Consider the following 57,671-nt stretch of genomic DNA (forward strand, 5'->3'; position numbering starts at 1 on the left):
CGACGGGAGCCACAGGTGCGACCGGCGCAACCGGAGCCACCGGGCCGAAGGGTGCCACCGGTTCGACCGGAGCAACGGGTCCCGTTGGAGCGACGGGCGCGACCGGGTCTTCAGGCGAGCATGTTGTGACCGAGAATGGTCCAACCAACGGTGCGACGATCGTCGCCGCGAACGAGACGCTGATCCTGACAGGCAGCAACCTGTCCGGAACGGTCGACCTCTACAACGCGACGCTCGTGATCGAGGGAACGAACAACGGTGGCCTGACGATCGATATGGCGGGGGGAACCGTCAACTCCGTTGATCTCCTGCAGGTCTCCAACAATGCGGGCAAGAACCCGTCCATCGAACACTTCAATGCTGGAGACAGCATCGGAGGTGTCGGTGCCGGCGTGCCGAGTTGGAATGGCAGCGGTCAGTTGTTCTTCGACGGTGGAAAGGTAACCATCGACGACAGCAACCAGACTGGTGCCGGATTCTATCCCAACAGCGGTACGGCAAGCTACGATGGTCACACCTACACGGTGTGGACACTCGATCCGCCGTCAGGTGGAACGGGCGCGACCGGAAGTACGGGAGCGACGGGTTCGACCGGAGCAACGGGTCACACCGGTGCAACCGGAGCCACGGGTGCGACCGGCGCAACCGGTCACACCGGTGCGACCGGAGCCACGGGCTCAACCGGTCACAACGGGTCGACCGGCGGCACCGGAGCCGCGGGTGCAACCGGCGGAACCGGAGACGACCACCACCACTCCAAGCTGACGACAACGATCGACCAGCACAGTGTCGTCGGGCCTTGGAGGGCAATGCTGCTGCCGACGCAATCCGCGCTGATGAAGCTGGAAAACGCCGTCCAGTCCCTCGATCACGCGGGCGCCACGCAACTGATGGCGGATCTCACCACCATCAAGAGCTTGGCCGACAGCCTGCTGGCCAGGATCGACCAGTCGAGCGCAGGCTCGGCGAACGATCCGCACCACAGCAACAGTGCTGGCAGTGTCGGCCACGCGGACGATCGGCCGAGCTGGATCAACCATGTGTCGAAGCACGACACTTAGCGGTTGAGAGGAGTAAGGGAACGGGCGCCAAAGCCAGTGCCAAGGCGCCCGTTCTTCATCAGCCAGATGATGTCAGGCACGAGCGCAATTAGCCGGCGTCGCTTCCTGAAGCTGACGGCCGTCGCCGTTTTTACAAGCAGGAGCGCCATGTCCGCGCGGGCAAGCACGAGCAATCTGTTGACCGCGCCGATCCAGTTGCAAGGCGATTGGAACTCCGGCGAGGCGACACTGCGCGTATTGACGCGGGTCAGGGCGGTCGATCTTTACAAGCTTCGCTTATTGTCCGATCGTCAGCCCGCAAAACTGCTGATCGAAAACCATCATCAAGGCCCGCCCGCCGTCTGGCTGCATCGTGATCAGCCGGAAACGGCCTCTATCATCTTGAATGTCGGCGCGGCCGATTGGTGCAAGCTTGCCTATCAGTTCGGGCACGAGCTCGGGCATGTGCTCGCCAACAGTTGGCAGCTTTCGTCAAAACCACAGCCGCCGACGCAATGGTTTGAAGAAGCCCTGGTCGAGACTTTCTCAATTCGTGGGCTCGGGCTGCTTGCGGATAGCTGGAAGCAATCGCCGCCGTTTGCCGGCGATCAAGCGTTTGCCGGTGCGATCCGGCAATACCGTGCAGATCTGCTGCAGGCGAGCAAGTCCGATGGCGCCGCAGGTTCACCGGACGACGCTGCCTCGTGGTTTCATAGCAACCGGGAGCCACTGGCAGCGGGGCAGGCCGTTCCGCGCGGGCCAGCCATCCTCGGCATCCTGGCCATCTATGAAAGCGGACGTGCGTGTATCGAGGATCTCGGCGCGCTCAATCGCTGGCCGGAACGAACCTCGCTTCCGATTGATGACTACGTCGATCGGTGGAAACGAAGCTGCACGGAAATCGGCACAAGCGGCGAGTTGCCGTCTCGTGTGGAACAATTGTTCGGGCTCGCCTGAAGGCAGCGATATCCGAGCGCGTGACGTAAACCATGCATCAGGCTTCCGGGGGCCGTCCGGCTCAAAAACGTTGATTTTACCGAGGCATAGTGAAACACTATCGCGTATTGCTATTGGAGATTTATTTTGGCCGGGCCAGGTAGCGACCAGGCAGGCGAAAACAAATATGTTCGCCCGCTGCAAAAGGCGATTGCCGGCTTGAGCCCTGGCGATGCAGCGGGGCGACATCACCTCTATGATCGTGGCCGGTCGTTGCTCGCCAACCGTCTAAGGGAGCGTGAAGATCTCACGCAGGCAGAGACCGAAGCCGAGGCGCGCACGTTCGACGAAGCGGTCAACCAGGTCGAGACCCAAGCGCGCGCCGTGGCGTCGTCATTCAAGCGGCGAGAAGCTCAGCAGCTCAACATCGCGACGATCGCTTTCACGGAATCTCGCATTGTGGAGGTGCCGCCATCAAGTGGTGTTGGGCATGGTTCGAACCAGGGGGACCAAACCCCTTCGCGCCCTCCGCCTGAGCGGTCTTTCACACCGCGCAATGTTAGCGGGGAACTTGGCGGGACGCTTGACAGTGCCTGGAAGCGTGCCGCTTCTCAGCTGCGTGGCGCGGCCGAGTTCGCCAAGCGCCGGATGGTCGCGGCGGTCTCGGATGTAAGGCTCCGGTTGGTTCGACGTGCCTCTCGCTCCGCCGCGACCGATGCTACTGCGAACCAAGCTGCACCCGAGCATGGCGTCGGCAGGGCGGCCCCAACGGTTCTGAAGATCATGCCCGCCACGCCGGATGGGCGCATCGACGGCGTTGCAAACCCGCTGAGCCAGATCCGCTTGCAGGCACTGATCCAGGTGGCGCGCCACCACGGCGTCGATCTCGATGTCAACGAATTCAAAGGTGACGCATCGCAATCGCTGCCATCGGCCGCGGCGATGTCGGAGTGGGCGCAAAACGCGGGACTATGGTCACGTGCCATTCGTACCGGCTGGCGCAATTTGTTGCGGATGAGCAGTGCCGAACCGGTGGTCCTGTTGTTCAAGGATGGCAGTGCAGGGCTGATGGTCGGCGCCATTGCCGAGCAACACGTCATCCTGATGCGAGAGCCGAGCGCCCCGCCGGAGGCGCAGCCCGTCGCGGTCGACGAGCTGCGCCTTGCGCAAGTCTGGGATGGCGAGGCGATCCTGGTGCGCGCCAATCGCGGACGAACCGCCGCCGACACGCCGTTCAGCTTGCGATGGCTCTCAGACCTTGTGCTGCAGGAACACCGATCGCTGCGCGACATCGGGATAGCTTCCGTCACCATCAGCTTCCTCACCATTTTTCCGCCACTGCTGGTGATGACGATGGTGAACAAGGTGCTGCAATTTCACAGCACCTCCACGTTGATCCTGCTGTCCGCAGTGATGGCAGTGGTCGTGGTGTACGAGGCGATCCTGGGTCATGCCCGCCGCCTGATCATTGCGGTGGTCGGCGCGCGGCTCGATGCGAGGCTCAATCTGCACGTCTTCAATCGACTGTTGCGCTTGCCGCTCGATTATTTTGAACGGCATCCGGCAGGCGAAACCATGTTTCGCATCGCCCAGGTTTACAAGGTGCGGCAGTTTCTCACCGGACGTCTGCTGACCACGTTCCTCGATTTGATAACGCTCTGCGTCCTGCTGCCGTTCCTGTTTTATCTGAGCCCTATTCTAGCCAGCATCGTGCTCGGCTGCGCCGTCGTGATCCTGCTGATCATTCTCGCTTACCTCAAGCCGATGCGTGAGATGTATTCCCGGGTGACCACGGCCGAAACCTGGAAGTCGGCCACCCTGGGCGAGACCATCGTGGGCATCAAGACCGTCAAGGCCCTGGCGCTCGAACCGCAGCGTCGGTCGTTGTGGGACGAGCGGATTGCCGAAGCCGGCAAGTGGCAGCTTGCGTTCAGCAAGCTTTCCAACTGGCCTCAGACGCTCGTCACACCGATCGAGCGCATCATGGTTATCGGCACCGTGATGCTGGGCGCCTACATCGCCATGAACGATCCGTCCGGCTACATGGTCGGAGGTCTGTTTGCTTTCCTTATGCTCTCCGGACGAGCCGCGCAGCCGCTAGTTGGGTTGGCGCGGTTGATTGAGGAATACGAGGAGATCGGTGCGGCAATTGGCGAGGCGGCTTCGGTGCTCAACCGGCCGGCCGAGAGCAATGCGCGATCAGCCGGGCTGAGGCCAAAATTCGCAGGCGAAATTTCATTTCAGGACGTTACGTTCACTTACATCGACACCACAGTGCCGGCGCTGGACCGCGTCGCTTTCTCGATGCCGGCCGGAACGACGCTCGGAATTGTTGGACGCAGCGGCTCCGGCAAGTCGACGATTACCCGTCTGTTGCAAGGAATCAATCGCGACTACAAGGGCTTCGTGAAGATCGACGGCGTTGATTTGCGTGATGTGGATCTGCGCCATTTGCGCCAAAGCCTGGGCGTCGTACTGCAGGAGAATTTTCTGTTTCGCGGCTCTATCCGCGACAACATCATCGCGGGTCGCCCCGGCCTGACGCTGTCGGACGCTGTGTACGCCGCGCGGCTCGCCGGCGCGGAGGAGTTCATCGAGCGTATGCCGAACGGCTTCGATACCTATATCGAGGAAGGTTCACCCAACCTTTCAGGCGGACAGCGTCAACGTCTTGCCATTGCACGGGCACTGATCACCGACCCGCGCATTCTCATCCTGGATGAAGCAACCAGTGCTCTCGATCCGGAAAGCGAAGCCGTGGTGACCAGCAACCTCGAGCGGATCGCAAGCGGCCGCACCATGATCATCGTTTCGCATCGGCTGTCTTCTCTGGTCGCTTGCGATCAGATCCTGGTGCTGGAGCAGGGCCATATCGTTGATTGCGGCAGGCACGACGTCCTGGTGGAGCGTTGTGCAATCTATCGCCAGCTCTGGAATCAGCAGAATCGTCACATCACGGCGCCAAAGCCAAGCGCGGCACCTCGATTGGTCACGGGGGGACCGGAGCAATGAGCGAGGCGCAAACGCCGTCACTGCCGATCCTGTTTGGCTCGAGGAAAAACGATCCGACCTTGCCGATCATCCTGGAGTTCCAGCAACCCTCGACGGCTATTGTCAACACACCGATCCCGCGTTCGGCTCAGCATATGGTCTGGCTGGTGGCCAGCATGGTGTTTGCCCTGATCGTGATTGCTGGCGTATTGCCGGTTGATCAGGTGGTTTCCGCGCGAGGAATCGTCGTCTCTGAGGCACCCACAATTCTGGTGCAACCGCTCGAGACCTCAATCGTGCGGTCGATCGACGTGCGGGAGGGGCAGCGGGTGCATGCCGGCGAGGTGCTTGCCCGGCTCGACCCGACCTTTGCGGAAGCCGATCTCGTCGCGCTCGAAGATCAGGCAAGTAGCCTCGACGCGGAGGTCGCACGGCTGCGAGCCGAAGCCGGAGGGCAGGCTTTCAAATTTGACGGCGACGACCCACATTGGATGTTGCAGGCCTCAATCTTCGAGCATCGCCATGCGCAGTTCGATCTGAAGCTGCAGAACTATGATCAGAAGCTTAGGGAGCTGGATTCCGTCATCGGGCGGTCGAACTCGGACGCGGCCGGCTATCGCGAGCGTCTTGATGTCGCCCAGAGTATTGAGGACATGCGCAAGAAGCTGGAAGCGACCCAAACCGGCAGCCGGCTGAACTCGCTGATCGCCAAGGATACTCGCGTCGAAATGGAGCGCGCGCTCGCTAATGCCGTCGCAACCGGTGAGGGCGCCAAGCAGGACCAATCGGCACTCGCCTTTGAACGGGACGGTTTCATTCGCGGATGGAAGGCCGAAACGTCGCAGAAGCTGCAGGAGAGCTCGGTCAAGGCAGCTAACACTCGCGAGCTTGTCGCTAAAGCGAAGCTGCGGCGGAGGCTGGTCGAGTTGCGCAGCAATGTGGACGCAATCGTCCAGGCGGTCTCGAAAGTATCGGTCGGCTCGGTGATGCAGTCGGGACAGCAGTTCATCACTCTCGTGTCCACCGGCGCCCCGCTTGAAGTGGAAGCCAACATCCCTGGCCGGGACAACGGCTTTGTCCATGTCAACGATCCGGTCGCGGTCAAGTTCGATACCTTTCCATACTCGCAATACGGCATGGCGGAAGGCGTCGTCCGCGTGGTAAGCCCCGATGCGTTCAATGCACAAGCCGAGGCGCGCAATCCGACGAGCGCCATACCAGCAGCCGCGACGACGGAGCCCTTCTATCGCGGCCGGATCAGCCTCGACCGGATGGCTTTGCACGATGTGCCGGCCGGTTTTAAGCTGGTGCCTGGCATGCCCGTGACCGCCGACATCAAGGTCGGGCAACGTACGGTCCTGAAATATCTGCTTGGGCTGATGCTGCCGGTGACCCAGGAAGCCATGCGGGAGCCCTGAACCTGAATGGACCTGCGACGAACGACGAAGCGGTTGAAATATGCTGTTTGATCGACTGATCGGCAAAGCTTCGCCAGCGACCGCGCTGCGCCGCGGCTTGGGGCTGCTTGAAAAGGAGCAGTTCACCGAAGCTCTGCCATTGCTCGCACAGGCCGCTCAAGCGGGCGTGCCGGAGGCTGCGTATCAGATCGGCCGACTCTACCTGCAAGGTTCAGGCGTTCCGTACAGCCAGAGCGAGGCGGTGCGCTGGCTGCAGCAGGCCGCGTTGCACAGCAATGTCGAGGCCCAATGCCTGCTGGCGGCGCTGCTGGTGCAGGGGCTGGTGTCCGCTCCGGAGACGAGTGCTGACGAAGGGGCGGCGCGGCTGTTTTCCACGACTGCAGCGAGCGTCGTTAGCCCAACCCCTGATTTCGAAGCTGCGCACAAATGGGCTCGTATGGCGGCACAAGCCGGCTCGGCGGAAGGACAGGCCTTGCTCGGCTATGTCTTGACCTATGGTCCGCACCATTTGCGCAATCTGGACGAGGCACGAGACTGCTATAAGCGTTCGGCTTCGGGCGGCTGCGCGCAAGGCCATCTCGGCTATGCGCTGGCCCTTGCGGGTGATGCTCAGCTCTCGGAACGCAAGACGGAGATCGCCGAGCACATTCGCGCAGCGGCCGCAACCGACATTCCGTCGGCCGTTTACATGTTCGGTGTTCTCGCCGAAGAGGGGGCCGGCGTCGAGCAAGATGCAGGCCGTGCCGCCGATCACTATCGAAAGGCGGCAGAACTCGGCCACCGCGGAGCACAGCTGAAATGGGGAGCGGCCTTGATCGAAGGCAAGACCGTCCCTCCCGATCCGGTGCTTGGAGAATCATGGTTGAGACGCGCCGCACTCGCCGGAGATCCGCGCGCAGCCGAGATGATTGGGGATCTTTATACCAAGGGCGGCGCAATGCCGCCGAACTATGCGGAAGCCGCGAGTTGGTACCGGCGCGCCGCGGAGGCCGGCAGCGCAACCGCGGCGCGTTCCTTGAGCTCGTTTTACATGACCGGTGCGGGCGTGCCCACGGATGCTGAAGAAGCCGCAAGATGGTTACGCATGGCGGCCGAGGCTGGAGATGCCAGCGCTCAGGTCGACCTGGCCCAACAGCTGCTTGCGGGCGTTGATCTGCCCGGAGGGCGGCCGCCGGTGAACGATTGGTTCAGGAAGTCCGCCGCGGGCGGCGACCTCGTCGCGGCCTTCAATCTTGGAGTCTGCTTGCTGCATGGCGCAGACGCCGAGCGGGACGATCAGCAGGCAGCGATCTGGCTGCGACGCGCGGCGGAGGGCCTGCCGGAAGCCCAATACATGCTTGGTCGGCTACTGAGCGAAGGCCGTGGCATCCAGGCAGACCTGAAAGCCGCGCGCGAATGGTTCGCGCTTGCCGCCGAGGCCGGCAATGCGGACAGTCAGGCGGCGCTGGCCGAAATGCTCGTCAACGGCCGCGGCGGTCCGGCCGATATCGCGAAAGCGATCAAGCTTTGCGAACAGGCCGCCGCCAAAGGACATAGCGGTGCGATGTTCGCGCTCGGCGCCATCCACGGCGGAGGCCACGGGATCGCGGTCAACCGGGCTGCAGCCGCACGCTGGTTTCGAGCCGCCGCCGAACTTGGCCACGGCCATGCCCAGCTCATGCTCGGACGATATTTGCTATCGGGGACCGAACCACAGAATCTACGCGACGCGCAATATTGGTTTGAGAGCGCCGTCGCGCAGGGGATACTGGAGGCTGAAGCTGAGCTCGCCGAGCTCTCCGCGGTTACTTCGAAAATCGCTGTTTAGCACTGCAGACACGGACCTGGCTCTTCCCCGATTAAAGCCATTCTCCGAACCTACCGTCCTAAACCACGGTTTGCGCGCTGATTGTGAGGAACGACGGCGAACTAGGGAAGAGTCGTGGATTTCAACTGCAGCTTAAGGGACAGTATCCGGTTCGCACTCGTTGTTTCGCGCTGTGTCCTGCTGGCCTGTTGCGGGGCCGTGCGCCAGGCCATCGAGGAGGAGGCGGAGCCGGCAGCGCTCAACCTGAACGGCGCGCTCGCGGAATGCCGCCGCGGCTTCCCGGATCAGATCGCACAGGCGGTGGAGCGGTCGTCCTGCGTCATCAAGGCGATGGAGCTGGCACGGCCACTGTTGCCGTTTCCCGAGCTCCTCGATCGGGAGAACGCCCCGCGCGAGGCGTTGGCAGGGCAGGTTCAGGCAAGGACAATATCCCTGCGCGAGCGAAACGTGCAGATCCTGAAGCTTCATTCGCAGATCTTGGATGAAGAGCGCAACAGGCTATCGGCAGGCGTCGGCAAGCCGCCGCTGGTGGTCGCGCAGTGGCGACAATCGAACCAGGAGAGTTGCGGGCGGCTCGGAGGGGACTCTGCGAACTGCTTTTGAGACGGCGCGAAGTCGGCTACTCTCTTAGACCGAGCGGTCGGATCTGGAGCGCCATCGTCGCTGTCATACTAGACTAATGCAACGCGACAGATCGATCCCTGGCCTGCTGAATGCCACCGGCAAGCGCCTTTGAGTATAGCTCGCGTGCCTTCGTCACATCGCCGCGTGTTCCGTACGTCTTCCATGTGGAAAGAACGAGGGGATCATATGTCTCCGCGAGCATGAAGCTCGCCTGTGCGTTACCCGTCTCGACAGCGTGTTCGAGCACGATCCGCGCTGCACCAATATCCCCCTGGCCGAGTAGGGCGTTGGCGCGCGCCAGCAACCTGGCCGCTTCCGGACCGCCTTGCGCCTCGGCGACCGTAAGCTGCTCTGTCGCAGCCGCCTCCGCGGCTTGAGCCAGCGTGGGTTCGCGGCCCGGCGCCTCGGTCCGGTCGCGCTCCTTCTTCAGAGACTGTCGCAGCTCCGCCGTCATGCTCTCGGCAGCTTCCTTGAGTTGCTTGAGCTGCGCCGCTTCGTCACCCGCCCTGCTCGCCAGCGCCACCTGCCTCTCGATGTCCCGCTGCGCCCTCGCGAGCTCGCTCGTCAGTGCCTCGGCCCTGTCGTGCTCTTTCTGCAGAGACTGTCGCAACTCTGCCGTCACGCTCTCGGCGGCCTTCTTCTCCTGCGTAGCCTCGTCGCCCGCCTTGCTTGATAGAGCCACCTGTGTCTCGAGGTCCCGCCGCACCCTCGCAAGCTCGCCAGTCAGTGCCTCGGCTCGGTCGTGCTCCTTCTGCAGAGACTGTCGCAACTCCGCCGTCGCGCTGTCAGCGGCCTTCTTCACCTGCAGCGCTTCGTCACCGGCCTTGCTTGACAGTGCCAGCCGGGTCTCGAGGTCCCGTCGCGCCCTCGCAAGCTCGCCAGTCAGCGCCTCAGCCCTGTCATGCTCCGTCTTCAATGACTGTCGGAGCTCCGCCGTCGCGCTCTCGGTGGCCTTCTTCACCTGCACCGCCTCGTCACCGGCCTTGCTTGACAGCGCCAGGTGGGCGTCGAGGTCCCGCCGGGCCTTCGCAAGCTCACCAGTCAGTGCCTCGGCCCGGTCGTGCTCCGTCTTCAAAGACTGTCGAAGCTCCGCCGTCGCCTTCTCGGCGGCCTGATTGCGCTGCGCCGCCTGGTCGCGCGCCTTGTTCGCCCGCGCTACCTGCATTTCAATGATCTGCTGCGCCCTCGCTAGTTCATTTGCTAGGGCCTCTGCGCGGCGCCGCTCCTTTTCCAAAGACTGCTGCGCTTCCGGCTGCATTGCCTCCGCACCTTGCTTGCCCTGCGCAGTATCCCGCGGTGCCTGTGAGATTGCCCGGTCGGCTTGCTGATGAAGAGCCGGATCCCGCGCCAATGAATCGGCTTTCTGCGAGTCCTGGCTTGGGACCTGGGTCTCTTGCTTGACGGCCTCCACGCCAGCTGTGCCAGTCCTGACGTTAACCTGCTCGCCAATGTATCGCGTCACATGGGCGACGAACTCGGCGTCGAAATACCAGCCGATGAGCGACGCCCCGAATATAACTGTGGCGATCGAGGAGACGGCAAACCAGCGCCGCCGCGGTTCGCGCTCCGGTTTGCCCTGCGCGGCCTGCGCTTCGAACCGGACGACACTGACAGGGTCCGCGTTCGTAACCAGACGAGTTAATTCCGTCACCCTCGCACGTTCGGCCAGGCCCGAGGGGAAACAAAAGGAGCGGGGCCCTGGCGACGCCGGGGGGGCGATCGATCCAGTTTCCTTTGGCGGAATTAATTCATCTTGCAGAATAAATTCATCACCTTCCTTTGGAAGATGCATTGTTTGCCAATGCGTCGGCGTGATCTCGCTTGGCTCGCCATTTTGCCTAACCCACCCACGCCCCTCAGCCGACCACTGAGCAGATTCGAAGCATCCGCTTACGTCATCCTCAAGAATGACGAATGTTCCATCCTTTGGAGCGGTGTCGATCGGGTGGCGCATGCGAAAGACGCCTATTCGAAGCGGTTATCCAAATTCCCAAGAAAAAACTTCTTCCCAAGAAAAAACTTCGTGGAATGCACAAAACACTACTCTAGCCAATCGAAAGCCTCAAGATAATAGCCATTTAGATGCATGTTCTGGACGCCGGAACTCGCAGCGGAGCACGGGGCTGGCGTAGCGCCGTGGATCGGTCGGGCTGCGGTTTGATCAGCCCGGTGTCCCGATCAATCGCCATACATTGGACGGTAGCGATCTCGTGCTGGCGGAGACATTTGCGGAGAATGTCGAGGCTGGGGGATAGAAACATAGCGAAATGTCCGCTGACCCTCTCGCGTATACGGGGACTCGATGGTGGCCGCGACTTTTCGGGGGGCGGTGATCTCAGACTGCGCCTTAACCCGTGCAGAGCGCTCTCCTGGTAAGCAATCGAGTTGAGGTTAAGGATACGCATCATGTACCTAGCGCGCAGTTGCGGAGAGTTGGCAAGTGTGGATCGTTGGCGAGCGCGAGAGACGGGAAAACATTCTACCACATGGAGCAGACGCCGTTGAGGGGCCCGGCATCGACCTCGCTCAGGTGAGACAGATGCGGGGTGCACGCGAGCAAGCTGCCGCTGGTGGTCACACCGTGGCGACAATCGAACCCGGAGAGTTGCGGGCGGCTCGGAGGGGATTCGGGGACGTGTTATTGAGGTGGACGATCCTGGCGTGGGGGTTGCGTCCGTAGGTCTCAGTCCCCAGTGATCGGTAGCGCGGGACGGAAAGCATGCATTCAAGCAATAGCTCGCTTCAGACGGACACAGAGAACGGGATAAGCGCGGCGCCTGCGCGCAGCGATCACCTTCGGCCTTGGCTGCCACTCATATTCGGGGCCACCGCCTATCTGACGCTCATCGGCAGAATCAGCAGCCTGCTGAGGGATGCGGACATTTACTGGCATATCGTGGTCGGCCAGTGGATCATTGATCATCGTGCCGTCCCCCACGTCGATCCCTTCTCCTTCACGATGCGCGGTGCACCCTGGATAACCAGCGAGTGGTTATCGGAGGTGCTTTATTTCGCGGCGTTCAAACTGGCGGGTTGGCCGGGGCCTGCGTTGCTTGCCGCATTGTCGGCGTCCGTCGCGTTCTTCCTGCTGACGTACCTGCTGCTGAAACGGCTGCCGAACGTACCGGTCATGATCCTGGTGAGTGGCGGACTGGTCTTGACGTCATTCCACATGCTCGCACGGCCACATGTCCTGGTGCTTCCCCTGATGGTGCTGTGGGCCAATGCGCTGGTTGAGGCGAGCGAGGAGCGACGCGCACCTTCTTTTGCCTATCTCCCGCTCGTCACGCTGTGGGCCAACCTCCACGGAAGCTTCACGCTGGGCCTGGCGTTGATTGCGCCATTCGCCTTGGAGGCGATCTGGACTGCAGACAAATCTGCACGAGTGGCCACCGCGTTGCATTGGCTTCGCTTCGGCGCGCTGGCGCTCGTCGCCGCCTGCATCACGCCGTACGGGCCGGAGTCGATCCTGGTCACATTGCGCATTTTGAATCTCGGGCCAGTCCTTTCAACCATTGGGGAATGGAGGCCGGCACTGGGCTTCGACGGGTTCAATCCCGTTACAACATGCTTCTTCGCCGGCATGGCGTATGTTCTGTACAGCGGGCTCAAATTACCTCCGATCAGGGTCGCCGTGCTGCTGGCCGTGGTCTACCAGACGTTCGCCCACGTACGTTATGTCGACGTTTGCGCGCTGATTGCGCCATTCTTCATTGCCGGTCCCCTGGCGCAGCAACTGGCGTCGTCGCAGTCGCTGAACCGGAAAATCGTCCCCGCGTCACGGAAAGCGCTTGTCGCCGCGCTCGCGGGCCTCGTGATCGCAACAGGTGTGATAGTGGCGACGAAGGACCACGCGCCGCCAGATGCCCCACGCGCTGCGGTGGACAAGCTCAAGCAGCTGAAGTGCAGTCGAATATTCAACGACTACTACTTCGGTCCGTATCTGATGTCCGAGGGCATTCCGACGTTCATCGATTCACGGGCCGAATTGTATGGGCCGGTCTTTCTCAGCCGCTATGTGCGGGCCGTATCGCTCGAAGATCTCGCGGATTTTGTCAAATTGCTCGATGAGTACAAGATCGACGCAGCGCTGATGTTCCCATTGACTCCGGCCGTAGCGCTGCTCGAAAGAATGCCGGAGTGGGAGCGGACCTATTCTGACGAGACGGCCGTCGTCTACATCAGGCGAATGCGTGGAGCCAATTCGGAATCCCGGAACTAGCCCGTTGCTCGAGGTCTTCCAATTCCCGTTCGCCAATACCCTTGGCTGCCCGGCAACTACAAATGGGCGGCCGTGCGCTCTGGGACGCCGACACCGTATTCGCACGGGGCAGCTAAAACGGCGGACCGCCGGCAGTCAAAAATCCCGGGAATTTCTGGCAATTTCGCTCCGTCATCTTCGGAGCATGCGCTGCGAAAGCCCATCGGCGGCTGCGCGAGTAGGGTTAAGAAACGATTACCAAGTGACAGCTTTCTCGCAACGGATTATAAATAAATTGAGTTGGCGCAGGATTTTGCCCCGTCAACCGTATTGCGTAAATTTCATCATAGTAAATTCATCGTAAAAAGGGATTTTCCTATGCTCAAGCTTTATGTCCAGACCACCGAGTCCATCAAGCGTCTCGCCTCGGACAAGGACGGCGTTGTGTCGTTCGAGTACGTGATCGTCGCCGCTTGCATCGTTGCCGCCGTCGCCGCCGCGTTCGGTACCGATACGACCAAGGGTATCGGCAAGGCGCTGAGCACCGCGATCGCCAGCATCAGCACCGCTCTCACCACCGCCGTTTCGGCCTAAATCCCAACGTTGACGGCGGTTGGCAGATTCTTTCTGCTAACAGCTGCCAATAGGATTGCGATGTCGGCAAGGAAGAGGAGGCTGTCTCCATGAATTGTTACGTCAAGGCCAGAGACGCGTTGCTTCGCCTGAGCACGGACAAGGACGGCGTCGTGTCGTTCGAGTACGTGATCGTAGCGGCTTGCATCGTTGCCGCAGTCGCTGCCGCGTTCGGTACCGACACCACCAAGGGTGTCGGGCAAGCGCTGAGCACCGCGATTGCCAGTATCACGACTGCAGTTACGACCGCGGTTTCTGCCTAAGTCCGCAGAGAGCACGCTCGGAGGGGGACATCATTTTATGCCCCCCGCCCTTTTTCTGAGGCATCTATTTTATGAACTGGATTGCGACCACGACCTCGTGTCTGGAAATCGCATTGTTGTTCTATGTCGCAACGATCGATATCGCGACACGGTTGATCCGAAACGAAATTTGTCTGGCGCTGGCGTTCCTTGGGATCGCTGGTCAATTGGCCGGCCCGATGCAGGTTGGCCAGTCGCTGATCGTTGCCGCAATCCTGTTTCTTGTGCTCTTCGTGGTCTATCAGCGCGGAATGATCGGCGGCGGCGATGTCAAATTGCTGGTTGCCCTGGCGATCGGTCTGCCGCTGACCGGCGTGATTGAGCTGTTGACCGTCACTGCATTGGCCGGTGGCGCTCTGGCCGCAGTGCATCTGATGATGCGCCGCCTGCCATATCCGAGGCTGGCGCCCGCAGGATCGTCGCTGGTGCGAAGGGTCTACGCGGTCGAGCGCTGGCGTCATTTGCGACATGCGCCGCTGCCCTATGGGGTTGCGATCGCATGCGGCGGTATCTGGACTTTGAATAAAGGATTTTTTTGAGCAAAGGATTTTGACATGTCGTCCGCTTTGCGCGTCTCAATCATTATGGTGCTGTTGCTTGCGGCTACGGCGCTCGGGCTCATTGCCTTCAACCTGAACCAGCCGAAAGACGCGGTCGTGGCGCAGGTGGTCGCGGATAAGGCGCCGCCCGCGCCGGCGACCGTCGGTTACTTTGTTACGACCCGTGCGCTTTCGAAAGGGACGCTGGCGCGCGACGAGGATTTCGCGGTGCGCCAGGCGGCGCCAAACCGCGTCCCCGCTGGGGCGATCCTCGAAACGCCTGACTCCAAGGCCGGACTTCCCGGTTCTCTGGTTCGCAAGTTCGTCGAAGCCGGCAGCGCCATTACCCTGGAAGACATCCTGCGTCCGAAGGATCGTGGCTTCCTCGCCAGCGTTCTGGCGCCGGACAGCCGCGCGATAAGCATCAAGGTCGACGAGGAAACCGGCGTCTCGGGGCTGATCAGGCCGGGCGACAATGTCGACGTGGTCCTGACCCAGGTGTTCGAGAAGGCGGATCCGGTGCGGCGGGCTGTGAGCGAAACCGTTCTGTCCAACGTGCGCGTGATCGCGATCGACCAGGAGATCGCGCAAGGCGGGCGCTCCATCAGCAATGCTGTCGCAGGCAAGACGGCGCAAACCGTGTCGTTGGAGCTTAAGCCGGAGCAGGTCAAGAAGGTCTCCGTCGCAAAGCAGCTTGGCACGCTCTCGCTCGTCGTCCGATCTGCGGCCGAGCAGTGGGAAAAGGCCGCCGACACTGGCGCGACATCCAGCTGCGATGTGTCGCCGGAACTGGCACGCCAGAGTGCGGTTGCCGGCCAGAGCACGACGGTGGCGATCTATAACGGCCGCGAGCTCAAGCAATACTCGGTCAGGAAGCGGGATCAGGACGACGACGCTTTCGCTGCCTGCGACGGCACGACGGAGGCTGCGCGCGAGACGGCCACGGCCGTGAGCGATGCGGGCAAGGTTCCGGAGAAGCGCTGATGAGTGTGAACATGGCAATGGTGGAACCACCCGTAGAGACGACGTCCGTTCTCACGCGTAACCGTATCGTCTGCTTCGTGAACGACGAGTTGAGCGCTGCGGCGCTGCGCAAGGGCCTCGACGGCAGCAATCTGGTCATCCGGCGGGGCAACATCCGTCACGCGACACGAATGCTGGAGACCGACACCGATCTGTCGGCGCTGGTGACTGACATCAGCGGGATCGACGATCCATTTACCGAGCTGGAACGTCTGGCCAGCGTCTGCCCGCCCGACGTCAAGGTGTGCCTGATCGGCGAGAACAGGGAGATCACCTTCTACCGCGAACTGATGGAGATCGGCCTTACCGAGTACCTTCCGAGGCCGCTCACGCGCGATATGGTGCTGGACCAACTCCGGCCGAAGCTGCTTGGCGAAGTCGCGCCGGCGCAGAATGATCGCGGCGGGCATGTGGTCTCGATCTGCGGTGCACAGGGCGGTGCTGGAGCGACAAGCGTCGCGATCAACCTCGCGCTGCAACTGGCCGAGACCACCAAGGCCAAGGTCGCGTTGCTCGACCTGCATCTGCAGGGCGGCGAGACCGCGGTGATGCTTGGTGTTCGCCCCGGTCCGGGCCTGCGCATTGCCCTCGAGAATCCGATGCGGGCCGACACGCTGTTCCTTGAGCGGGCGGCAATCGACGTGAACGACCGGGTTGTCCTGATTTCCGGCGACGAGGAACTTGATGCCAAGCTCGATATCACCGAGGCTGGCGTCCGCCACGTGCTGGGTCTGCTCCGGCAGCGGTTCAACTACGTCGTCGTCGACGTGCCGGTGCCGTTTCCGGCATCGATCTATCCAGTGATTCAGATGTCACGTCACGTGCTGGTGCTGCTGGAGGCCGAGGTGACCGGCCTACGCAACGCGCACGCGCTGCGCAACGCCGTCACCAACATCGCGGGCAAGGACCGCGTGTTTACCCTGCTCAATCGTGCCGACCGCGCCGGCGGCCTGCCCAGGGGGACCATCGTCAAGGCCCTTGGCGCTGAGCCGGACATGGTGATCCCTGACCTCGGCAAGGGAATGACCCAGGCGGTCAATCTCGGCATTCCGGCGCTGAAGCACGTATCCAGGCTCCGGCGTCACCTCGCCCCGATCGTGCGGGAGATCACTGGCGTCGGCTCCATGAAAAAGGCCGGCTGGAAGAGGTGGCTCGGGCTATGAAAAAGTTCGGCAGGCGCGCAGACGAAATGCCACTGCGGATGGCTGGTGCGGTGCTGGTCTCGCCGCCACCGATACCAGGCGCGCAGCCGGTCGCGCCGGCTTTGCCGCCGGCGGAACCGAGCATGGCGCCACCGGCGTCCAGCCTGTTTGCACCGCCGCCGAAGCATGAAGAGCCTTCGCTCCATCCGGTGATGTCGGCGTCGCTACGTGAACGGGTGATCGAGCAGATCGAGCCGGCGGTGGCCACGACCGTGCCCCGCGACATCCTGCGGCGGCAGATCGAGGAAATCATCCACGGCATCGCCAACCAGGAGCGGATGGAACTGTCGGGCCGCGAGCAGCTCTTCCTTGCGGAGGAAATCGCCGACGACATGACGGGCTACGGGCCGCTTCGTCCGCTTCTGCTGGACGAGTCGATCAACGATATCATGGTCAACGGGCCGAACAACGTCTATGTCGAGCGCAGCGGCAAGCTCGAGCGGGTCGCGGTCCGGTTTCGTGACAATGATCATATCGCCGCCGTCGCACAGAAAATCGCCTCGCAGGTCGGCCGTCGCGTCGACGAGTCAAGCCCCATGGTGGACTGCCGCCTCCACGACGGCAGCCGCGTCAACATCATTCTGCCGCCGCTCTCGGTCCATAGCCCCTGCATCTCAATCCGGAAATTCCCAAGCCGGCGCTTGAATATCATTGGAATGATCGAGAACGGCTCGATGACACCAGCAATCGGGCAGCTCCTGGAGATCGCATCCCGCTGCCGCCTCAATGTTCTCGTCTCGGGCGGTACCGGCTCAGGCAAGACGACGCTGCTTAACGCGATGAGCCAGTTTATCGACCACAGCGAGCGCATCGTCACGATCGAGGACGCCGCGGAGCTGCAGCTGCAGCAGCCGCATGTGATCAGCCTGGAGACGCGGCCGCCGAGCCTTGAGGGCACCGGGCAGGTGACGCAGCGTGACCTGCTGTGGAACGCACTGCGCATGCGGCCCGACCGCATCGTGGTGGGCGAGGTGCGCGGCGCCGAGGCATTCGACATGCTGCAGGCGATGAACACCGGTCATGACGGATCAATCTCCACCGTGCACGCCAACAGCGCGCGCGATGCCCTGACCCGCGTGGAAAACATGGTGCAGATGGGGCAGGTCAATCTGCCCTCGCGCGCAATCCGGTCGCAGATCGTCGCCGCGCTGGACCTCATCGTGCAGGTCGAGCGCATGCGAGACGGACAACGCCGCATCGTGCAAGTCAGCGAGGTGATCGGCCTGGAGGGCGAAGTGATCACCACCAATGACATTGCACTGTTCGAATACAAGGACGAGGACGTTCACGGGCGGATATCGGGCACCTACAGGTCCACCAACGCGGTCCCGAAATTCAAGAGCCGCCTCGTCTATTACGGGCTTGATCGAGCGTGGGCCGAGGCAATGAGGCAGATCTGATGTCGACGACGTTGATCATCGTTCTGGTGCTTCTGCTGGCTGCGTCGGCGAACACCCTGCGGCTCGACAAGCGCGAGAGGCGGATGGACCGCCAGCTCGAGATTGCTCTGCCGGCGGCCGAGGCGGCAACACTGGTATCGATCCGTCGCGCTGCCAAGACGTCCCGCTGGAACATGATCTATCGCTTTGCCAATTACCGCCCCGATATTGTGTACTTTCTGCGTCCGGTCTACGTGCTGCTTGCGGGGGTCATGTCAGCGGCAGCAGTCCTCTACGTCAATCAGCTGCTGAGGTTTCCTGGCCACTATGCGGCGATTGCGGCTGCGGTCGTCGCCGTCCTGGTCGTGCGCGGCCTGTTCGGATGGCAGCGACGGCTTTTCGCAAATCAACTGTTCCAGCAGCTTCCGGACGCGGTCCAGCTGGTGACGAGCACCGTCCGGTCGGGATTGCCGGTCAACGAAGCGTTTCGCACCATCGCCCGTGAGATGCCGCAACCGACATCCGGGCAGTTTGCGATCGTCTGCAGCGAATTGAATCTCGGCAGGTCGCCTGAGGAAGTCGTGGAGGAGATCTATCAGCGAACCGGGGTAGCGGAATATGCAATGTTTGCGGTGACCCTGGCGGTGCAACTGAAGACCGGCGGCAGTCTGGCGGAAACGCTGCAGACGCTCGGCGAGACGGTGGGGCAGCGGGTCGCGCTGGCGGCGCGTGCGAAGGCATTGGCGGGAGAGGTCATCTTCTCATCGCGCGCGCTGACGTTGGCGCCGCTGATCGTCGGCGGGCTGCTTTACTGGATCAATCCGCAATCGATCGATTTGCTGTTGTTCGATCCGGAAGGAAACATGCTGCTCGCCTACGCGGCGTGTTCGGTCGTGATGGGGCACTTCGTGATCCGCTGGATGATCAGAAGGGAAACGGCGCTATGACGGCTGGTCTCGGTTTAGCGGCTCTCGCCGTCGCAGCCATGGCTGCGACATTCCTGCTGATCATCCGCGAGATCCACCTCCGCGCGCTGGACACGCGTGTGTCCAACGCCGTGCTGGGCCTCCCCGACCGGTCGACCTCGTCGACGGATCTGATCGGCTGGCTTTCGGCGCTCGGCATGCGTTACCGGCGCTTCTACGGTCAGGAAAACCTTGGCGAGTTGCGGGTCATCCTGCAATCGTCAGGTTTCAACCATCATCGAGTGCTGCCGATCTGGATCGGCTTCAAGACGGTCAGCACGTTCTTGTTTCCGATCGCAGCTTTCTCCGTCGCGCAGATTCTGGGAAACCCGTTCACCGACGTGATGATCTTCACGTTCCTTGGGCTGGCACTCGGAATCATGGGCCCGCGTCTTATCCTGCTCGTCATGAAGCGTCGCTTCGATGCGGCGATCCGGCTGGGCACGCCCGATACCATCGACCTGCTCGTGGTCTGCAGCGAAGCGGGCATGGGGCTGGAGAGCGCGCTGGAACGCGTGGCGGACGAGATGAAGGAGACCAATCCCGCCATCACCCAGGTGTTGCGCGGTCTGCTTGATGATCTCCGGGTCCTGCCGAACCGCGCCGAAGCATTCGAGAGGCTTGCCTTGACGTCGGAAGGTCTGCGTCGCTTCGGCACCATGGTCAGCCAAAGCCTGCAATACGGCACGCCGTTGAGTCAGGCCTTGCGCAGCATCGCGACCGATTTGCGCCGGGAGCGCATCACCAAGCTGGAAGAGAGGGCGCACAAACTGGGCGCCAAGCTCACCGTTCCGATGGTGCTGTTTCTGCTTCCGGCAATGTTCATCATCCTGGGCGCAAGCCCGTTCCTTCACCTTATGCGTACATTCAGCAGCATCGGCAAGTAAGCCATGAGTACAAGTACAACGACTCTGTCGTCGACAAACCTGGCTTACGATCGGGTAACCCGGTTGCTGGGCAGCGCGTGGTTCCTTCTCCTGGGAATGACCGTAACAGTCAAGCTCGGCACGTCGGCCGGCGATCCCTGGCCGTCGCTGGTGTCGAGCCTTTGTCTCGCGGTGTTTTACCTGCTGCTGGCGCTGCTGGTGCTGACCCGGGCGCCGGCGAAGGCGCAGGCGGAAGGCCTGCTGCCGAGGATAGCGGCATTCGTCGGCACCTATTGGCCGTGGACCATCACGTTCTTTGCCAAGACCGAGGGGGCACTGCCGAACCTGGCCTCGACGGTTTGCGTGCTGACCGGCATGGTCATGATACTCGTCACCATCCGGCATCTCGGGCGGTCTTTCAGTGTGGTGCCGCAGGCCCGTTCGGTGGTGCAGACCGGTCCGTACCGCTGGATCAAGCACCCGCTCTATCTGTCGGAGGAGATCGTGTTCCTGGGGGTCGTGTTGCAGCATTTGAGCCTGATGACCGTGGCTCTGCTGATCCTGCACATCGGCATTCAGGTCTGCCGGATCCTCTACGAGGAAGACGTGCTTCGGCGCAATCTTCCTGAATACTCCAGCTACGAAGCATCGCGCTGGAGATTGATTCCCTACGTTTGGTGAGTGGCCATGCACAGCAGGAAAAATCGTGTGAGCCCCAAGCGTTCTCTGATCGCCGATCAACGCGGCACCGTCGCGTTCGAGATGCCGATCGTCTACCTGTTCCTGCTCATGCTGGTTCTTCTGCCGCTCTCCGATCTCGCGATCGCCGGCTACAAATATGCATCGGCGTGGGACGCGCTGCGCGCGTTCGGCCAATCCATCCAGTACTCGCCGCCATCAGATGTGACGGATACCTCGAGCTGGGCGCCGGCCGCGCTCGCCAAGGCAGATTCCCGCTACCCGATCACGAACTTCCAGGTGATTTGCGGCGACGGTGGCGCCGTGTGTGCCAGTGGCAACACGGGGTCACCAAAATACTATTCGTACAGCACGACCATCACGCTGACGCCGTACGTGTTGAGGACGGCGTTGTGCAACAGCACCAATACCAATACCTGTTCGTATACATTGCCTTACACCGAACGGTTTCAATAGGAGTGTCTCATGCGTAACGTGCTCCGTTGCCGCCGAGGATCGGCCGCATTCGCGACCGTCGTCGCGATGATCCCCATGATCGGCGTGCTCGCGCTCGGCGGCGAGGCGGGATCCTGGTACGTCACCCAGCAGCGTGCGCAGAATGCCGCCGATGCGGCCGCCTATTCGGGCGCCCTGCAACAGGCCTGCGGATCGTCCTGCACTACGACGGGTACTTTCATCACTCGCGGCAAGCAGTTCGCCGCGCAGAATACATTCTGCAATTCGGGTGACACGAACTATGTCGGCTCAAAATGTGCAACGAGCCTGCCGAACGGAATCTCGCAGAACGTTCAGATCGCTTTGCTGAATTCATGGGGCGGCACAGCCGGAACCTACGTTCAGGCCACTGTCAGCCAGACGCAGCCGACCTATCTGGCAAAAATGGTTGGGACTTCCACTGTAACGATCGGCGCAATTGCCGTCGCCAAAATTAATAGTCTGGCGGCAAATCCACCATGCGTGCTGGCTTTGTCGGGCTCTCTGAGTTTCCAAGGGAGTCCCAATATCAATGCGCAGAACTGCGGCATGTTTTCGGACAGTACGGCCAAAAACGCAATAGACTTCACGGGCGGCGGCATGACGCTCACCGGCCCGTTGTCTGCTGCGGGCGGTTGCACGGGGAGTACAACGTTCTGCAACAAGGCTTTCCTTTATCAGCAGCCGGTTAAAAACCCCTACACCGCCCTCGATGGCGCCCTCACCACGTTGTGTGGAGCGAACCCCTCTCTCCCCGCCACATGCGGTCTGACGACATGCAGTGGATCGTCGCTCGTCGCTTACAACTCGGCTAATGCATCCACCAAATGTACCAATAATAACCTCCATATTACGGGCAATACGGCCATACCTCTGTCCGGGGTATATTTCATCTCTGGTACTCTGAAAATCACAGGAACCCCCACGATCTCGGGTACGGCAACCTTCATTTTGCTGCCAGGAGCGACAATCGACAACAAGGGGAATGCGGTAATCAACATTACCGGGCCGTCGACTGTCCCAAGTGCTTCGTCGCTTCCTGCAGCCCTTCAGGCTTCCGCCAGCTTATTCCAGTACATGTCGATGTACGACGCCTCAGCGGCGGCTGTGCGATTTGGCGGAAATAGTAACATCAACCTCACAGGAACCATTTACGCGCCAAACGCGACGGTGACGTTTCAGGGTAATCCGACGATCAGCATGGGCAATGGAACAAGCTGCGGCCAGTTGATCGCTGCATCGGTCGCGTTCAATGGCAATGCTACTCTCGACAGTTCTGGTTGCCCGAGCCAAGTGCAGACGAAGAATCCGCCGCAATACGTACAGCTGGTGCAGTGATGAGGAGGCTCGATCAACGCGGCGTGGCAGCGTTGGAGTTCTGCCTGATCGCGGTGCCGCTGTTCACCTTGATCTTCGCAGTCTTTGATCTGGGGCGATACGCGGTCACACTACAGTCGCTGCGTGCGCTCGCCAATGCAGGCGCGCGGACGATCATGATCGGCTGCTACACCAACGCCGTCATCCAGAAGAATCAGCCGACCAGCTGCAGCGGCGATCCGCTGCCGACGACTGCGGCAAAGCAGGCCGTCGCGCCGTTCCTGTATTATGGCGGTCTCACGCCGACGCTGAACGTCCCGTCAACGACAAGCAGCCCGCTCGTCGTGACCGCATCTTCGCCCAGCTTCACCATGCTGATGCCAATCTGGGGCACCACGCTCAATGCGCCGAGCGTAACGACCAAGATTCCATTCTGAGGAAGCCCGATTCGTCGGGGTTGGCAGGGGGGCTTTGCTGGAGCGACAGCCGCCAGGAGGGCCTCTGCCCGTTGGGCCGGCCAGCGAGTGGTCCAGGCAAGCTACGAAAGTGGTGCATGGTGGCAACATCGGGAAATTTTATCCGGCGTTGCCACATCTTGCCGAAGCTCTTTCCTTGCAATCAAGGCGCGCAGCGGGGGATGATCCAGATGCCGCCATTTGCGGCCTGGCGCCGGGACATTGCTCGATCCAGCTGGCTAGTGACCAGCTCGAGCCTGCCAGGGAATGGAAATTCGCAAGTAACTATTTGTAATCCGACAAATTGTAAGCTCTACGGCGTGGTGCACGAAGGAGACTAGTGAGGACGCCGGGGAGCCGTAGATTTACGGATAGCTGCGACAGCAGTGGCGAAGGGGATTCGAATGAGTGGCGGTCGCGTATGGGGTAGCGCGGGACGTAACTTCCTAACCTTGGGCGTAGCCGCCCTCGGTGGCGCGCTTGCCGTGTTTAGTTCGGCCGGTCACGTGTCGGCAGCAGAGCAGCGGCGGGTCTCCTCGGGCAGCGTCTTCGTCAGCGAGATGACGGACGTCCAGCGGGTCAAGGTGACCCTCAACAAGTCACGCACCTTCAGGGTCGACTCGGCCTTTTCGACCATCGTGGCCGGCTCGCCCGACATCGTCGACGTGAAGTCGCTGAGCGATCACCTGATCTACGTCCAGGGCAAGAAGACCGGGACCACCAACGTCATCCTGTTCGACAGCTCGATGAAGCAGATCGGCATTCTCGATGTCGAGGTGACCCTCGATATCGGCAATCTGCAGCAGAACATCTCGTCAGGCACAGGTACGCGCGGCATTCGTGTCTCTGCGTCTGAAGGCCAGGTCGTGCTGAGCGGAATGGCTGCCGATGCGGTCGCCGCGGAGAAGGCGCTGGCGATCGCCAAAGGCAGCGTTCCCGAGGGGGGCATCGTCGTCAATGCGATGAGCGTTGCAGCGCCGCAGCAGGTGATGCTCGAGGTGCGCTTCCTCGAGGTCTCCCGGCAGGCGGGGCGGGACCTCGGCGTGAACCTTATGGCGGCCAACGCCAATGGGACCAATGTTGGCATTTCGGGGCAGGGCGGAGTCGTGGCCGCGGGCCGGACTCCCATTGGTGGTATCAATACCAACACTGGCCCCTTGGGCACCGGTGGGAGTGCTGTTGGTTCTCCGCCCACAGGCAGCCTTCCTGTGCTTGCTACGGCAGGCACGCTCATAGGTTCCGCCGGCGGCGTAGCTCCGCCCCCGTTCGGAAGCCTGCTGACGAGCATCTTGCGGACCAGCAACGGCAGTTCGGTCGACCTCTTGATTACGGCACTGGAAACAAAGGGACTGGCGCGCCGGCTGGCGGAGCCGAACCTGACCACGCTTTCCGGCGACGCCGCGCGCTTCCTGGCCGGCGGCGAATTTCCGGTGCCCATCCCGACGCAGTCGGCAGCCGGCTTTCCGACCGTGTCGATCGAATACAAGAAGTTCGGCGTCGAATTGGCCTTCGTCCCCACCGTGCTCTCGCGCGGTGTGATCAACCTCCGGGTCGAGCCCTCGGTCAGCGAGCTCGATTTCGCCAATGCGGTGTCGATCCAGGGCACCACCGTTCCGTCACTGACCCGCCGCGACGCGCGCACCACGGTTGAGCTGCGCGACGGCCAGAGCTTTGCCATCGCCGGCCTGCTGCAGACCCGCAACCGGCAGGACGTCTCGCAATTGCCTTGGATCGGCTCGGTGCCCGTGATTGGAACCTTGTTCAGCAGCAAGTCGTACCAGCAGGAGGAAACCGACCTGGTCATCATCGTCACGCCGCGCCTGGTTGCGCCGGCGGCGCCCGGCCAGCAACTGGCATCGCCGCTCGACTCCCGGCTGCCGGCCAACGACGTCGATTTCTTCCTCAATGGCCAGATGGAAGTTCGCAAGCGTTACGACGACTACGTCAATTCCGGCGGCGAGGTGAAGGGACCGTATGGCCACATCATCGCGCCAAATGCGGTCGTACGGCCTCCGCCACCGGCGGTCGTTGTCGACCAGCCGGTCGTGAAGACCCTGAACTAGAGGAGGCGAGTGATGACGATCAGATATCTGGCTTTGCTCGCTCCCGTTCTGCTCGGCGGCTGCTACGGCGTGTACGGGCATGACGAGATGGACCGCTACGTCCAGCGTTCCGACACCATCACGATGAGCGCCGGCAACGCCAAAGAGGTCAACGCCGCCACCCACACGATCCATCCATGGCCGGCCTATGTCGGCGATCGCAGGATCGCGTATGACGCGCGGCGCACTGGTGAGGCTGTGAAGCGCTACGGCACCACGGCACGCCCGGTCGATCAGCTGCCCGACATGGGCGATCCGACGAAGGCGATGGGCCAGGCGCCGCCGGTCACCACAATTCAGAATGTCAACACGACTGGATTGGGCGCGGGGACCGGTGGCTCGGTGGCCGTCGGGGTTGGGGGCAAGTAACCAGCTGAAGGTTCAGCCGCTCAGATGCGTCCGTCTCCTGGGACGGAGAGTTTGGAAGCAAGGCTGTGACGTTGGGTTCTGGGCGCAGGCAGTGTTCGGTCGCGCCGTCTGTTTCTCTTAGGTAGTTTCACGATGGTTTGTCTGATGACGCAGGGAAGTCGCCGAAGCTGGGGTATGGGACGAGGATTGCGGCGTCTCATTCCGGCGCTCGCCTGCTGCTGGCTTGCGGTGGGCCTCGCCGCTTGTGACTATACGACGCGGGAAGCCGCGATCGTCGCGCCGGTGGATCCGCCGGGTGGCGACCCCGTGCAGGAGCCGACCGACGTCAAATACTATCCCTCCGACGAGCCGGTGCGGCTGGGGCTGGAGCATTTCAACCGCGGCAACTACGGTATAGCGCAGCGCTATTTCAAGGACGCCGTCGAGAAATCGCCGAAGGACGTGACGGCCTGGGTCGGGCTCGCGGCGAGCTATGATCGGATCCGCCGCTTCGATCTCGCCGATCAGGCCTATGCGTCAGCGATCCGGATCGGCGGCGAGACCGTTCAGATCCTCAACGATCAGGGCTATTCCTACATGCTGCGCGGCAATCTGAGCGCGGCACGGAAGAAGTTCGAGAAGGCGTATTCGCTTGATCCCGGCAATCCGGTGATCGCCAACAACCTCGAGCTTCTCAACGGCAGCCGGAAGTTCATCGAGAGGCCGCCGAACAATCAGCCGTAGGCTGATGGCCCCGCGACTTGTGTTGACTTGCAGGTCCCGACCTCGCGGGCTCGTCGCGGACAAGGTGGTCGGTCACTGCCCGGCCCAGCGCCCGAGTTTCGCGTCGAGCACGGCGCCGAGAATGTTGGCGTAGTCATCAGTCCATGCAGCCCGCGTGCCGGGATCGAGGCGCGTCCATCCCTGCTCGGGTAGATCGCCGAGATCCCCTACATTGCGGGCAAACACAACCACGTCAGCTGGACTGCGCATGTCGTCGTCGGTCATATCAGGCGGAAACTGCGCCTTGGCAAAAACAGCGAGACCTTCGGCATTGCCGACCGCGGCTGCGGGTCCGCGCAGCGCCATGTGCCGGTTCGAGATGTGCAGAACGATGACACCGTGAGCGGAGAGGTGGGATAGATATCCAGCGAACGCCTCTCGCGTTATCAAGTGCACCGGAATCGCGTCGGAAGAGAACGCGTCGAGCACGATCAGGTCGTAGCGCTCCGCGGATGCCGCAAGAGTCAGCCGCGCATCTCCGGGCACCATGCGGATATCCGGTCCGCATTCCGACAGGAAGCGGAACAGAGCGGGGTCGCGTGCGATCCGGACCACCTGCGGATCGAGCTCGAAGAATGTCCACTCCTCGCCGTCCTGACGATGGCAAGCGAGGCTGCCGGTGCCGAGCCCAACTGCCGCTACGCGCGCCAGCCGTCCTTGCGCACGGCGAGCCGCAGCAATCGCGTCGCCTATCGGCCCGCCGAAATAATAATATGTGGTCGGTTCGGGCCGGCCGCTGAACGGCGTTCCATCCGCATTGCGCACGCGCTCGGCGCCGTGCGCGGTCGTTCCATGCAACAGGATACGATATTGCCCGGAGTGGTCCTCGACCACGCGATGCACGCCGAAGAAGCTGCGGACTTGCTCGATGGGGGCGAACAGGGGATCGAGCCTGGCAATCGCGAAGGCGAGCACCGCAAGGCCGAAGAACCTGGCTGGTTGCCGACGTACCAGCACCATCGCGCCGGCCAGCAGAATGATCCCGATGTCGATCGGCCGCGCGGCGCTGGCCGGAATGCGAACGTGCAGCCAAACCATGCCGAGGGTCAGGGCGGCCAATGCCAGACCGGGGCCACTCTGTCGCAACATCCGGCGCGGCCCGCCGTCGAATGCGCCGGGCATCGCCAGCAGCGCAGCCAGCACCAGGATGGGATACTCGGCGACACCGTTAAATATGTGCGGCGCGATCAACCCGGCGAAGATTCCGCCAATCATGCCGCCGAACGAGGTCCATAGGTAGAATTCCGTCAGGCGCGCCGGCTCCGGCCGGCGGCGATAGAGTTCGCCATGACAAGCGAGTGCGATCACCAGGAAGCTCGCGAGATGCATCACCAGCAGGACGCCAAGATACGGACGCGCCACGATCGACGCGGTTGCGACGAACGCCACAGCAGCAAACGGCACCAGCTTCAGCACGCTCGTGTGCGCCACCCAGGCACGCTCGCGGAAGATCGCCACGAAGGTCAGAAGGTAGAGTGACAGCGGTACGACCCAGAGGAATGGCGCTGGCGTCAGGTCGACCGAGATCGCTGCCGTGACGGCGATCACGAGGCCCGCCGGGATCGCGGCCAGCATGGTCCACATCGCCCGTTCAGTGGCCGTGGTGGCGGTGGCGGTTCCTTGGTTGATCGAACGCTTGCCCGCGCCGGCGACGATGATCGCCGCGGCGACGATCAGCAACGTCAAAAGAAAGTAGCCGAGCGACCACATCTGAATCTGTGTCCGCAACGTCAACAGCGGTTCGACAACAAATGGATAGGTCATGAGCGCGACGAACGAGCCCAAATTAGACGCTGCATACAGAAGGTAGGGATTGGCAGCCTGCGGATGACCGCTCACCGCGAACCAGTTTTGCAGCAGCGGAGCGGTCGCGGCGAGCGCGACGAACGGCAACCCGATCGAGGCGGCGAACAATGCCAGTAGCCAAAGTTCGAGCCCTTGCTGTGGCGCTGTTTCGAAGCCTTGAGCGATGCCGACCGGCAATGTCGCGGCGGCAATTACCAGCAGCGCCAGATGAACGAGAGCCGATGGTCCCGGCGACAACGTGCGGCTGAGCAAATGGGCGTAGGCGTAGCCCAGAAGCAGCGCCGACTGGAAGAAGACCATTGCAACGGACCAGATGGCTGCGGCACCGCCAAGCCGAGGTAGCACCATCTTGGCGAACATCGGTTCGATCGCAAACAGCAACAGCGCGGAGAGGAACAGCGCCGCTGGATAGATCACGGGCGCAAAACGCAGCGCAGGTGCGGATATCGTTCGCAGGTTTGCCTGACCATCAAAATGCATGGTGTTTCTGAATTGTGACGCGGCACGCGGTGCCAAATTAGCGAGTAAAAATCGCTGGTATCGAAAATTGAAAAGGCAACGAAATCGCCGGGATGGTTAATTCATCCTCGAAGGAAAACACGTTCAAGATAGCATCATCGCGTGGATTCAGGAAATGCTAGAGCTTCGGTTCTGATTGAATCAGTGGCTCTAGATTCTTGTTTTGACGCGTTTTCTTCACGCGAACCGGCGGCCACTTCGCTCGAAAACGCTCTGGCCGCCGGGCGTGTCGAGCCGGCCAAAGTCCTGTGGCGGGAAGCTAGTTCGGCATCAGCACTGCGCCGATGCGGCCGCTGTTTCGCTTGCGGACAGACGCGTCAGGGTCGCGCGGCCCGAAGCCCGCCTCAGAGAAAATTCACGAAGCCTGGAGAGCTCGAGCACATGCTCCGGCGACAGCACGTCGGGGACGAGGGGAGGCTGCGACGGTGCGACCTGCCGCCGAGGTGGCGCCTATCGTCCCGTCGTCGCCGCTTCATTCTTGGACGCTCGATGCCGCAGATGTCGGATTGGCCAGATCACACTATTGACGACGTCCACTTGTTCGGCAGGCACGAGGCCCGTTGCGGGATACTCGTCAGGCTTCGGCACATACGCCGTGCCGAACAGAATGTCCCAGAGCGGAAAGAAGGCGGCAAAGTTCTTGTCCCGATGCTCGATCCGGACCGAGTGATGGATCCGATGCCATTGCGGGTTGTTGATCCAGGTCACAAACCGGCCGAGCGGGATGCGCACGTTCAGATGCGCACAAGCGTCGGGAATAAAGAAGATAAACGCCGCCGCGATTGCCATGTCTGGCGGGACCCGAAGCAAGATCGCCAGGATTGGAAGAAAGGCGTCAGCCAGCACTCGCTCGAGCCAATAATGTCTGGCGCCGGTGATGAACGTAACGGAGTTCGCGCTGTGATGGAACGAATGCATCGACCAAAGGAACGGGATGGCGTGCTGGAGACGATGGAATGTGTATTTGTAGAGATCCATCGCCACTACAACGAACGCAAGAGAGGCGTACCACCAGTAACCTTCGGTCGGTAACACAATCCAGCCGACGCCGGTGTAGCTAGCTATCTTGCCTGCAATGATCGCTGCGATCGGAGCGAGCAAACTTGCTAATCCGACGCTCACAATCACCGCGAACCAGTCATCACGAAACTCGGAGTAGGGGACGTCCGCAATGGGCCACCTTGTCTCCAAGATGCGACTGCCGTAGATGACACCTAGAAACAGCGCCGCTAGAAAAACGGCGTTTGCGATCTCACTCGACATGAAGAATGACTCGTCGATTCAATGTCGTCTTGGGTCGGTAGGCAGCCCCTTCGGCTTTGCCAGCGGAAATCCAATTGCCAATAAAAGAACGAACAAAAGATAGAAGGCATCCGTCTTCCGGATGCTGAAACACTCATATTTCCTTAAACCTTGAGGGAGTGCAAGCCGTGATTTTTGCGGGATTTCCTGCGCGTTTTTGACCTCATCCTGTTTGGTACACGAAGGGGATGCGCGACGCGCAGCCTTCATCCAATCTGCAGGAAACCTGAATCACCGACGTTAACCATGCCTGTTTGACTGCTGTTCACAGCGACGAGCCTGCAGGAAGACAAGCTTGAAATTGGTCCGATTGTTCCTATTTTGTTCCATCTTGCCTCAGCCACGCAATCGGTCCGCCAAACCGGCCCTTTGGGGCGGGGACAATCTCGAGGGGCGCCATTCAAGCCACCCAGCCCTTGAGCGCATCAGCCGAAGCTTGGGAAAATATAAAGCTCTTTGGCTTAGGCATCCTCCAATTGCGTCCTCGCCGATTCTTTCAACTCCGCGATTGCTTCAGGATCCATTGAAATGACCAAGCCAGGCATCTTCAGCATCGAAGGCCTAAAAGTGAATCGGGTCAAAGCGCTCCTGTTGCTGTCCTGCTTGTTGCTGGGTTGCGCCGACCTCGTGACGACGAATGTGATCCTGGATCTTGGAATGGGCGAACTGAACCCGTTCATGAGGTTGGCGCAGAGCTGGCTCGGCGCGTGGTGGCTTATTCCCAAGCTGAGTCTAACGCTTCTCGTGACGTGGCTGCTTTGGCGCAGCAAGAACCTCTACAACGTGGCCCTCGTCGTGGCCTTCTGCTCTACGCCCGTACTGAACAACCTACTCCTCATCGCCGGCACGAACTGAACCCAGCACTTCGCCGATTGGAGCACAATTGGCGAATTGGGAGGCAAGTGGTAGACTGCCGCCATTTCCGAGGCGGCCATTTGCATGGATGAGCTATTTGGATTGAGCGAGTTTTTGCTGACCCTTTTGATCTTCGTTCCGGTCGAGCGATTGTTTGCTGCGAGGCCACAGAAACTTTTCAGACGTGGCGTGCTGACCGATATGGCCTTCCAGTTTGTCAACGGGTGCTGATCATGGTCGGCGTGATCGTTATCGTCACGGTGGCCATTCTGGTCAATCAATCGATGCCGTCGGCACTGAAGCAGGCGATCGCCGGTCTTCCCTATCTGGTGCAAGTGGTCCTCGTGATCTTGATCGGGGATCTCGGGGTCTACTGGACCCACCGCATCCTTCATGCCGTGCCCGCCATGTGGCAGATCCATGCCGTTCATCACGCTGTTGAAGAACTGGACTGGCTCGCTGCCGTTCATCAGCATCCGCTTGATGTGATATTCATGAAGGCCGGCTCGCTGTTTCCGCTCTTTGTGCTTGGCTTCTCCACGGAAGCGATCGGGACTTACTTCCTCGTCTACTACTGGCAGGCCTATCTCGTTCACGCCAACGTACGCTTGAACTACGGCCCGCTGCGCTACCTCATGGTATCGCCGGAATTTCATCATTGGCACCACAGCAGCGAGAAGGAAGCCAGGGACAAGAACTTTGCCGGGATGATCTCGTTCTACGATTGGCTGTTTGGAAGCGTCTATCTTCCGAAGGGGCAGAGGCCGAAGACGTTTGGCGTCGATAATCCGATGCCTCAAGTTACCCGGCTCTTCTGGCCTACCCGTTTGTCGCATGGGCATCGAAGCACAAACGCGATGCCGAGCCGTGCGAGATAACGAAACCGCTTCCAACTGAGTCCGGCCATTAGCATTTGAAATCGTATGGCACGATGATCGCAAGTTGCGGGAGGGCCCATCTCCCATAACGACAAGTGCGCGCAATTGCGAGCAGCTTTGGCGCCAAAGCGCTAGTCTAGCCTACCAAGGGAGGCCCCCCGGCTCTGCCGGGAGGCAGCAGAAGTTTGACATTTAAGGCAGTCGTCCATCGATGAAACTACCGACTCGTGAGCCACCACGCACACGAGAAGGAGTTTCACGATGGACGATTACGCGAGCCTAAGCCACAGCAAGTGGGACTGCAAATACCATGTGGTGTTCATTCCCAAGTGCCGCAGAAAGACGTTGTACGGCGAGCTGAGGCAGCATCTCGGGGAGGTCTTCCGCAGATTGGCGATGCAGAAGGAGAGCCGGGTCGAGGAGGGGCATCTGATGCCCGACCATGTTCACATGATGATATCGATCCCGCCGAAATACGCGGTTTCGCAGGTGATCGGGTACATCAAAGGCAAGAGCGCCATCCATCTGGCCCGTGTCTACGGGGAGCGGAAGCGCAACTTCATAGGGCAGTACTTCTGGGCTCGGGGATACTTCGTCTCGACCGTTGGTCGAGACGAAGCGGTGATCAGAGAATATACATCAGGAACCAGGAGACCGAAGATGCTCGCCTCGATCAACTCAATATGTGGCGCTAAGGCCGCCTTCAGGCGGCCAACAAAAATCGGGGACGCATTAGCGTCCCCACGGCCGCTTTGAGCGGCCCAATTCCTAAAGCCCCCGGCTTTGCCGGGGGATACTTACCTCAAGCGTCTGAAGGAACGTCCGGCCGTCGAATCGATGCCGCGGAAGACGCATCCGGGAGCCGCCATGGCCGGCGCTGCCGCTGGTTTGCAAGCGACGTGTCACCTCGACGCAGACAAGTATTATGCGGACCCGAAGCACAAGGAGAAGTCGTCCAAAGATTTTGAAGCGGCAGGCTTTGGGCCGCATGCGATCGAGGGAGAGGCGTTCATCCTTTCCCTTCCGTCGTTGGCAACACTCGAGAGCATGATCGCGTCAAAGGAAAAGCGCCTACGCAATATTTCCACCGACCTGGAGGCTAGGTAATTGACACGCGCCAAAAACCGTTCCTCAAGCTGATCGGGATGGAACTTGGCCACGCAAAACAGATCGAGGCGAACCGGCGCAACGCGCCTAAGAGCACGGGGCCCCGTACAAAGAAGGCAAAGCGCGTTCACGAATGAACGCTATTCGCCACGGATTGGCATCTACAAGGGAGAATTTTGTTCTCGCAACTCAGGAGCTAAATCCAAGCTTGGAATGCGGAGGCGCTGTTGCCACCTCGTATGCTAGGCTGCATCAAATTGACGTCGCGCGAAAGAAAATTCTTGCTGAAATTGAATGTTCGCTGCGCCAAGCCGAACCTCATGCCGTAAATGCTGCCATTAGGAAGCTTGGTGCCGTCGAATGGTACGAGCGTCGTGCGTACACGTGGCTAAAAAAGGAGACCAGCTAAGCGGAGCGCATCACCGAGCAAAATTTGGCAGAACGAACCCAATTTACGAGGGTACCTTAACAATCCTCGAATTTTATCTCGCCGGCCGCGGCTGTCGAGTAACTTGAAGATTGCGGTGCGGGATGATCTAGTTCGCAGTGAGCACTGCATCGACGCGGCGGCTGTTTCGTGTGCTGATGATGATGGCGCCGTTGCGGGTCGCAAACCTCGCACCGACGAGGCGCGGAACCTTCGCCGTCAACGGTGATGGCAGCGGGATCATTCCGCCGGTGATGGGATCGCCGACATTGATCATCGTTGCATCTGCGCCGGCCGAAGGGGCAGCCTTGATGTACTCCCTTATGATCTGAATCTCCTCGCGCGAGAGGTTGAGCGCAGCCTGTTCGCTCCCGGCGTCAGCGGCCTTCTTGTCCGCCTCAAGCTTGTCTTGCGCTTCGTCCTGCTGGGCGGCTTCGCGTTTCGCGGCGTCCTGTTCGAGTCGTACGAGACGTTCCCTCAGCGGGATCAGCTCGCGCCGCAGCGTGGCGTTGTCCGACTTCAGCGAGGTGATCTGGCCGAGTGCAATCGCTGCGGCAACGCACGCAACAACCGAGATCAGGCTGAGGCATGCAACGGCAAGCCCCGGCACTCCGACGCCCCTGGCCGTTTTCCGATCCGGCACGTCGCCCTTCGAGCGCCGCCGCCGCGCCCGGGCAACTCCCGGGATGCCGGTGCCGAGGAGTTTCACAAGGTGCGAGAGCCGGGAAACGTTTCGGTCCGGCTCGTGAATGGAGCCAAATGCCGGCTCGGGGATGATCGGCGCGCGCGCGGGTGGGTCGGGTGCTGCCATTGCGCGGCTTGTGCCCAAGGTCGTGCGATCGGCAAGGCCTTCTTCCATCACGCGAGAGACTTGCCGATCAATCGCGTCGGACCGTTCGGCAACGGCATCGCTGATCGCATCGCGTGGGTCGGCAGCAACGGTTTCCACGGGCTCCGCTTGCCGTTCGCCGGGCTCCTGCTCGTTGAGGTTCTCCTCGCCGAGCTCCTGCTCGCTGAGTTCCTGTTCGACGCGGGATGCTTCAAGCGAGCGCCATAGCACCAGGCCGGAGTCCGTGATCTGCAGCCCGGCCTCATTGATCGAGGCCCATCCGGATTGGAAGACGTCGGCGTCGCCAAGCTCTGACGATCGCTTCAGCTTCGTGGCTGCATCGCCCGCGGCGATCATCCGCTTGACTTCGCGGCTGACCTCTTCAAGCGGAATCCGTTGCTCGGGTCTTGCGGCCAGCACGCTCAAGATCGCCAGATTGAACCTCATGTGGCGCCTCTCGATGCCCCGGCAACCGGTCGTGCAGCCGCTTCGCTCCCGTTCCGGCGATGTGCGAACCGCAGACGAGGCCGAAGCGGGTCAATCATGCCGGCGCGGACGTCCGTCACTCGGAGAGCCAGGCAAGTGTAGCGGCTCCCTCAGAGGCAAACAATGTGCCTTCCGGCGCACGCCTGCGAACGAGACGCGTCGGGATCACGTCCGCTGAAGCGCCTCAGAGGAACTCGCGAAGCCTGGAGAGCTCGATCACGTGCTCGGGCGACAGCACATCCGGCACCAGGGGAGGCTGCGACGTGGTCCGGATCTCGTAGAGATGCCGGGTCTTCTCGGGCTTGCCCATGAAGTCCCGGATGCATTGGTCGAGCGTTCCGTTGACGATCATATAGGGCGCGCGATCCTCTCGCCTGGAGTTGCCGAGAGAAGGCCATTTGTAAAGGGAGGCCGCGGCCTGGAAGTCCACCTGATGAGAGTGGTCGGTCATGCCTTGATCTCTACCCGAAAAAGCCTGTTCGTCAAACAACGCCGGCTCATGAGCGAGCTGGCGCAGCGGGACGCGAGAGCCGCGCGTAATCGCGCTCGTCCTCGGCAGAGAACGCCCGTGGACGTCGAGCGACCTGCCAACTGCCTCGCTGTGATTCCTTCGACGGCAACCGGCAGCCCGCATCGATGCTTGGCACGACAGCGCGCCCAACGTTCGCTGGCAGACCGCCAGCGCCCGCGGCCATTCCTGGTCGACCGGAATTGAGTTTGTTCTTGTTTTGTTCTAGTGTTTATTGTAGCGTCCAAGGACGAGCAGTTTTGGTCAGGTCAGGGATGAACGGGTTGAGATGGCAGCCGCAGCCACCATCCTTCACGCGGACCTGGATGCGTTTTACGCGTCGGTCGAGCAACTGCTTGAGCCGTCGCTGCGAGGCAGGCCGATCGCCGTCGGAGGCGGGGTTGTGCTTGCTGCGTCCTATGAGGCCAAGGCCTTCGGGGTGTACGGCGGCATGTCGGGACGGGAAGCCCGCCGGCTCTGCCCGCAACTGATTTTCGTCGGCGGCCACTTCAGCGATTGCCAAAGGCTGGGTGACGCAGCCATCAAGGTGATCGGCGACTTCACGCCGCTCGTCGAGCGCATTTCGATCGACGAGGCGTTTGCCGACGTTGCAGGCTGCACGCATCTGTTCGGAACGCCCGCCGAAATAGCCGCGGCGATCCGGCGGCGCGTGCGCACTGAGCTCGGCCTTGCGATCTCGGTGGGCGTCGCCCGCACCAAGCATCTGGCGAAGATCGCCTCGCAGGTCGCAAAGCCCGATGGACTTGTCGTCGTCGATCCTGACGCCGAGCTCGGATTCCTGCACGAACTGCCGGTTGAATTGATGTGGGGAGTAGGGCCGGTCACCAAGACACGGCTGGACGCGATCGGCGTCTCGACGATCGGTCAACTCGCCAAATTGTCGGAGCGGTCGCTGACGCGGCTGCTCGGTCCGGCGGCGGGCGAGAAACTCGCCGCGCTGGCGTGGAATCGCGATCCGCGACAACTCACGCCGCATCGGCGCGCGCGATCGGCAGGAGCACAATCGGCGCTTGGCCGAAAGCCCGCGATCGAGCAGGTCATTCGGCCGACGCTGCTTCATCTCGCCGACCGCGTCGCCACGCGGCTTCGGGCGAAATCCCGGCCCGGACGAACCGTGACGGTGCGCGTTCGGTTCGCCGACCTGAAATCGGTGACGCGCTCGATGACGCTCGATGCGCCCGTGTGCACGACGGTGATCCTCGCCAGCCTCGCCGAGAAGCTGGTGCGCGCCACGCTTGCTGACCACCCAAGCGAGAAAATCATTTCGTTGCTGGCAATCTCGGTGTCACATCTCGAGGAGCATTGGGATCTTGCGCTCGAGCTCCCGCTCGGACTGGCCGATCAAGCGCTTCGCCCTGGAAGTCCGATCGGGATGGCCCGCTGGGCCGCGGACTGTGCCATCGACAAGGTCCGCGATCGTTTTGGCTGGGATGCGATCGGATACGGTTCGGCAGCGCTGGAGGTCGTTCGTTCGGTGCCCGACGATTTCCGCAAGCTGGCCGAGAAGGAGCTCTAGAGCTTCGCCGATTCACCGGCTTGTCATTGCATTAAGAAAACGCAATCCGGAATCGCGGGCTTGTGAGTGGTGGCGTGGCGCGCCCGGTCTATCCTGAGCACGCGGAGGATAGCCATGAAATTCAGCTCCGAACTGATCCAGACGATGCGCGACGCGCTGGAGACGGTGATGGCAAGCGTGCCGGCCGATCAATCCGTGTTCGGTCTCAAGGCGGCCGTTGCAGAATGCATCTTGCGGGCGGCGGCGCACGGCCAGACGTCGTTCGACGGGCTCGTGGCATCGGCATCCGATCAGCTGCAATCGATCATCTCGATGCTGAGCTAGCAGACCAGGTCGCACCTCAGCGTCATTGATGGCTCCCGCGCAGCTTACGATGAACCAATGCCTTGTTTTGCGATCCTGGTCAGGGCTTCGTATCCGGATGGCGTCAGGTGCAGGAGATCGCTCTTGTAATTGGCACACGGCGTTGTTCGTCCGCATGCGATGTCGGAGGCGTCGATCGTTCTGATTCCGAGTTCCCGGCTTCTTCTGCTGAGCTCGGCATTGACAGATCCGATATTCTCGGCCGCCCCCTTCATCTGGTCGCCTCGCGGGAGAATCTGGATGGAGAAAATCTTGCTGTTCGGCCAAAGCGACCTGATCTCCTCAAACAGCTTTTGGTAGGATTCCATCACTCCGCACGGCTTATCGAGATAGATGTTGTTGGTCCCGACCAGCACGATGATGGACTTCGGCTTGATTTTTCGCAGCCGCTCGCGTTCGTGTTCGATGAACCAGAGCGTGTTCTGAATCCTGTCGCGTCCGACGCCGAGGTTGGCCACCGGTCCGGCGCCGAGCGAGGCTGATAGTTCCCTGGGCCACGCCTCAACCAGCGAGTCACCAAGCAAGACCGTCGAGACATCGCCGGACAGGCCCGACACATTTCTCTCATATTTGCGCAAGGCATCGGCATTGTCCGGCATCGCGGCGGTTACGGCGAATTGCGTATCGGTTTTGTCGCATGCAGCTCGCGAGCTTTGCGCGCGTCCCGCCGATGGTAGACAGAACGCTGCGACAATTGATAACGTCGCCGCGACATAGACGATTGACGCGGTGTTGCGGGGTTCTCCATCGTGCGTTTTCGATGTCATTGCGCGGTTCCATCTGAGGGCAGTCAATCTGATGTCGCTGAGCATTTCGATCCTGGGACAGTCAAACAGCATCCTGAAGGCAGGCTTTTTCCAGAAATTTCTGGACGCCGATGACACAATTGAAGTGAAATCGGCAGGAAGGATCGGTGCATCTCCCTCCTTGCTCGGTCCGTACTTCGCCCAGGGCGACTTCTTCAAAGGCTCGGAGTTTTGCATTGTCGATACATGCGTGATCGATTTTTCGCTGCTTTCCGCCAATGCGATCGATTACTACGATGTTGTGAGGTGGGTCGAGTGGATTGGGCATTCCGCCAAACGCGCCAATTGCGAGCCGGTTTTTGTCTGCATACCGGTGAGCGACATCAACGCATCAAGAACGATCATCTCCGCCTGTATTTCCGTCTGCCAGAAGCAGGACTGGTACTATCTTGATGTCAGGGATGTCATTGCCGCGGTCGTCAAGTCCAAGAACGTAGACGCGAAGGAACTCTATGCAGACGGCAGTCATCCAGCCGAGTTCTTGTCGGGCGTGATAGCGACGCACCTTGGCAATTTCTTGACTAAGATAAGGACGGCCAAGACTGCAAAGTGCAAACGCACGTTTGCATTCACGGCTTACGAACGCGTGCCGCTCAAAGATCAAATTGCGGGCACACCGGTCGAGTATTCGTCGAGGCTGATCGCGTTTTCGGGCGTCCGACTGGAACGCGGCGAGACGTACCCGATCCACATCGGGTCGGATTCATCCATCCGCGGCCTCATGGTGAATTCGGCAGCCTGCAAGAGTGTGCTGTCGATCGAGGGAGACAGAACCTTCTACAAGAACTTGCGTCTCAAACCCTATCACCCGACAAACTTCGAGGCGCGGCTCATTCCAATCTGCAGGCCAATTCGAGACCATCAGGGAATGGTCAGGCTGTCCCTGACAAACCAGAATGTCTCCATGAGCGATGTGACACTTCATAGCTCGAAGGAGGAGAATGACGAAGGCTTCATTGAAGTTGCCGATCTCGTCGTCGAGCGAGGATACGACCTGGTGACCTACACGACCACGCGGCCCGCCGATCCGGATTCCATCAAATGGGTGCCTGATTGACAGGGCGGTTTGATGAGTCGGTCGACCGAGTGACGTTGGTTGAGAAGGTATCGGCTCCCCAATTGGCGTGCACCATGCGTCCGCCGGGAGGCTCGTTGGCGTAGCAACTGGTCGATCTGAAACGAGCTTCCTTACTGGTCCGCCATCCGCGACCTGCATACTCTCGTAATATTCCGCGCTTCAACCGATTGATGACTTGCCGCTCTGTTAGACGCCCGCCTCGAAAGTCGATGGATAAGTCAGCCCGCGCTTTGGCTGACAATGTCCCTCCGCTGTAAAATCACCCCGATTCGAAGGGGTGATTCATATGACATTCCAAGCCGTCCACCTTGGCGATGACGTTAGGTTGATGGCCTACACGTTCGAGGCCGCAAGCGCCGGTCGTCGGCGCGTCCGGTGGCGGCAATGATGTCAGGCTATTGGGAATTCCGCTCCAAGGGCGGCACGTTTCGCATCGTGCCACTGAACGGGCGATTTCACTTCTTCTTCGAAGAGGAGGATTTTGGATCCTATCACTCGGCAGTGGCCGCGCTCGGTCTCCTCGGAGGTTATTCCCATTATCCATCGGCCCGCGGCCTACCGTTTGAAGTCCCCGAATGGACGTTCATTAGGGTCGGCTGAAGATGGTTATGGCCACGCGCCTCTCAGCTATTTGCTTGCGCAGTGTGTTTGACGAGCAGCGATCCCGCTAGGAAACGACCACGACAGTCGCGTGCCGGCGGAGCCTGGCACCGGTGCGGCGGGCTCCCTAGCCTAGGACGATCGGCAGACATCGCGTCCGAACTGGTTCGGGAACGATTTCCCGTAGAATAGCGGCACCGGGCCCTAAGACGTTCCATTGTGTTGCTAGGGCGCGAGCGGTAGTTTGCCCGAGACAGTTCGTGGCCTGGCATGGAAACCTTGCCAGGGAGGGTTTCCAGCCGGGGGCACTGACCGAGGCAGCAAGCCGTTCAGCGTCGGACTAATGCCCTTGCAGTCCGAGCGAGCTCAAGCGCGTCGAGCCGCTTCCCTGCTCGACTAGGCTGCGGTACGCTACCCGCTTTCCCATTTGCGCACTCGAATGGACCGTTCAGTCGGCCATTGGTTCTGCTCTCGGTCGGATTGCATTTTGTTTGTTGCGGAGCACCAAATGGACTCCACGCGGGATAACAAGGTTGCGGAAGGGCGGCTCACGAGCTTGGAGGAGCAGCTTTCGGATTTCGCGCGTGAAGCGGGAGTCAGTCCGTTGAGTCCAACGACCAGCACGAAAGTGCCTCGAACGTTGCGAGCAATGATTCATCGATTGGAAGATTGGCGCTATCCGGCCGCCTCCATCGGCTTTGTTGTGCTGGCATCCATTGTTGGGGGTACTTGGTGGTGGTCCTCCGTTGGTACGGCGGTCGTATCCCCCTCAAACCCCACACCTCTGACACAAGCCCGGCCGAAAGACATTGCACCGACTGCCGTCGTACCTTCCCCGGATATTGCACAACAGCTCCAACCGATGGCGCGTGATCTCGCCTCCCTAAGGCAAGCGGTCGAACAACTACAACTGAGGCAAGAACAGCTGGCCCGCGACAATGAAAGCGTGACAAGCCAACTCAAGGCGAGTCAGGTGGAAATAGCACGCAACAACGATGTCATCGGCCAGATCAAGGCTGCCCAGATTCAGATGGCGCAGGACAGCAAGACGATGACCGAGCGGCTCAACGCAAGCCAGGAACAACTGGCCAGTCTGATCGCCAACGCTTCGGCGCCAAAGGCAGAGCCTGACGAGCCTAAGCCGTCGTCAGAAAAACCAAAGGTAACCTCCGAAATGCCAGTGCCGCGTCCGCGGCCGCCGACCAATGTCACCCAGACGCACAAGCGGGCGCCGAATGCGGCGCGCCCGCAAGCCAACAAGCCGCAACCGTCGGCATGGCCGTGGTCAGCGCGCTAATCTGCGAATCCACCTTCATGACAGGCAGTAACGGATAGGCCGCTGGCGCTGGGACGGCGGCCTCTTGAACCTGACCTCAAGGAATGACTTGGAATCGGCGGCGGTCGGTGAGCGACATCTCGCCCAGCGCGCGAAGCGATGCGGGACGATGTAGCGGCCTCCAGAACACGCCGCGCAATCGGATGGCTCGGCTAACCCGCAGCCTTTGCTCTGATCATGTCGCGCGCATGGCGCATCGCGAGCTCTCTTGGTCCGCATCGAGGGCTGCCTTCGCAAAGTCGAAGAGACGGCTCCATACGAGCGAAGAGAGGCTTCGTCACCCGCGCGATACCTCGGACTAGCGAGTGACATCAAGCGGAACCCGCTGAGTGGAAGGCCGAGCTGTGACAACTGTCTGGCTCTGCGCCATGCAAGGCGCAACGTCGGAGATCAACTACCTCAGGGTCATTGCCATACCACACGCGCGGCATGGCTCCGCGGAAACGGGGGTGTATCGGCATAGGCCTTGCAGTCTAGGCGATGCTGCGAATTTCAGTGTCCCGGTTTAGGAATAGACCGTCCCCGGCTGTGTATTTTTGAGATCGGCGGACTGAATTGATTGGGAGGCATCGTTGAACTTCACCGCGCCTGAGCAGGCTAGATTCCTCGTTCGGAAAGGAAGCACCGACTGGATGGTTTATGATCGAGAACTCAAGGGGCCTGCGCAACTCGAAAAAGGTGGCCGCTTTGCCGAGAAGCTGACGAAGGAGCAGGCCGAACGCATAAAGCAGGCTTTGACCAACGCTCTACCGGCAACTGCGGGCAATGCTCGGGTTTGGCCGTGATCGACTGCATCGCGAAGTATCGGCGAAACAGACCGCGAACAAATGACGCCTGTGTTACCTAGTAAGATATATGAACAGAATGAGACATTGGGGAACGAGGCGGGGCAAAATGGCGACACCTTCGTGGAACAAAGTTAGGCCCTTGCGGAATTCGACTGCGATTGCTGAGCGTTAAGGACCACCATTGCTTTGCGAGCCTTTAGAACAAGCCGGGAACTTCTCGAGAGCCTGTTCTTCATTTACATGCTGCCGCCCGGCGCTGCGGTCAAAAATCAGCGTGATGCCATGGTCTTGCGGAGGAAATAACCCGTTCACACTATCTCCGACGTGCCATGTACGAGGCCATTCGTCCTTAGCCTCTGGATCGCCAACTGTTCTTCAGTGAGGCGCCTTTCGACGAATTCCCTCTCTTGTTCGGTTAGGTGGCCCTTGAGCAATCGGCGATAGCGCTGGACATTGTTCCCGTAGACTTTCAGGCGCATCAACTGCTCGTCGGTCATCTTCGTCTCCATGCGAGACCGGCAATAGGCGGACACCTCCCGGCCATTCCCAACAAAATTGCAGAGAGCCGGAAAAAATTTCCGCCACAGTCTCTGCGCCGCTTCAATGATTTCGGTTGTGACTTTGCGCAACCTTTCCTGGCAGTGTGGAAGGCGACGATGCGCACCAAATGGCTTCCCTGCACGGCCCTGGAGCAGCGTCTCGCGATGTGTACTCGCATCATCACCGGTATCGCGCGAGGCGCGACCTATCCAGGACCATAAGACCTCCCGCAATTACAAAATCGAGGCCTTGCTCCGCATCTTGCGAACGATCGAAGGCGCGCAACGCACGATTTGCTCCCGCTGCAATCAAGCGAGTGTAGATTAGTTACCCTTCTTTGCAGAGCGTTGGCTGGAAATTCCGAGGTATTCCGTCAAACTGTCGCGGAGCCATCCGGAGTCACGATCAATTTGGGCAACTACGATGCCACTCGCTAGGGGGATGATTCGCCGGTCCATCGATGCCTCAAGTCCGGCCGTGTCCGTGGTCAAAGACCAGTTGAGCGAAGGCTGCCGCGATCGACGGTGCCGACGACTGCCAAGACACTGGCACGGCGAATCCGTACCTCTGTAAATATTCCGGTGCGCAATTGATCGGTGTTTCGAACTCCTGCCATCCCGGCGGTCAGGCGGTGTTCCCGGTGCGCGGTGATGCACCGGTCAATCGATTCCTTGTTGCTGCGTCAGGTCAGGGTAGGTAGGGAGAGCGCATAATCCGGAAGGGTTAGGCGGGCTCCTCCAAGGGGAAATAGCGCGCGAGGGCGAACTGCACGAAACTACGATGAAAATTCGGATCGGCGAAGGCAGGGTCCCATGGGAAGATAAATGCAGCAGTGCCACGAACCGCAAACGGCGGATTGCCGTGCTCGTGCTCGCGGTGCTGGTGCTCACGAACAATCCGCTCCTTAACAATGCGACCAACGTCGCACAATGTTACAGCGATCTCGGTGAGAAGGTGAGAATCGAGGTGGTCACATTGGGAGCGGGGCCTCAATCCGGGTCATGGGCTTCGCGCCGAGGGTAGGGCACTTAACGCCGCACCTCGATAGATCGTGTCGCCAAACGAAAGGTGATTGCGGATGGACCGCACGGTTCTCCTCGACAACGAAGTAGGCCGCGCATGCGACATCGCAGGCGCGCCGCCGCGACGCCTACTCAGTGTTGCACAGCCGGTACTCCTGTGGTCGACGACCGTCGCCATGCTCGCAACCGCATGGGCACCCGAAACAACACGGGCGTCGCCCGATCCTGTGCGTCTCGCGGCAGATGCGCAGCAAACGATGGCCCTTCGCATTGTCAATTCGGCTGCCGCGGCGGAGGACGGCAATTCCGAAGCTACGCCGCGGGACGAAAGCGATACCAAGCGGCCGATGCTGATCGTACAGGAAGCGCGCGACCAGAGCGGGCCTCCCTCGGACCAGCAGCCCAATTTGGGTGGCAGCCTGTCCTGCGAACTCTCCACTGCAAGGCTTGACATTGGCTTGCTGCAGCGCCTCGAGCACGAGCGTGAGAGGGCAGAGACGTTGGAGCAGGGTCTCGCCGCGGCTCGACGCGACCTCGAAGTCCAGACTGCCTTGGCCAACAAGGCCGTCGAAGATGCTGCCCGGGTGAAACAAGCCGTGCAGGGTGGCGCGGGGGTGCAGGATGCGCTGCAACAAGCGCTGGAGAAGGCAGGAAGGCTGGAACAGGATCTCGTGGCGGCGCGACACGATGTCGAGACCCAGACCGCGCTGGCAGCACAGGCAGGCGAGGAAGTTTCACGGCTGAAGCGGGCGGGGGAGATCGGCACGGCCGAGACAAGGCAAGCGCCTGCAAAGGCCGGAGTGCCGGCGGGCGGCTTTTCTTTGACGCGGAGCGCAATCCAGGCCTACGAAGCTCAAGCCCGTGCGGCTGGAGGAGAACTGGCCGAACTCGGACAGGCTACTGCGAGCGATACCGGGTCGCTTCGCTACCCGGAACAGTTCGCACGTCTCGAGCAGGATCTCGCGGTCGCGCGAGGGGAGCTGGAGACACAGACTTCAATTGCGACGAAAGCGAGCGAGGAGGCGTCCCGCCTCAGGCAGTCGGGGGAGAGAGACGCAGCCGACTTGCAGCAGGAGCGCGAGCAGTCTGCGCGGCTGGAGCGGGATCTCGCGGCGGCGCGGCGTGATCTGGAGACCCAGGCTGCGCTTGCGGCGAAGGCAGCCGAAGAGACCTCCCGGCTGAAAGCCGCAGAGGCGAGCGGAACGCCGGACCTGAAAAAGGAAGATGAGCGGTCCGCGCAGCTGGAGCAGGATCTCGCGGCGGCACGGCGTGATCTGGAGGCCCAAACTGCGCTGGCGGCAAAGGCGGGCGAGGAAGTCTCGCGTCAGAAGCTGTCCGTGGAAGCCGTGGTTGTCGATCTGAGGCAATCGCGCGCGAAGGCCGACGCGCTTGCACAGGAACTCTCCCAGGCGCGCAGCTCGATCTACGCATATGAGGCGCAGGCGCTCAAGGCTGGCGAAGAAGTGACGGAGCTCAGGCGGGCGGCTGAACGCGGCGCGGCTTCAGCCCAGAAAGCCGCACCCGTCGAACTTGGACAATTGGCCCGGCTGGAGCAGGATCTTGCGGCGGCTCGCAGTGAAGTCGAGGCCCAGGCCGCGCTGGCGGCGAAAGCAAGCGATGAAACAGCCCGATTGAAACGGGAGAGGGAGAACGGCGCGGCAGAGTCGCAGAACCTGCTGCAGGCGGCACGTCAACGGGCTGACAGGCTGGAGCAGGATCTGGTGGCGGCGCGGCGTGATGCCGAGAGCAAGACTGCGCTGGTGTCGAAAGCAGGCGACGAAACCACACGGCTGCAAGTCGTGGTCAAGAGCGCCGCTGCGGACCTGCAAAAGGAACGCGAGCGATCCGCGCGGCTGGAGCAGGATCTGGCGGCGGCGCGACGTGATGTCGAGAGTAGGACCGCGCTGGTGTCGCAGGCAGGCGAGCAAACATCGCGACTGCAAGCAGCGGGCAAGAGCGCGGCTGCGGACCTGCAAAAGGAACGCGAGCGGTCCGCACAGCTGGAGCAGGATTTGACGACGGCGCGGCGCGATGTCGAATCCAAGACTGCACTGGCAGCCAAAGCGGCCGAGGATCTGTCCCGGCTGACATCGGCGGGGAAGAGCGGCGCGGCGGATTTGCAAAAGGAGCGTGAGCGGTCCGCACGGCTGGAACAGGACCTGGCAGCAGTGCGTCGCGAAAATGAGGTCCAGACGGCGAGGGCCGCAAAGGCAAAGGAGGACGTCTTGCTGCAGAAGACAGCAATAGAAGCCGATGCCGCTGAGTTGAAGCAATTGCGCGGCGAAAGCGCCGGCGTGAGGGCGCAGAACTTCTTCCTGTCGCGGAGCGCGATCCATGCCTATGAGGCGCAGGGTCGCAAAGGGCTCGGCGCTGCGTCAGACGTTGTGACGACCGGTTCGCATGGCCCAGACAAGTCCGGCTACGTCGGAGTGGCCGCCAATCCGATCGCCGAGCAGGCACCCCCGGCACCTGCTCGCGCTGTTGTTCAGCCCGCTTCCGAGCAGGTTGCGGAAGCTGCAGGGTTGGTGGCGCGTGCCAGTTCCCTGCTTCGGCAGGGCGATGTAGGGGCGGCGCGGCTTGTGCTTGAGCGCGCCGTCGAGATGGGCAGTGCCCAAGCGAGCTTTGCGCTGGCAGAAACCTACGATCCGTTGGTTCTGGCGAAATGGGGAACTTACGGCACGCGCAGCGATGCGACCAAAGCAAAGGCGCTGTATGCCAGGGCCGATGCAGCAGGAATCAAGGAGGCGAAAGCTCGGCTGGACGCGCTGTATCGCTAACATTTCGGGGCACGCGCCGTCCCAGGCCCATCAGCTCGCAACCGCGACCGATCGGGCCGATCTCATCATCTGATACCGACTGAAGGCGCATCAGCTTCCGTCACCGCAGTTCGGCCCGTCGCCGGTGACGGGCCTAGACCACTCAGCTTTCGGGAAGGTACGTCCGGAAGATCCTGGTATCGCAAGGATACCTCGACCGTGTCGCCTGGTTGCAATTCGGTATCTTCGCTTGCGGCAATCTGTTCCGGCCCGTTCTTACCCTTCCTGACGATGGTAATGTCGGGCTTGCTTCCGCTTCCTCGCACGAGCTGTGATCGAACCATAGCGGTGTACTGAATCTTCTCACCCACCGCCTGCAGTCTCTCGCGAACCTGGTTAAGCTTCAGGCTCGTTTCCTGCAGCTCACGTAGCAGGTCAAGCCGCCGCTGATCATCGAGCTTTGTCAGCCTTCTGGAGAGCTCATCCTGCTGCTTCTTGACCTGCAGCAGCTGCGCAGAGGTCTGCAACCTCCTGGTTGACGACAGTAAAACCGCTCGACGCGCATCTGTAACGCGCGGGCTGGTCAGGGTGCCTTTGGCGAACATTTCTTGCGCTTTTTGCAACTCGTCCTGGTCGGACTGAAATCCCTCCTCTTCCCTTTTCTGCTGCTCGGACAGCACGCGCACTTCCTCGTCTCCCTGCCGAACACCGCGCTGGAGGAACTCCTTCTCCTGCTGATAGTCACTCTGCTTGGCCTTCAAATACTCCGTTTCAGCATTGAAGATTTCTGAAATCGCCGATCGAGCTATCGGTGCCTCCTTCGTAGCGTTTGGAGCGATCTGGGTCGCCTCTCCGAGTTCCGTCTTGATACGCCACGAGCGCGCCTGCTCTTTGGCGAACTCTGTCCAAAGCGATCCGTACTCGGCTCTCAGGTCCGCCAGATCAAGATAAGGATTGTTCATTCTCACATGCATGATGTCGTAACCGCTCGCCAGCGCTATGAGTTGACGTGCGGTGATCGACGGAAGGTAAGGATACTGACCCGGTTTCGAGACATCCCCATTGATGTATATTGGCCTGTAGTCCGCCACGGTTGCAGTGATTTCATCTGCATCTATCACGATGACGCTTTCACGCCCTTCCGGACTTCTCTGTCGAAACACCTTGTTCGCTAGTGCAGCGCCGACCTTGGCTCGGATCTGCGGCAAGCTCAGGCCCGCTACCTGAAGCACTCCGACGAGCGGCAACGATATGTTCCCGTCCGTCTGGACGGCTGCACGAGATCGCAGCTCCGGCACGCCCGCGGCCGCGACCTCCAGCACATCTCCGACATTGACGAGATATTCCGCTCTCGCTTGTGCCACTGAAATCGTTAAGGCGAGGGCGGCCAAGCCCCATTTGACATAGCCGCCGAGGCCGTTGCCCGTGATACCGAGTCTGAAACGCTCGCGCGGTGTGAAATTCGGCATGACGGCAACTTTCTCTGCGACGTGGTCACCAGGATGAAACCCGCGGAATCTGTCGGCGTGCCGACACGTCAACACCGCTGACGCTCCGGTAGCCATCGAGACGGACGATCGGCAAAACCGAGGTTCGTTCCCACATCTGTCGGGGGCAGGACGTACCGCCCACATTTTCGATTGATCGGCCTTGTTGATCGTCAATTCGAAGTTGCATCGGACCCATGGAGATGTGCGAGCGAGCGGATCGCCACTCGAATTTAGTCCGGTCGTGCCGCGGCTCAATGGACCATCGTAATTACCCATTTATTGCCTTTCCCAAGCTGTGACCCGGAATGTACTGATTCAGCAGGAAATGAGCCGTTGGGCCGTAGAGTGCCATGAACGTTGCGTTCTTCACCAGCTTGCCGGCCTCCGCCAACCTTCCGGCGCATCCGGTCCATGGCAGCAGGGTGAATTCACCAGGTGCCGTCAGGCCGGTTAATGGTCGCACTGGCTATGACCGCTGCCGAATTCCTCGCCAGCGTGATTTCGGCTCGTTTCGCGGTCGTCGTCTATCACAGGTTGATGCGGTGACCACTCGCCGGTTTCGGCCAGCTACCCTCGTCTCGAAAGGCGCATGAATGCCTATTGATATGACTCAGCCGGCCGCACCTTCCGCTAGCCTTGCTTCCTTGAGCGAGCCCACTTGCGCTGTTTGACCTGGCTGCCGCAACGGAGTTCCAATTGTCAGCGCTGGTATGAAAATGTTACAGAATACAACGGATAGTTGGATGAATCGGGACGATCCGCCGCCGCCAGAGTTTCATCCTACGTCGGTCATTTCCCCGCGAGCGGTGGTTGCCTTCATAAGGCGACGCCTGTTGACCATATCACTGGCGTGTTGCGCAGCGCTTGGCGTTGCCATGCTCTACCTCATCATGGCGGTCCCCACGTTTGTTTCCAAGGCGCAACTTATCGTAGATTCGAAAGCGACCCCCAGCGACGTCGCGGCAGTCGCAACGATTGTCGAGAGCCAGATCGGCATCATTAGGTCCGAGAGCATCGCTAGTGCCGTGATCGAGAAGCTCGGTCTTGCGCAGGATCCGGAATTTGCGGGCGGCCAGGGTAGTAGCGTGCTGTCCGTATCGCGTCTGCTCGGCTGGAGTAGACCGGAAGGCAAAGGTAGCGCCATGCGCTACGCGGTGGAATCCTTCGGACAAAGGCTTACCGCCAAGCGTGTCGGTCCCACTTACCTTGTCGAACTCACCTTCAGTTCCAAGGATCCTGATCGAGCAGCGCAGATTCTGAACGCCGTCGCGGAAAAGTATATTACTCATCAAATGGACCAGGGCGGCTCGTTGCAAGATGAGACGTGGGTCCGGGATCGATTGAATGGCCTGAGCACTCAAGCGTCAGCTGCGCAGAAGGCACTCGAGGACTTCAACAGAAACAAAAAGGATGAGCCGGATTCCGCTGCCAATATGGATAAGTTGGCGGCCGCTGCGGAATCATCCAAGAGTGCCTATGATAATTTTCGTCACATGCTGCGCAGGCTGGAGGCTACGCGACAACAGTCCTCGCCAGTGTTTGCTGCGAGTCTGATTACTCAGGCGTTGCCTCCCCTGAGGGCCGCTTCGCCGAAGCCTAAGAGTGTGCTTGGAATAGCGCTCCTTGGTGGACTGCTTCTTGGCCTCGCCGTCGCTGTGCTGCAGGATCTGATGGATGGCAACATGCACTTCGGTGCATGGGACATCTTGCGCGGACACGATGATAGAGCCGAGTGGCCTGTCCCGGACACAGTTCGACCGGATCATCAATCTGACGCATCGACAAAGACGAGGCCAGTACGCCTTACGGGTTCGGGGTGAGAGCGGAGCAACCATTTTCAGCAACACTTGGGATGCATTGTATTGGACGGCGGCCATCGGATGATCAGTATCAGGCACGATGGCGCCTCGGCCCGGCGAGCACGGCGCAGAGATCGTGGCGTGGGCCGCATCCCAGGCGCAACCTTCGAGACGACAGTGGCCGGGAGTCATCTGGAAGGCCGATGGAATTCGCGTTCGGAAGACGTCACGCTCCTGGCCGGCGACGAAGACAGGGTGCGGATTCGACGCGGTGTGGCCATGTCGATAGAACCGCTCAAGCTCGCTCGAGGTGAGCTTCAGGGGCTTGCGAGCCGTTGCGCACCGAGAAGCCGTGCATTCGAGTTCGGTCGCGCTGGAAGGCAAGGAGCCCGCCCGTCATGACCGTTGCGTTAAGATATGGCGGCGGAACTCCCTATCATCGCGCGTCTGCGTATTCGCTCGGCCAAAGCGCAAAATGGCTCTTTCTGGCGGTCGTTTTCATACTGCCATTTCAACGAGTGCCGTTTGTTAATTCGAACCTACTCGGCATCCAGGGCTGCAAGCCCTTCAACCTGTTGTCAGCGGGAGTGCTGGTCTATTTGTTATTCCGAGTTTCACTCTTATCAGCGACCGACAAAATCGAACGGACGTCCATCCGCATTCTCTTGCTGTATTTCGTAACCTTCACCATTGCTTTCGCTAGGTCGATCCTGAATGCTCCTCTGCTTCATGAGCGTCTCCCGGATGTATTTCCAGAGTCCTATCTGGATTACATCTTGTCATACGGCATGGTTCCAGCGTTCTACATACTGCCATTTCTGTTCATTCTGAAGCGATGTCGCTCATTTTCGGAGATTGAGACAGTCGTGAACGCCATCTGCGTTTCGATTCTACTCCTATCGGCCAGCTTCATCCTCGTCGCCCTCATGAATCCATCGGCCGCACTTTCAGGGCGGGCCGCCGTTAACGATTTGTGTGAAGCCTACTTCGGCATCCACTACAATACGATGGGCACGATATACATCTGCACGGCGCCTTTGTTGTTGTACAAGGCACTTACTCGTAGCTCACTCTGGATAGTGCCCGTCGCCTTGTCGCTTTTGGGGCTCCTTCTGCTCTCATCGCGTAGCGCGCTTCTAACCGTTGCGGGCTCCTATGTTCTGCTTCTGATTTACAAGCGCAAATTTGCTGTCCTGGCTGCCGGCGCCGCGATGGTGGCCATCGCATCCGTTCTCTGGATCGCGCCGACTATGGATGCCATCCTTTCCATTGGTTTCGACGGGACTTCGGAAGTGTCGGCTGATGAATTGCTTACTGGCCGTGTAGATTTCATCTGGATCCCGCTGCTCAATGAATGGACGAGTGATCCCGGCCTGTTTCTGTTCGGCGCGGGTCGGTCCGGAATCATAACCAGCGAAGCTTGGTACACGGGAACGCTTATACAGGCCACTCATGCACACAACGCAATTATCGATTTCTTTCTCGACTGTGGAGCGATCGCGACTGGCATTCTTCTCGTTCTTATGTGCGTCGGGATATCAACCGCTTGGCGTGTCGGCCGACGGTTGCATAGCGACCTGTACTGGGCCTTGTTTGCGTGCATCGTCGGCTATGGAATAAGTATGTTTACCGAGCGAGAGGTATTTCCATCGTTCGAGAACATGTACCTGTTCCTTCTCATCGCGATGATGGTCAACCTGGCGCGCCTGTCTTCGCGCGCGCCAAACCTCAGCATGAGCCGCACTACGCTTGATGCGGGTGACGCGGGCGCCGCAAACGCAACGACAAGCCAGTGGAGGTAACTCCAGTTCTCCGTCTCTGAACGGAGTGACCTTCTTGCAACGAAGCAATCGAGCCCGCTTAATGGCGACATTTCACTTCGCATCGTTCCAATCGTGGTGCATTCCAGCATGGCGCCGTTCGGGCAAGAGATAGTGGTTCGCAACAGCCCGATCGAAATCTGGGGCCTGGTCCGGCGGTACAGAATATGCCCCAAGCCAGCCGGAACGATTTGTCGTTGTGCCTCGCAGGGAGCGCTCCAATGATAGGGCCGCTCAAGCGTCTCACGCAGCGCCTGCTCATCGGCGCTCTCGGATTTGACAACTATCTCTTCTTCGTCGCTCAAGCGCGCATCGCAACGATAAAGACGTTCCGTTATGAGGCCGACTTTCTGTACTTTCTTAACATGGTGCCGAACGACGGCGTGATCCTCGACATCGGCGCCAATATCGGAGTGACGGCCTACTTCCTGGCGGCCACGAAGCCCGGCTCCCGAGTCCATGCGTTCGAGCCGGGGCCCGAGAACTTCAGGAGCCTGACGCGCGTGGTCGCCCAGCATACGCTCGCAAACGTGACGGTTCACGAATGCGGCCTGGGCCGTCAGGCCGCAGCGCTTCCGATGATCATGCCCGTGATAGGCGGCATTAAGCGACACGCCCTGTGCCAAGTCGACGACGGGCACTCCGAGTACAAGGAAGGCATCCGCTTTCAGATCAAGATAGAGACGCTCGACGATGTTCCGGAGCTCAAGACACGCACGGACGTGCACGCGATCAAGATCGATGTCGAGGAGTTCGAGGCCGAGGTGCTGAAAGGAGGCATGGAACTGATAAGGCGCTGCCGGCCGCTCATCTTCTGCGAGATATGGAAGCCGGAGAACCGCAACGAGATCCGTGCAATGTTCGAACGCGAGCGCTACCGCATGTACGGCTATGAGCATGGCATGCTCAAGCCCGCCGGATCTGGCCTCAAGAACTTCACAGGGAATTTCTTCATTATTCCCGATGAATGTCCGCTGCCCCAATAGAGGTCGCGCCGGTGTCCCGATTCCCGTCGCGCGCACGACAAGGCATATGCGCGAGGGGACGCCAGGCACCCATCGCAGCTCTTCGGTGCCAAAGTACTACTCAGGAAGAGCAACGCAGCGACACGCAGCGCTCCATTGGGAACGCCACCTCCCGTTGCGCCCGAGGGCCAAATGAGTTCAAATCGACTTGGGAAGCTCGGGTCCACTGGATAGATGAAGGGGCCGAGGCCAAGGGCTAGTCGCATCATGCTGTGCCTGATGCCGCTCTACCGCAGTCGAGAACAAACGAATTGTCGTGACGCGAATCCTGATCGTAACGCATAAGCCGCTCGCAAGCCTGACCAACGGGCATGACCTCCGTGTGTGGCACTTGTGCCGCGAATTGGCGAAGCGGCATGAACTGTACCTTTTGACGGTCAACCTCGGTTCAACAGATCAATCTGGCGACGGCTTGGTTGGCTTGTCCGATGTCTTCAGAAAAATTGCGGAAACGCCGAAGTTTCCGGCTCACAGGCCCTCACTGAAGAGGCACTTCCGTCGAAATGATTCAGACTACTTCTCGCTCTCTTATCCGGATCACTTTTCAACGGTTACCAAAGCGATAGCTGGCTTCTGCGAAGAGAACAGTATCGATCACATGATTGTCTTCTGCCTCGTGCTTGCAGAGTTCGTCCGACCGTTTTCGAGCGATAAGAAAATACTCTTTGATCTCATCGACAGTGAAGTTCTAACGCTGACCAGACAGATACAGTTCTTTCCGCCGTGGCCCGCGCAGCTGAGAACGCGTCTCGACGCGCGCCTGATGCTCGCGCGCCGCGCAAGGGCGGAGGCGTGTTTGCCGCTTTGGTTCAACCACGTCACAACAGTCAATGATGCCGATTCTGATACTGTTTGCAGGCTGTCTGGCAGAACTGCAAACGTCAGCACGGTACCGAACGGAGTCTCGCCCGACCTGATGGACGCATTTGACGCAAATGCGCGTGTCGCCAAGCGGAGGGGAGTGGCATTTTGGGGCAACCTTGCCTTCAAACCAAACGCAGACGCGGTCCGGTTTTTCTACCAGTCTGTCTATCGACCGTACTTGGCTCCGGCCGGAATTGAATGGTGCGTTGTGGGCAAGGATGCGGAAAGTTGGCTTCTGGAGGAAGCAAAGCGAGACGACGGCATTCGCCCCACTGGATTCGTCGACGACATCCGCCCGGTGCTCGCAGAGTATCCGATAATGGTGAACCCGATGCGAATTGGCAGCGGATTAAAGAACAAGGTACTTGAGGCGTTTGCCATGGGGTTGGCCGTGGTTTCAACGGGAATAGGCATCGAAGCGCTTGGCATGGCGCGGGAAGGCGTCGATTACATGCGAGCCGACGAGCCCGAGAAGGTCGCGGCTGCGATCAAGCTGCTCATCGAAGACGAGGGCTTTCGGTCCTCTATGATCCAGAGTGCTCGAAAAGTCATGCTGGAGCACTATACCTGGAAAAGGGTCGCTCGCGACATGGATGTACTCTTGGGCACGGTGTGACATCGATTGGTCATACAAGATTGACGAGGAGTGGCTCGAGAGAGGTGAGGCGAGAGTGATCCAGTTGCCATGAAATGGTTGTTCGCTTCGTGCGATTATCGTCCTGTCCTGTGTTTCTGGAGTCCATCAGTGATTTCTGATCGTGTTCTTGGAAAGTACGCGGACTGCAATTTGGGCTTTCGGTCGTCGACGCCGTCGGTAGGTCGCTGATCCATGGCATCCATACTGCGTCAAGGAATTGCACTCTCGGCTGCTCAATACACCGAGCAGGTTATCATGTTGTTGACGCCGATCGTTCTGGTGCGAACGATCGGCCCCACGGCGTTTGGTGAATATCGGCTGTTCTGGCTACTCGTAACTACGGTGGCCCTGTTGTTTTCCTTCAACATGCCCCGGAGCTTGCTCTTCTTCTTTGTTCGGCTGGATGGAGAGGGGCGGCGGATTTACGTTGGGCAGACGGTCTTGTTCCTGCTTGCCGCGACGATGGTTGCGGTGCTTCTGGTTTTTGCCTTTCGTCCTGTCCTTCCATCGGGCATGAAGGATCTGCTGCACGACCACGGGTTGTTGCTGGCGATGTTCCTGTTCGTTTGGAATCTGGGCTTATTGCTGGACGTGTTACCCAACGCCGTGGGGCGAATCCGTTGGCAAGCGCAAGCTATCCTGGCTTCATCCGTGCTGAGAGCCGCGCTGATTATTTCCGCAGCAGTCGTTTTTCATCGATTTGAAGAGGTGCTAATCGCGGCGTTGATTGCAGCTAGCGTGCGTGTAGTACTTCTGGCTGTCTTCATTGCGCGCTATTGCGGCATTCGACTTTTCCCAATTGAGAAGGAGCAGTTCCGCGCGCAGCTTCGCTACGCTCTTCCGTTCGGTGTGGCCGGCTTGCTGTGGAGTGTACGGAAACAGGCGGAACTGTGGATTGTCGCGACGATGTTTTCGTCGGGCATGTTCGGCATTTTTTCAATCGCAACCATGCTCCTCATGCCGTTCGAAGTCTTGAGAGGCGGGCTGGGGAATTTGCTCTTGCCGAAGATGAGTCATTTCCATTCATTGGGCCGCCACGAGGAGCTGTTGCGGCTGAACAATCAGGGCAACGTTATCATTAGTGCGGTCATGTTCCCGGCCATCGCGGCATTGTTCGTCTTTGCGGAAGAAGTCATTCAGTTTCTGTTTACGAAGGAGTACGTGAGTGGCGCTCCGGTGCTGCGCATTTATCTGATTCAAACATTGATCTCGACCGAGATTACCACTCTGCTCAATGTATTTGGACAGGGTTCGGCCAACATGCGTTATGAAGCTGCGATCCTTCCATTTGCCGTGTTAACAAGCCTGGCCGGCGTCTGGTACTACGGCTTGCCGGGGGCGGCGATCGGGTCGGTATTCACGACTTTCGTTGTGTATGTCTTGTTTCTCAGAAGACTTTCAAAGGTGATGAGCATTCCGATCGCAAGGTTGCAGGATTGGAAGAACCTTGGACTAATTCTGGTCGCATCGGTGTTGGCGGCAGTGCTGGTACGGATTTCGTTTGATCTGCTGCAGGCGCCGGTTCCGGTTGCCGCGCTGGTTGGTCCGGCTGCGGTTCTGGTGTGTTATGTGACTATGTTGTTTGTGACCGGATACTATCGAACACTGGCTGAGGTCCGGAGAGAATGGGGAGTTCTCGGGGCGTGATGGAAGGTGATCCGCATTGCGCGGTTGCCTGAATATCAGCGCGAGGACGCGACGGCGGTCGAGAGAGGCTCAGCCATTATCCGGATCCTGGTGGATGCTCCTCCCAGGCGCAATCGACGAAGACCGGGCGTGATCAGGTGAGGAGCCACGGCGCGACGTTCACTCGTCAGTGGGCCTTCGGCTGGCCATCCGGCCAATCGTATTCGGTTGCGATACCGCGCATGATTTCGTTAGCCAACTCTCCGCCTTGATCCCCGTTCGTCATGATCACAGCGCCATCTCCATTTTCGAACATCGTCATCACGCTGACGAACCCATCGTTGACGCCTGCATGTAGAATTCGTCGATGCGGCGCGACCCCTAGTACAATCGGACCAAGTCCGTAGTTGCCAAGGCCGGGTGTTAGCATTTGGAGAGCCGTAGCCTGCGACAGCACGGAAGCATCTCGACCGGTCCAGGCGCGGACCACGCCCAGCGCAAAATGTGCGACGTCAGTAGGTGTCGTCCACAATCCTGCGGCAGCCAGCTCGGGATAGATATGCGGACCGCCCGGTACCGGCTCTCCGGTCGCCCGGTAGGCTGTTGCGGCCATTGGAGCGTAATTTTTGGGCAGCGGCTGTAGGAAACTGCTGTGGGTCATCCCGAACGGCTTGAGAACAACTTCTTCAAGCAATTTTGGAAACGGTATGCCGGTCACGTCGATGAGCAGCTGCTGCACAACGGTGTAGCCGCCGCTGGAGTACTCGAACCGTGTGCCGGGCTCATGATCGACAACGACAGGCGCGGTATTTGCAGAACCGCATAGTGCAAACCAATCGTGCGCTGACGGCTGGAACCCGGTTAAGTCACGACACAACAGCGACGCGCCATTGAGAACGTCGCCGAGTGACGGAATGGGTGCGCCTGCAGGATATCCAGGAAAATAAGGAACGGTTATACCAGCCGAATGATTCAGCAGTCTTCGAAGTGTGACCTTCGATTGATCGGTGAACGAGTTAACAGGGAGCTTCCAGGTCTTAAGGGACAGATTGACGTCGCCATCGAGATCGAGCTTTGCGGCCTGAACCAATGCGAGCGCCGCTACAGCAGTAACCGGTTTGCTGATCGACGCTGCCTGGAATAAAGTTTCAGGTGTTACAGGCGGACCACCAATGGTGGCAACCCCGAACCCCCGGGCCTCGACTACGCCGCCATGAACCACCGCGATGCTGACGCCAGGAACGTGCAGTTCGTTCATCCGATCAGCAAGCTTCATCGGGGGCGCGGCTGCGGTGTCAGCCCTCAGTCCATTCACGATACGTTGCATGCGCTGTTCGAAGTCGCCGTTGCTGCCTGGCGGCGCGCCGTCCTGTGCACGCAAAGCCTGGAGGGTTGCGATGCTTCCTATGATGGCGAGCAAGGCGATACGGCCGACGTTGAGAATCATCGACGTGGAGCTCCGCGAGCGGCCGGTGGATTGGACCATGCGAGGATTTCTAGCAAGACGGCGGCACTTCCGGTAGGGAAGTCGTCAACCGTTGAAAGCGGTGTCTCTGCCGGTGCAATCCGCCGCCGCAGACGCCTGCAATTTGCAGCGAGACAAACCCCTTCCAGACGGCGGCAGAGCTCTCCTTGGTCGGCGCACAATCCGAGCCGGCCGGCCCGGCTTTTGCTGTGATCGAGAATGGGTAATCCGAAAGGGTCGAGCCGCGTATCGACCCAAAAGATTATGCTTGTGAGAGGAGCAGGGCGCACCAGGAGCAGTGTGCCTTCAATCGACAGAGTTCGAGCGAACCCGAGAGACGAGCTGAGCAGAGGGTGCAGTATATGACGGTCCTGATGCGCTTCTCCGGAAGTTTTGGGGGCGGCGTGGCTTTGAATGCAAGGAATTTCCTGACGGAAGGTGATGCGTTTACGCAAACACAGGAGGCCGCGTTCTTTGCCTCAATCCGGCTGCGGAACGGCACCTATAAGACCACCGATCATCATCGCCTCGATGATCTCAATAAGCTGGTTATCGATGAGTGGAAGAAGCTTGGCAGCAAGCCGAGCCAGATCATGGACGTCGGCGTATCATCAGGGATTTCCTCCGTCGAATGGGCTGATGCTCTAACGCGCGCTGGCATCGAGGCGAAGATCCTGGCGACGGATCTGTGCATGCGCGGGAGCCTCGTGCGCCTGTTGCCAGGATATGAGGTCCTTCTCGATCGCGATGGCAAAGTGCTTCAGCACATCGTTGCCAATCGTCCGGTGCGCTGGTACCTGAATGGTCCCCGAGATTTTCTCAAGGGCACCGGGTTCGTAGTCGCTGGCCTGAACACACTTGCAGGCGTGCTGCTGCTCCTGACGAACATGCGGGAAGGGGGGAAGGATGTACTTCTGGTGAACCCGCATGCCCGCGACGACGCTCGGCTGAGCTTTGCCGAAGATGACATTCTGGCGCCTAGCCCTGCTCATCTGCGTGGCCGGTTCAACGCAATCCGCGTGTCGAATCTGCTCAATCATGGCTATTTCAACGAAGCGCAGTTGCGTGGCGCGGTCGGCAACCTGAGGGATCGCCTGGTCGGTGCCGGTTCGTTCCTCATTGTGAATCGAACGCTCGCGAACGGCACCAATCACGGCACGCTCTTCCGACTTAACGGCGCAAACAGATTTGAGACGATGGCCAAGCTTCGGGAGGGGAGTGAGATTGAGAGTATCGTACTGTCGGCTTGACGCGGGACGATCGAGCTTCTCGATGAAGGCAGGGCTCGCTCTTTCGCT

General features: G+C 60.3%; 47 protein-coding genes and 2 pseudogenes. 40 read left to right on the forward strand and 9 right to left on the reverse strand.

Annotated elements, in window-relative coordinates:
- The 6 genes and pseudogenes from H8B02_RS47905 to H8B02_RS02595 form a co-directional block, all read left to right on the forward strand.
- Positions 1-1,061: pseudogene (locus tag H8B02_RS47905) on the forward strand (hypothetical protein); the annotation flags it as partial.
- 177 nt (positions 1,062-1,238) lie between these two features.
- Positions 1,239-1,997 (forward strand): hypothetical protein, encoded by a 759-nt coding sequence (locus H8B02_RS02575; protein WP_229164709.1) that lies wholly within the window; start codon positions 1,239-1,241, stop codon positions 1,995-1,997.
- A 126-nt stretch (positions 1,998-2,123) separates the two neighbouring features.
- On the forward strand, positions 2,124-4,988 hold the full coding sequence (locus tag H8B02_RS02580) for a peptidase domain-containing ABC transporter (RefSeq protein ID WP_229164711.1): 2,865 nt from the start codon (positions 2,124-2,126) through the stop codon (positions 4,986-4,988).
- The gene (locus H8B02_RS02585; RefSeq protein WP_229164713.1) at positions 4,985-6,385 is read left to right on the forward strand and encodes an HlyD family type I secretion periplasmic adaptor subunit; all 1,401 of its coding nucleotides are present in this window, start codon (positions 4,985-4,987) and stop codon (positions 6,383-6,385) included. The genes H8B02_RS02580 and H8B02_RS02585 overlap by 4 nt, the downstream gene beginning before the upstream one ends.
- A gap of 40 nt (positions 6,386-6,425) precedes the next feature.
- Positions 6,426-8,192, forward strand: coding sequence for a tetratricopeptide repeat protein (locus H8B02_RS02590; RefSeq protein ID WP_229164715.1), 1,767 nt, complete (start codon positions 6,426-6,428; stop codon positions 8,190-8,192).
- A 114-nt stretch (positions 8,193-8,306) separates the two neighbouring features.
- A complete protein-coding gene (locus tag H8B02_RS02595) occupies positions 8,307-8,795 on the forward strand; it encodes a hypothetical protein (protein ID WP_229164717.1) in 489 nt (162 codons plus the stop codon).
- A gap of 73 nt (positions 8,796-8,868) precedes the next feature.
- On the opposite strand, the gene H8B02_RS02600 is transcribed toward H8B02_RS02595, so the two are convergent.
- Complete coding sequence (locus H8B02_RS02600) at positions 8,869-10,770, reverse strand: coiled-coil domain-containing protein (RefSeq protein ID WP_229164718.1); 1,902 nt, start codon at positions 10,768-10,770, stop codon at positions 8,869-8,871.
- Positions 10,771-11,535: 765 nt separating this feature from the next.
- On the opposite strand from H8B02_RS02600, the gene H8B02_RS02605 reads away from it, so the two are divergent.
- The 16 genes from H8B02_RS02605 (at position 11,536) to H8B02_RS02680 (ending at position 26,065) form a co-directional block, all read left to right on the forward strand.
- Positions 11,536-13,038, forward strand: a complete 1,503-nt coding sequence (locus H8B02_RS02605) for a hypothetical protein (RefSeq protein ID WP_229164719.1) — start codon at positions 11,536-11,538, stop codon at positions 13,036-13,038.
- Positions 13,039-13,395: 357 nt separating this feature from the next.
- Positions 13,396-13,611 (forward strand): hypothetical protein, encoded by a 216-nt coding sequence (locus tag H8B02_RS02610; protein ID WP_229164720.1) that lies wholly within the window; start codon positions 13,396-13,398, stop codon positions 13,609-13,611.
- A gap of 89 nt (positions 13,612-13,700) precedes the next feature.
- The gene (locus H8B02_RS02615) at positions 13,701-13,913 is read left to right on the forward strand and encodes a hypothetical protein (RefSeq protein WP_229164721.1); all 213 of its coding nucleotides are present in this window, start codon (positions 13,701-13,703) and stop codon (positions 13,911-13,913) included.
- Positions 13,914-13,984: 71 nt separating this feature from the next.
- The gene (locus H8B02_RS02620; protein WP_229164722.1) at positions 13,985-14,491 is read left to right on the forward strand and encodes an A24 family peptidase; all 507 of its coding nucleotides are present in this window, start codon (positions 13,985-13,987) and stop codon (positions 14,489-14,491) included.
- A 15-nt stretch (positions 14,492-14,506) separates the two neighbouring features.
- Positions 14,507-15,475, forward strand: coding sequence for a Flp pilus assembly protein CpaB (gene cpaB, locus H8B02_RS02625; protein ID WP_229164723.1), 969 nt, complete (start codon positions 14,507-14,509; stop codon positions 15,473-15,475).
- Positions 15,475-16,677, forward strand: a complete 1,203-nt coding sequence (locus H8B02_RS02630; RefSeq protein ID WP_229164724.1) for a CpaE/TadZ family protein — start codon at positions 15,475-15,477, stop codon at positions 16,675-16,677. Before cpaB ends, H8B02_RS02630 begins: the two co-directional genes overlap by 1 nt.
- Positions 16,678-16,703: 26 nt before the next feature.
- A complete protein-coding gene (locus tag H8B02_RS02635; protein WP_229164725.1) occupies positions 16,704-18,116 on the forward strand; it encodes a TadA family conjugal transfer-associated ATPase in 1,413 nt (470 codons plus the stop codon).
- A gap of 11 nt (positions 18,117-18,127) precedes the next feature.
- Positions 18,128-19,042, forward strand: coding sequence for a type II secretion system F family protein (locus H8B02_RS02640; RefSeq protein ID WP_229164726.1), 915 nt, complete (start codon positions 18,128-18,130; stop codon positions 19,040-19,042).
- The gene (locus H8B02_RS02645) at positions 19,039-19,947 is read left to right on the forward strand and encodes a type II secretion system F family protein (protein ID WP_229164727.1); all 909 of its coding nucleotides are present in this window, start codon (positions 19,039-19,041) and stop codon (positions 19,945-19,947) included. Before H8B02_RS02640 ends, H8B02_RS02645 begins: the two co-directional genes overlap by 4 nt.
- A gap of 96 nt (positions 19,948-20,043) precedes the next feature.
- Positions 20,044-20,607, forward strand: coding sequence for a methyltransferase family protein (locus H8B02_RS02650; protein ID WP_229164728.1), 564 nt, complete (start codon positions 20,044-20,046; stop codon positions 20,605-20,607).
- A 27-nt stretch (positions 20,608-20,634) separates the two neighbouring features.
- Positions 20,635-21,081 carry a hypothetical protein gene (locus tag H8B02_RS02655; protein WP_229164729.1) on the forward strand — a complete coding sequence of 149 codons (447 nt, stop codon included), beginning with the start codon at positions 20,635-20,637 and terminating at the stop codon, positions 21,079-21,081.
- Between the two features lie 9 nt (positions 21,082-21,090).
- Complete coding sequence (locus H8B02_RS02660; protein ID WP_229164730.1) at positions 21,091-22,437, forward strand: pilus assembly protein TadG-related protein; 1,347 nt, start codon at positions 21,091-21,093, stop codon at positions 22,435-22,437.
- A 23-nt stretch (positions 22,438-22,460) separates the two neighbouring features.
- Positions 22,461-22,853, forward strand: coding sequence for a TadE family protein (locus tag H8B02_RS02665; protein ID WP_229164731.1), 393 nt, complete (start codon positions 22,461-22,463; stop codon positions 22,851-22,853).
- 422 nt (positions 22,854-23,275) lie between these two features.
- Positions 23,276-24,934, forward strand: a complete 1,659-nt coding sequence (locus H8B02_RS02670; RefSeq protein ID WP_229164732.1) for a type II and III secretion system protein family protein — start codon at positions 23,276-23,278, stop codon at positions 24,932-24,934.
- Between the two features lie 12 nt (positions 24,935-24,946).
- Positions 24,947-25,342 carry a hypothetical protein gene (locus H8B02_RS02675; RefSeq protein WP_229164733.1) on the forward strand — a complete coding sequence of 132 codons (396 nt, stop codon included), beginning with the start codon at positions 24,947-24,949 and terminating at the stop codon, positions 25,340-25,342.
- 186 nt (positions 25,343-25,528) lie between these two features.
- Entirely contained in the window at positions 25,529-26,065 is a 537-nt protein-coding gene (locus H8B02_RS02680) for a tetratricopeptide repeat protein (RefSeq protein ID WP_229164734.1), read from the forward strand.
- A gap of 72 nt (positions 26,066-26,137) precedes the next feature.
- On the opposite strand, the gene H8B02_RS48365 is transcribed toward H8B02_RS02680, so the two are convergent.
- Positions 26,138-28,327 (reverse strand): fused MFS/spermidine synthase, encoded by a 2,190-nt coding sequence (locus H8B02_RS48365; RefSeq protein ID WP_229164735.1) that lies wholly within the window; start codon positions 28,325-28,327, stop codon positions 26,138-26,140.
- 552 nt (positions 28,328-28,879) lie between these two features.
- The gene (locus tag H8B02_RS02690; RefSeq protein ID WP_212315395.1) at positions 28,880-29,692 is read right to left on the reverse strand and encodes a sterol desaturase family protein; all 813 of its coding nucleotides are present in this window, start codon (positions 29,690-29,692) and stop codon (positions 28,880-28,882) included.
- Between the two features lie 567 nt (positions 29,693-30,259).
- Between H8B02_RS02690 and H8B02_RS02695 the strand changes: the two genes are divergently transcribed.
- The 5 genes and pseudogenes from H8B02_RS02695 to H8B02_RS02715 all read left to right on the forward strand — a co-directional run bounded on the left by H8B02_RS02695 (position 30,260) and on the right by H8B02_RS02715 (position 32,571).
- Entirely contained in the window at positions 30,260-30,586 is a 327-nt protein-coding gene (locus H8B02_RS02695) for a DUF5658 family protein (protein WP_229164736.1), read from the forward strand.
- Positions 30,587-30,670: 84 nt separating this feature from the next.
- Positions 30,671-30,817 carry a hypothetical protein gene (locus tag H8B02_RS02700; protein WP_229164737.1) on the forward strand — a complete coding sequence of 49 codons (147 nt, stop codon included), beginning with the start codon at positions 30,671-30,673 and terminating at the stop codon, positions 30,815-30,817.
- A gap of 2 nt (positions 30,818-30,819) precedes the next feature.
- Positions 30,820-31,464, forward strand: a complete 645-nt coding sequence (locus tag H8B02_RS02705; RefSeq protein ID WP_229164738.1) for a sterol desaturase family protein — start codon at positions 30,820-30,822, stop codon at positions 31,462-31,464.
- A 261-nt stretch (positions 31,465-31,725) separates the two neighbouring features.
- Positions 31,726-32,159: pseudogene (tnpA, locus tag H8B02_RS02710) on the forward strand (IS200/IS605 family transposase).
- Between the two features lie 172 nt (positions 32,160-32,331).
- The gene (locus tag H8B02_RS02715; RefSeq protein ID WP_229164739.1) at positions 32,332-32,571 is read left to right on the forward strand and encodes a hypothetical protein; all 240 of its coding nucleotides are present in this window, start codon (positions 32,332-32,334) and stop codon (positions 32,569-32,571) included.
- Between the two features lie 536 nt (positions 32,572-33,107).
- On the opposite strand, the gene H8B02_RS02720 is transcribed toward H8B02_RS02715, so the two are convergent.
- The gene (locus H8B02_RS02720) at positions 33,108-34,253 is read right to left on the reverse strand and encodes a hypothetical protein (RefSeq protein ID WP_229164741.1); all 1,146 of its coding nucleotides are present in this window, start codon (positions 34,251-34,253) and stop codon (positions 33,108-33,110) included.
- A 244-nt stretch (positions 34,254-34,497) separates the two neighbouring features.
- Positions 34,498-34,764 (reverse strand): hypothetical protein, encoded by a 267-nt coding sequence (locus tag H8B02_RS02725; RefSeq protein ID WP_092125468.1) that lies wholly within the window; start codon positions 34,762-34,764, stop codon positions 34,498-34,500.
- A gap of 346 nt (positions 34,765-35,110) precedes the next feature.
- Here H8B02_RS02725 and dinB point away from each other — a divergent pair, with 346 nt between their 5' ends.
- On the forward strand, positions 35,111-36,358 hold the full coding sequence (dinB, locus tag H8B02_RS02730; protein WP_229164746.1) for a DNA polymerase IV: 1,248 nt from the start codon (positions 35,111-35,113) through the stop codon (positions 36,356-36,358).
- Positions 36,359-36,472: 114 nt separating this feature from the next.
- Positions 36,473-36,682 carry a hypothetical protein gene (locus H8B02_RS02735; protein ID WP_212315383.1) on the forward strand — a complete coding sequence of 70 codons (210 nt, stop codon included), beginning with the start codon at positions 36,473-36,475 and terminating at the stop codon, positions 36,680-36,682.
- A gap of 44 nt (positions 36,683-36,726) precedes the next feature.
- On the opposite strand, the gene H8B02_RS02740 is transcribed toward H8B02_RS02735, so the two are convergent.
- Entirely contained in the window at positions 36,727-37,533 is an 807-nt protein-coding gene (locus tag H8B02_RS02740; protein WP_229164748.1) for an SGNH/GDSL hydrolase family protein, read from the reverse strand.
- Between H8B02_RS02740 and H8B02_RS02745 the strand changes: the two genes are divergently transcribed.
- From H8B02_RS02745 to H8B02_RS02760, 4 genes are all read left to right on the forward strand, one after another.
- Entirely contained in the window at positions 37,520-38,584 is a 1,065-nt protein-coding gene (locus tag H8B02_RS02745) for a hypothetical protein (RefSeq protein WP_229164750.1), read from the forward strand. The two genes, H8B02_RS02740 and H8B02_RS02745, sit on opposite strands and share 14 nt — an antisense overlap.
- Before the next feature lie 405 nt (positions 38,585-38,989).
- On the forward strand, positions 38,990-39,205 hold the full coding sequence (locus H8B02_RS02750; RefSeq protein ID WP_229164751.1) for a hypothetical protein: 216 nt from the start codon (positions 38,990-38,992) through the stop codon (positions 39,203-39,205).
- Positions 39,206-39,713: 508 nt separating this feature from the next.
- The gene (locus H8B02_RS02755; RefSeq protein WP_229164752.1) at positions 39,714-40,502 is read left to right on the forward strand and encodes a hypothetical protein; all 789 of its coding nucleotides are present in this window, start codon (positions 39,714-39,716) and stop codon (positions 40,500-40,502) included.
- A 611-nt stretch (positions 40,503-41,113) separates the two neighbouring features.
- The gene (locus H8B02_RS02760; protein WP_229164753.1) at positions 41,114-41,326 is read left to right on the forward strand and encodes a hypothetical protein; all 213 of its coding nucleotides are present in this window, start codon (positions 41,114-41,116) and stop codon (positions 41,324-41,326) included.
- A gap of 311 nt (positions 41,327-41,637) precedes the next feature.
- On the opposite strand, the gene H8B02_RS02765 is transcribed toward H8B02_RS02760, so the two are convergent.
- Positions 41,638-41,826 (reverse strand): hypothetical protein, encoded by a 189-nt coding sequence (locus H8B02_RS02765; RefSeq protein WP_212315373.1) that lies wholly within the window; start codon positions 41,824-41,826, stop codon positions 41,638-41,640.
- A gap of 1,121 nt (positions 41,827-42,947) precedes the next feature.
- On the opposite strand from H8B02_RS02765, the gene H8B02_RS02770 reads away from it, so the two are divergent.
- Positions 42,948-45,668 (forward strand): coiled-coil domain-containing protein, encoded by a 2,721-nt coding sequence (locus H8B02_RS02770; protein ID WP_229164754.1) that lies wholly within the window; start codon positions 42,948-42,950, stop codon positions 45,666-45,668.
- Between the two features lie 65 nt (positions 45,669-45,733).
- On the opposite strand, the gene H8B02_RS02775 is transcribed toward H8B02_RS02770, so the two are convergent.
- Positions 45,734-47,116, reverse strand: coding sequence for a polysaccharide biosynthesis/export family protein (locus tag H8B02_RS02775; RefSeq protein WP_229164755.1), 1,383 nt, complete (start codon positions 47,114-47,116; stop codon positions 45,734-45,736).
- Positions 47,117-47,880: 764 nt separating this feature from the next.
- Here H8B02_RS02775 and H8B02_RS02780 point away from each other — a divergent pair.
- The 5 genes from H8B02_RS02780 to H8B02_RS02800 all read left to right on the forward strand — a co-directional run bounded on the left by H8B02_RS02780 (position 47,881) and on the right by H8B02_RS02800 (position 54,929).
- Positions 47,881-48,957: a GumC family protein gene (locus H8B02_RS02780; RefSeq protein WP_229164756.1), complete on the forward strand. Its 1,077-nt coding sequence runs from the start codon at positions 47,881-47,883 to the stop codon at positions 48,955-48,957.
- A gap of 377 nt (positions 48,958-49,334) precedes the next feature.
- A complete protein-coding gene (locus tag H8B02_RS02785) occupies positions 49,335-50,738 on the forward strand; it encodes an O-antigen ligase family protein (protein WP_229164757.1) in 1,404 nt (467 codons plus the stop codon).
- Between the two features lie 239 nt (positions 50,739-50,977).
- A complete protein-coding gene (locus H8B02_RS02790) occupies positions 50,978-51,742 on the forward strand; it encodes an FkbM family methyltransferase (protein WP_229164758.1) in 765 nt (254 codons plus the stop codon).
- Between the two features lie 295 nt (positions 51,743-52,037).
- Positions 52,038-53,261 (forward strand): glycosyltransferase, encoded by a 1,224-nt coding sequence (locus H8B02_RS48370; RefSeq protein WP_229164759.1) that lies wholly within the window; start codon positions 52,038-52,040, stop codon positions 53,259-53,261.
- 213 nt (positions 53,262-53,474) lie between these two features.
- The gene (locus H8B02_RS02800; RefSeq protein ID WP_229164760.1) at positions 53,475-54,929 is read left to right on the forward strand and encodes an oligosaccharide flippase family protein; all 1,455 of its coding nucleotides are present in this window, start codon (positions 53,475-53,477) and stop codon (positions 54,927-54,929) included.
- A gap of 166 nt (positions 54,930-55,095) precedes the next feature.
- On the opposite strand, the gene H8B02_RS02805 is transcribed toward H8B02_RS02800, so the two are convergent.
- Complete coding sequence (locus H8B02_RS02805) at positions 55,096-56,355, reverse strand: serine hydrolase domain-containing protein (RefSeq protein WP_229164761.1); 1,260 nt, start codon at positions 56,353-56,355, stop codon at positions 55,096-55,098.
- Between the two features lie 380 nt (positions 56,356-56,735).
- On the opposite strand from H8B02_RS02805, the gene H8B02_RS02810 reads away from it, so the two are divergent.
- Entirely contained in the window at positions 56,736-57,623 is an 888-nt protein-coding gene (locus H8B02_RS02810) for a hypothetical protein (protein WP_229164762.1), read from the forward strand.
- Positions 57,624-57,671: the final 48 nt, after the last annotated feature.

The organism is Bradyrhizobium altum (assembly GCF_020889705.1).
Lineage (GTDB): Bacteria > Pseudomonadota > Alphaproteobacteria > Rhizobiales > Xanthobacteraceae > Bradyrhizobium > Bradyrhizobium altum.

What these genes read in the sequence shown, in the direction of transcription:
- H8B02_RS02590 (WP_229164715.1), top strand. Translation starts at nt 6,426, where the DNA reads ATGCTGTTTGATCGACTGATCGGCAAAGCTTCGCCAGCGACCGCGCTG.
- H8B02_RS02725 (WP_092125468.1), bottom strand. Translation starts at nt 34,764, where the DNA reads ATGACCGACCACTCTCATCAGGTGGACTTCCAGGCCGCGGCCTCCCTT.
- H8B02_RS02790 (WP_229164758.1), top strand. Translation starts at nt 50,978, where the DNA reads ATGATAGGGCCGCTCAAGCGTCTCACGCAGCGCCTGCTCATCGGCGCT.
- H8B02_RS02765 (WP_212315373.1), bottom strand. Translation starts at nt 41,826, where the DNA reads ATGACCGACGAGCAGTTGATGCGCCTGAAAGTCTACGGGAACAATGTC.
- H8B02_RS02610 (WP_229164720.1), top strand. Translation starts at nt 13,396, where the DNA reads ATGCTCAAGCTTTATGTCCAGACCACCGAGTCCATCAAGCGTCTCGCC.
- H8B02_RS02620 (WP_229164722.1), top strand. Translation starts at nt 13,985, where the DNA reads ATGAACTGGATTGCGACCACGACCTCGTGTCTGGAAATCGCATTGTTG.
- H8B02_RS02695 (WP_229164736.1), top strand. Translation starts at nt 30,260, where the DNA reads ATGACCAAGCCAGGCATCTTCAGCATCGAAGGCCTAAAAGTGAATCGG.
- cpaB (WP_229164723.1), top strand. Translation starts at nt 14,507, where the DNA reads ATGTCGTCCGCTTTGCGCGTCTCAATCATTATGGTGCTGTTGCTTGCG.
- H8B02_RS02585 (WP_229164713.1), top strand. Translation starts at nt 4,985, where the DNA reads ATGAGCGAGGCGCAAACGCCGTCACTGCCGATCCTGTTTGGCTCGAGG.
- H8B02_RS02780 (WP_229164756.1), top strand. Translation starts at nt 47,881, where the DNA reads ATGAATCGGGACGATCCGCCGCCGCCAGAGTTTCATCCTACGTCGGTC.
- H8B02_RS02700 (WP_229164737.1), top strand. Translation starts at nt 30,671, where the DNA reads ATGGATGAGCTATTTGGATTGAGCGAGTTTTTGCTGACCCTTTTGATC.
- H8B02_RS02805 (WP_229164761.1), bottom strand. Translation starts at nt 56,355, where the DNA reads ATGATTCTCAACGTCGGCCGTATCGCCTTGCTCGCCATCATAGGAAGC.
- H8B02_RS02605 (WP_229164719.1), top strand. Translation starts at nt 11,536, where the DNA reads ATGCATTCAAGCAATAGCTCGCTTCAGACGGACACAGAGAACGGGATA.
- H8B02_RS02755 (WP_229164752.1), top strand. Translation starts at nt 39,714, where the DNA reads ATGGACTCCACGCGGGATAACAAGGTTGCGGAAGGGCGGCTCACGAGC.
- H8B02_RS02670 (WP_229164732.1), top strand. Translation starts at nt 23,276, where the DNA reads ATGAGTGGCGGTCGCGTATGGGGTAGCGCGGGACGTAACTTCCTAACC.
- H8B02_RS02635 (WP_229164725.1), top strand. Translation starts at nt 16,704, where the DNA reads ATGCCACTGCGGATGGCTGGTGCGGTGCTGGTCTCGCCGCCACCGATA.
- H8B02_RS02660 (WP_229164730.1), top strand. Translation starts at nt 21,091, where the DNA reads ATGCGTAACGTGCTCCGTTGCCGCCGAGGATCGGCCGCATTCGCGACC.
- H8B02_RS02750 (WP_229164751.1), top strand. Translation starts at nt 38,990, where the DNA reads ATGATGTCAGGCTATTGGGAATTCCGCTCCAAGGGCGGCACGTTTCGC.
- H8B02_RS02715 (WP_229164739.1), top strand. Translation starts at nt 32,332, where the DNA reads ATGGCCGGCGCTGCCGCTGGTTTGCAAGCGACGTGTCACCTCGACGCA.
- H8B02_RS02705 (WP_229164738.1), top strand. Translation starts at nt 30,820, where the DNA reads ATGGTCGGCGTGATCGTTATCGTCACGGTGGCCATTCTGGTCAATCAA.
- H8B02_RS02645 (WP_229164727.1), top strand. Translation starts at nt 19,039, where the DNA reads ATGACGGCTGGTCTCGGTTTAGCGGCTCTCGCCGTCGCAGCCATGGCT.
- H8B02_RS02770 (WP_229164754.1), top strand. Translation starts at nt 42,948, where the DNA reads ATGGACCGCACGGTTCTCCTCGACAACGAAGTAGGCCGCGCATGCGAC.
- dinB (WP_229164746.1), top strand. Translation starts at nt 35,111, where the DNA reads ATGGCAGCCGCAGCCACCATCCTTCACGCGGACCTGGATGCGTTTTAC.
- H8B02_RS02650 (WP_229164728.1), top strand. Translation starts at nt 20,044, where the DNA reads ATGACCGTAACAGTCAAGCTCGGCACGTCGGCCGGCGATCCCTGGCCG.
- H8B02_RS02785 (WP_229164757.1), top strand. Translation starts at nt 49,335, where the DNA reads ATGACCGTTGCGTTAAGATATGGCGGCGGAACTCCCTATCATCGCGCG.
- H8B02_RS02775 (WP_229164755.1), bottom strand. Translation starts at nt 47,116, where the DNA reads ATGCCGAATTTCACACCGCGCGAGCGTTTCAGACTCGGTATCACGGGC.
- H8B02_RS02675 (WP_229164733.1), top strand. Translation starts at nt 24,947, where the DNA reads ATGACGATCAGATATCTGGCTTTGCTCGCTCCCGTTCTGCTCGGCGGC.
- H8B02_RS02690 (WP_212315395.1), bottom strand. Translation starts at nt 29,692, where the DNA reads ATGTCGAGTGAGATCGCAAACGCCGTTTTTCTAGCGGCGCTGTTTCTA.
- H8B02_RS02745 (WP_229164750.1), top strand. Translation starts at nt 37,520, where the DNA reads ATGTCGCTGAGCATTTCGATCCTGGGACAGTCAAACAGCATCCTGAAG.
- H8B02_RS02630 (WP_229164724.1), top strand. Translation starts at nt 15,475, where the DNA reads ATGAGTGTGAACATGGCAATGGTGGAACCACCCGTAGAGACGACGTCC.
- H8B02_RS02600 (WP_229164718.1), bottom strand. Translation starts at nt 10,770, where the DNA reads ATGCGCCACCCGATCGACACCGCTCCAAAGGATGGAACATTCGTCATT.
- H8B02_RS02735 (WP_212315383.1), top strand. Translation starts at nt 36,473, where the DNA reads ATGAAATTCAGCTCCGAACTGATCCAGACGATGCGCGACGCGCTGGAG.
- H8B02_RS02740 (WP_229164748.1), bottom strand. Translation starts at nt 37,533, where the DNA reads ATGCTCAGCGACATCAGATTGACTGCCCTCAGATGGAACCGCGCAATG.
- H8B02_RS02615 (WP_229164721.1), top strand. Translation starts at nt 13,701, where the DNA reads ATGAATTGTTACGTCAAGGCCAGAGACGCGTTGCTTCGCCTGAGCACG.
- H8B02_RS02810 (WP_229164762.1), top strand. Translation starts at nt 56,736, where the DNA reads ATGACGGTCCTGATGCGCTTCTCCGGAAGTTTTGGGGGCGGCGTGGCT.
- H8B02_RS02800 (WP_229164760.1), top strand. Translation starts at nt 53,475, where the DNA reads ATGGCATCCATACTGCGTCAAGGAATTGCACTCTCGGCTGCTCAATAC.